56 protein-coding genes, 1 tRNA gene and 1 pseudogene (1 of these 58 running past the window's edge) are annotated in these 54063 nt (G+C 71.5%); 27 read left to right on the top strand and 31 right to left on the bottom strand.

Annotated features, from left to right (window positions below; all coding sequences use genetic code 11):
• The first annotated feature begins 13 nt into the window (after window positions 1-13).
• On the top strand, window positions 14-1540 hold the full coding sequence (locus tag ACZ56V_RS13445; RefSeq protein ID WP_398911678.1) for an SPFH domain-containing protein: 1527 nt from the start codon (window positions 14-16) through the stop codon (window positions 1538-1540).
• A gap of 30 nt (window positions 1541-1570) precedes the next feature.
• On the opposite strand, the gene ACZ56V_RS13440 is transcribed toward ACZ56V_RS13445, so the two are convergent.
• The gene (locus tag ACZ56V_RS13440; protein ID WP_467378987.1) at window positions 1571-2653 is read right to left on the bottom strand and encodes a PucR family transcriptional regulator; all 1083 of its coding nucleotides are present in this window, start codon (window positions 2651-2653) and stop codon (window positions 1571-1573) included.
• Between the two features lie 108 nt (window positions 2654-2761).
• Entirely contained in the window at window positions 2762-3046 is a 285-nt protein-coding gene (locus ACZ56V_RS13435) for a zinc-ribbon domain-containing protein (RefSeq protein WP_398911680.1), read from the bottom strand.
• Between the two features lie 298 nt (window positions 3047-3344).
• Between ACZ56V_RS13435 and ACZ56V_RS13430 the strand changes: the two genes are divergently transcribed.
• Together ACZ56V_RS13430 and ACZ56V_RS13425 are read left to right on the top strand one after the other, a co-directional pair.
• The gene (locus tag ACZ56V_RS13430) at window positions 3345-3635 is read left to right on the top strand and encodes a DUF3040 domain-containing protein (RefSeq protein ID WP_467378988.1); all 291 of its coding nucleotides are present in this window, start codon (window positions 3345-3347) and stop codon (window positions 3633-3635) included.
• 66 nt (window positions 3636-3701) lie between these two features.
• Complete coding sequence (locus ACZ56V_RS13425) at window positions 3702-5216, top strand: potassium/proton antiporter (RefSeq protein WP_398911682.1); 1515 nt, start codon at window positions 3702-3704, stop codon at window positions 5214-5216.
• Between the two features lie 76 nt (window positions 5217-5292).
• On the opposite strand, the gene ACZ56V_RS13420 is transcribed toward ACZ56V_RS13425, so the two are convergent.
• Entirely contained in the window at window positions 5293-5835 is a 543-nt protein-coding gene (locus ACZ56V_RS13420; protein WP_468942037.1) for a helix-turn-helix domain-containing protein, read from the bottom strand.
• Window positions 5836-5899: 64 nt separating this feature from the next.
• On the opposite strand from ACZ56V_RS13420, the gene ACZ56V_RS13415 reads away from it, so the two are divergent.
• The 3 genes from ACZ56V_RS13415 to ACZ56V_RS13405 all read left to right on the top strand — a co-directional run bounded on the left by ACZ56V_RS13415 (window position 5900) and on the right by ACZ56V_RS13405 (window position 8578).
• A complete protein-coding gene (locus ACZ56V_RS13415) occupies window positions 5900-6859 on the top strand; it encodes an alpha/beta hydrolase family protein (protein ID WP_468942034.1) in 960 nt (319 codons plus the stop codon).
• Window positions 6860-6926: 67 nt separating this feature from the next.
• Window positions 6927-7793 (top strand): lysostaphin resistance A-like protein, encoded by an 867-nt coding sequence (locus ACZ56V_RS13410; RefSeq protein WP_468942031.1) that lies wholly within the window; start codon window positions 6927-6929, stop codon window positions 7791-7793.
• An 11-nt stretch (window positions 7794-7804) separates the two neighbouring features.
• Window positions 7805-8578: an MBL fold metallo-hydrolase gene (locus ACZ56V_RS13405; RefSeq protein ID WP_468942028.1), complete on the top strand. Its 774-nt coding sequence runs from the start codon at window positions 7805-7807 to the stop codon at window positions 8576-8578.
• A 54-nt stretch (window positions 8579-8632) separates the two neighbouring features.
• On the opposite strand, the gene vanX is transcribed toward ACZ56V_RS13405, so the two are convergent.
• From vanX to ACZ56V_RS13380, 5 genes are all read right to left on the bottom strand, one after another.
• Window positions 8633-9241, bottom strand: a complete 609-nt coding sequence (vanX, locus tag ACZ56V_RS13400) for a D-Ala-D-Ala dipeptidase VanX (protein ID WP_398911687.1) — start codon at window positions 9239-9241, stop codon at window positions 8633-8635.
• Window positions 9238-10296 (bottom strand): D-alanine--(R)-lactate ligase VanA-Sc, encoded by a 1059-nt coding sequence (gene vanA-Sc, locus ACZ56V_RS13395; protein ID WP_468942025.1) that lies wholly within the window; start codon window positions 10294-10296, stop codon window positions 9238-9240. The genes vanX and vanA-Sc overlap by 4 nt, the downstream gene beginning before the upstream one ends.
• Window positions 10289-11329, bottom strand: a complete 1041-nt coding sequence (vanH, locus tag ACZ56V_RS13390; RefSeq protein WP_467378995.1) for a D-lactate dehydrogenase VanH — start codon at window positions 11327-11329, stop codon at window positions 10289-10291. The genes vanA-Sc and vanH overlap by 8 nt, the downstream gene beginning before the upstream one ends.
• Window positions 11330-11441: 112 nt before the next feature.
• Entirely contained in the window at window positions 11442-12677 is a 1236-nt protein-coding gene (locus tag ACZ56V_RS13385; protein WP_468942022.1) for a lipid II:glycine glycyltransferase FemX, read from the bottom strand.
• 110 nt (window positions 12678-12787) lie between these two features.
• On the bottom strand, window positions 12788-13696 hold the full coding sequence (locus ACZ56V_RS13380) for an endonuclease/exonuclease/phosphatase family protein (RefSeq protein WP_468942019.1): 909 nt from the start codon (window positions 13694-13696) through the stop codon (window positions 12788-12790).
• 282 nt (window positions 13697-13978) lie between these two features.
• On the opposite strand from ACZ56V_RS13380, the gene ACZ56V_RS13375 reads away from it, so the two are divergent.
• The 3 genes from ACZ56V_RS13375 to ACZ56V_RS13365 all read left to right on the top strand — a co-directional run bounded on the left by ACZ56V_RS13375 (window position 13979) and on the right by ACZ56V_RS13365 (window position 16732).
• Complete coding sequence (locus ACZ56V_RS13375; RefSeq protein WP_467378998.1) at window positions 13979-14674, top strand: response regulator transcription factor; 696 nt, start codon at window positions 13979-13981, stop codon at window positions 14672-14674.
• Window positions 14667-15761, top strand: coding sequence for a sensor histidine kinase (locus ACZ56V_RS13370; protein ID WP_467378999.1), 1095 nt, complete (start codon window positions 14667-14669; stop codon window positions 15759-15761). Before ACZ56V_RS13375 ends, ACZ56V_RS13370 begins: the two co-directional genes overlap by 8 nt.
• Window positions 15762-15997: 236 nt before the next feature.
• The gene (locus ACZ56V_RS13365) at window positions 15998-16732 is read left to right on the top strand and encodes a dienelactone hydrolase family protein (RefSeq protein WP_468942015.1); all 735 of its coding nucleotides are present in this window, start codon (window positions 15998-16000) and stop codon (window positions 16730-16732) included.
• A gap of 175 nt (window positions 16733-16907) precedes the next feature.
• On the opposite strand, the gene ACZ56V_RS13360 is transcribed toward ACZ56V_RS13365, so the two are convergent.
• The 3 genes from ACZ56V_RS13360 to ACZ56V_RS13350 form a co-directional block, all read right to left on the bottom strand.
• Window positions 16908-16981, bottom strand: a tRNA-Pro gene (locus ACZ56V_RS13360).
• Window positions 16982-17048: 67 nt separating this feature from the next.
• Window positions 17049-17795 (bottom strand): Pr6Pr family membrane protein, encoded by a 747-nt coding sequence (locus ACZ56V_RS13355; RefSeq protein ID WP_468942012.1) that lies wholly within the window; start codon window positions 17793-17795, stop codon window positions 17049-17051.
• 119 nt (window positions 17796-17914) lie between these two features.
• A complete protein-coding gene (locus tag ACZ56V_RS13350; protein WP_398911696.1) occupies window positions 17915-18844 on the bottom strand; it encodes a metallophosphoesterase in 930 nt (309 codons plus the stop codon).
• Window positions 18845-18962: 118 nt separating this feature from the next.
• Between ACZ56V_RS13350 and ACZ56V_RS13345 the strand changes: the two genes are divergently transcribed.
• On the top strand, window positions 18963-19427 hold the full coding sequence (locus ACZ56V_RS13345) for a GatB/YqeY domain-containing protein (RefSeq protein ID WP_052836419.1): 465 nt from the start codon (window positions 18963-18965) through the stop codon (window positions 19425-19427).
• A 114-nt stretch (window positions 19428-19541) separates the two neighbouring features.
• Here ACZ56V_RS13345 and ACZ56V_RS13340 read toward each other — a convergent pair whose 3' ends face one another.
• Window positions 19542-21809, bottom strand: coding sequence for a transglycosylase domain-containing protein (locus tag ACZ56V_RS13340; RefSeq protein WP_468942008.1), 2268 nt, complete (start codon window positions 21807-21809; stop codon window positions 19542-19544).
• 460 nt (window positions 21810-22269) lie between these two features.
• Between ACZ56V_RS13340 and wblA the strand changes: the two genes are divergently transcribed.
• A complete protein-coding gene (wblA, locus tag ACZ56V_RS13335) occupies window positions 22270-22608 on the top strand; it encodes a transcriptional regulator WblA (protein WP_011029097.1) in 339 nt (112 codons plus the stop codon).
• A gap of 33 nt (window positions 22609-22641) precedes the next feature.
• On the opposite strand, the gene bagB is transcribed toward wblA, so the two are convergent.
• Complete coding sequence (bagB, locus tag ACZ56V_RS13330; RefSeq protein WP_468942004.1) at window positions 22642-24039, bottom strand: ATPase BagB; 1398 nt, start codon at window positions 24037-24039, stop codon at window positions 22642-22644.
• On the bottom strand, window positions 24036-25013 hold the full coding sequence (bagA, locus tag ACZ56V_RS13325; RefSeq protein ID WP_356363438.1) for an ATPase BagA: 978 nt from the start codon (window positions 25011-25013) through the stop codon (window positions 24036-24038). The genes bagB and bagA overlap by 4 nt, the downstream gene beginning before the upstream one ends.
• Before the next feature lie 129 nt (window positions 25014-25142).
• Here bagA and ACZ56V_RS13320 point away from each other — a divergent pair, with 129 nt between their 5' ends.
• From ACZ56V_RS13320 to ACZ56V_RS13300, 5 genes are all read left to right on the top strand, one after another.
• Entirely contained in the window at window positions 25143-25304 is a 162-nt protein-coding gene (locus tag ACZ56V_RS13320) for a DUF4177 domain-containing protein (RefSeq protein ID WP_003975360.1), read from the top strand.
• Complete coding sequence (locus ACZ56V_RS13315) at window positions 25301-25768, top strand: RidA family protein (RefSeq protein ID WP_104634494.1); 468 nt, start codon at window positions 25301-25303, stop codon at window positions 25766-25768. The genes ACZ56V_RS13320 and ACZ56V_RS13315 overlap by 4 nt, the downstream gene beginning before the upstream one ends.
• A 165-nt stretch (window positions 25769-25933) precedes the next feature.
• The gene (locus ACZ56V_RS13310; protein WP_468942000.1) at window positions 25934-26950 is read left to right on the top strand and encodes an alpha/beta fold hydrolase; all 1017 of its coding nucleotides are present in this window, start codon (window positions 25934-25936) and stop codon (window positions 26948-26950) included.
• Between the two features lie 59 nt (window positions 26951-27009).
• Complete coding sequence (locus ACZ56V_RS13305) at window positions 27010-27921, top strand: NUDIX hydrolase (protein WP_467379003.1); 912 nt, start codon at window positions 27010-27012, stop codon at window positions 27919-27921.
• On the top strand, window positions 27918-28760 hold the full coding sequence (locus ACZ56V_RS13300; RefSeq protein WP_468941996.1) for an MBL fold metallo-hydrolase: 843 nt from the start codon (window positions 27918-27920) through the stop codon (window positions 28758-28760). Before ACZ56V_RS13305 ends, ACZ56V_RS13300 begins: the two co-directional genes overlap by 4 nt.
• A gap of 6 nt (window positions 28761-28766) precedes the next feature.
• Here the strand turns inward: ACZ56V_RS13300 and ACZ56V_RS13295 are convergent, their stop codons facing one another.
• Window positions 28767-29441: a Crp/Fnr family transcriptional regulator gene (locus ACZ56V_RS13295; protein ID WP_003975365.1), complete on the bottom strand. Its 675-nt coding sequence runs from the start codon at window positions 29439-29441 to the stop codon at window positions 28767-28769.
• A gap of 369 nt (window positions 29442-29810) precedes the next feature.
• Here ACZ56V_RS13295 and nth point away from each other — a divergent pair, with 369 nt between their 5' ends.
• From nth to ACZ56V_RS13280, 3 genes are read left to right on the top strand one after another with little or no spacing between them, the layout of a single operon-like run.
• Window positions 29811-30848: an endonuclease III gene (gene nth / locus ACZ56V_RS13290; protein ID WP_468941993.1), complete on the top strand. Its 1038-nt coding sequence runs from the start codon at window positions 29811-29813 to the stop codon at window positions 30846-30848.
• A 52-nt stretch (window positions 30849-30900) separates the two neighbouring features.
• Entirely contained in the window at window positions 30901-31632 is a 732-nt protein-coding gene (locus ACZ56V_RS13285) for an NUDIX hydrolase (protein WP_398911705.1), read from the top strand.
• Between the two features lie 45 nt (window positions 31633-31677).
• Window positions 31678-32877, top strand: coding sequence for a MarP family serine protease (locus tag ACZ56V_RS13280; protein WP_104634499.1), 1200 nt, complete (start codon window positions 31678-31680; stop codon window positions 32875-32877).
• A 39-nt stretch (window positions 32878-32916) separates the two neighbouring features.
• Here the strand turns inward: ACZ56V_RS13280 and ACZ56V_RS13275 are convergent, their stop codons facing one another.
• The 6 genes from ACZ56V_RS13275 to ACZ56V_RS13250 all read right to left on the bottom strand — a co-directional run bounded on the left by ACZ56V_RS13275 (window position 32917) and on the right by ACZ56V_RS13250 (window position 41044).
• The gene (locus ACZ56V_RS13275) at window positions 32917-33102 is read right to left on the bottom strand and encodes a hypothetical protein (protein WP_104634500.1); all 186 of its coding nucleotides are present in this window, start codon (window positions 33100-33102) and stop codon (window positions 32917-32919) included.
• 138 nt (window positions 33103-33240) lie between these two features.
• The gene (locus ACZ56V_RS13270; RefSeq protein WP_398911706.1) at window positions 33241-34215 is read right to left on the bottom strand and encodes an alpha/beta fold hydrolase; all 975 of its coding nucleotides are present in this window, start codon (window positions 34213-34215) and stop codon (window positions 33241-33243) included.
• On the bottom strand, window positions 34212-34700 hold the full coding sequence (locus ACZ56V_RS13265) for a phage holin family protein (RefSeq protein WP_104634514.1): 489 nt from the start codon (window positions 34698-34700) through the stop codon (window positions 34212-34214). The genes ACZ56V_RS13270 and ACZ56V_RS13265 overlap by 4 nt, the downstream gene beginning before the upstream one ends.
• A gap of 64 nt (window positions 34701-34764) precedes the next feature.
• Window positions 34765-36189 carry a Na+/H+ antiporter NhaA gene (nhaA, locus tag ACZ56V_RS13260; RefSeq protein WP_468941988.1) on the bottom strand — a complete coding sequence of 475 codons (1425 nt, stop codon included), beginning with the start codon at window positions 36187-36189 and terminating at the stop codon, window positions 34765-34767.
• A 176-nt stretch (window positions 36190-36365) separates the two neighbouring features.
• Window positions 36366-38321: an acetate--CoA ligase gene (acs, locus tag ACZ56V_RS13255; RefSeq protein WP_398911708.1), complete on the bottom strand. Its 1956-nt coding sequence runs from the start codon at window positions 38319-38321 to the stop codon at window positions 36366-36368.
• Window positions 38322-38593: 272 nt separating this feature from the next.
• Complete coding sequence (locus ACZ56V_RS13250) at window positions 38594-41044, bottom strand: SulP family inorganic anion transporter (RefSeq protein ID WP_468941985.1); 2451 nt, start codon at window positions 41042-41044, stop codon at window positions 38594-38596.
• A 255-nt stretch (window positions 41045-41299) separates the two neighbouring features.
• On the opposite strand from ACZ56V_RS13250, the gene ACZ56V_RS13245 reads away from it, so the two are divergent.
• Complete coding sequence (locus ACZ56V_RS13245; protein WP_468941983.1) at window positions 41300-42595, top strand: polysaccharide deacetylase family protein; 1296 nt, start codon at window positions 41300-41302, stop codon at window positions 42593-42595.
• Between the two features lie 51 nt (window positions 42596-42646).
• Here ACZ56V_RS13245 and ACZ56V_RS13240 read toward each other — a convergent pair whose 3' ends face one another.
• A complete protein-coding gene (locus ACZ56V_RS13240) occupies window positions 42647-43627 on the bottom strand; it encodes an ATP-binding protein (RefSeq protein WP_468941981.1) in 981 nt (326 codons plus the stop codon).
• Between the two features lie 111 nt (window positions 43628-43738).
• Between ACZ56V_RS13240 and ACZ56V_RS13235 the strand changes: the two genes are divergently transcribed.
• Window positions 43739-44563, top strand: a complete 825-nt coding sequence (locus tag ACZ56V_RS13235; protein ID WP_468941978.1) for a Fic family protein — start codon at window positions 43739-43741, stop codon at window positions 44561-44563.
• A 355-nt stretch (window positions 44564-44918) separates the two neighbouring features.
• Here ACZ56V_RS13235 and ACZ56V_RS13230 read toward each other — a convergent pair whose 3' ends face one another.
• The gene (locus ACZ56V_RS13230; protein WP_467379010.1) at window positions 44919-45776 is read right to left on the bottom strand and encodes an HAD family hydrolase; all 858 of its coding nucleotides are present in this window, start codon (window positions 45774-45776) and stop codon (window positions 44919-44921) included.
• A 611-nt stretch (window positions 45777-46387) separates the two neighbouring features.
• Between ACZ56V_RS13230 and ssd the strand changes: the two genes are divergently transcribed.
• The 4 genes and pseudogenes from ssd to ACZ56V_RS13210 all read left to right on the top strand — a co-directional run bounded on the left by ssd (window position 46388) and on the right by ACZ56V_RS13210 (window position 49558).
• Window positions 46388-47572: a septum site-determining protein Ssd gene (ssd, locus tag ACZ56V_RS13225; protein ID WP_468941973.1), complete on the top strand. Its 1185-nt coding sequence runs from the start codon at window positions 46388-46390 to the stop codon at window positions 47570-47572.
• A 224-nt stretch (window positions 47573-47796) separates the two neighbouring features.
• A pseudogene (locus ACZ56V_RS13220) lies at window positions 47797-48551 on the top strand (ATPase, T2SS/T4P/T4SS family); the annotation flags it as partial.
• 208 nt (window positions 48552-48759) lie between these two features.
• Window positions 48760-48990, top strand: a complete 231-nt coding sequence (locus ACZ56V_RS13215; protein WP_468941970.1) for a hypothetical protein — start codon at window positions 48760-48762, stop codon at window positions 48988-48990.
• Window positions 48991-49354: 364 nt separating this feature from the next.
• Window positions 49355-49558 carry a hypothetical protein gene (locus tag ACZ56V_RS13210; RefSeq protein WP_468941967.1) on the top strand — a complete coding sequence of 68 codons (204 nt, stop codon included), beginning with the start codon at window positions 49355-49357 and terminating at the stop codon, window positions 49556-49558.
• Window positions 49559-49631: 73 nt separating this feature from the next.
• Here ACZ56V_RS13210 and ACZ56V_RS13205 read toward each other — a convergent pair whose 3' ends face one another.
• The 4 genes from ACZ56V_RS13205 to ACZ56V_RS13190 form a co-directional block, all read right to left on the bottom strand.
• Entirely contained in the window at window positions 49632-50300 is a 669-nt protein-coding gene (locus ACZ56V_RS13205; RefSeq protein WP_468941965.1) for a class I SAM-dependent methyltransferase, read from the bottom strand.
• An 82-nt stretch (window positions 50301-50382) separates the two neighbouring features.
• Window positions 50383-50856: a glycine-rich domain-containing protein gene (locus tag ACZ56V_RS13200; protein WP_468941963.1), complete on the bottom strand. Its 474-nt coding sequence runs from the start codon at window positions 50854-50856 to the stop codon at window positions 50383-50385.
• Window positions 50853-51128, bottom strand: coding sequence for a hypothetical protein (locus ACZ56V_RS13195; protein WP_468941960.1), 276 nt, complete (start codon window positions 51126-51128; stop codon window positions 50853-50855). The genes ACZ56V_RS13200 and ACZ56V_RS13195 overlap by 4 nt, the downstream gene beginning before the upstream one ends.
• On the bottom strand, window positions 51125-51466 hold the full coding sequence (locus tag ACZ56V_RS13190; RefSeq protein ID WP_468941957.1) for a hypothetical protein: 342 nt from the start codon (window positions 51464-51466) through the stop codon (window positions 51125-51127). Before ACZ56V_RS13190 ends, ACZ56V_RS13195 begins: the two co-directional genes overlap by 4 nt.
• Window positions 51467-51610: 144 nt before the next feature.
• Here ACZ56V_RS13190 and ACZ56V_RS13185 point away from each other — a divergent pair, with 144 nt between their 5' ends.
• Both ACZ56V_RS13185 and ACZ56V_RS13180 read left to right on the top strand, forming a co-directional pair.
• Window positions 51611-52366, top strand: coding sequence for a GntR family transcriptional regulator (locus ACZ56V_RS13185; protein WP_468941954.1), 756 nt, complete (start codon window positions 51611-51613; stop codon window positions 52364-52366).
• 67 nt (window positions 52367-52433) lie between these two features.
• Window positions 52434-52583 (top strand): hypothetical protein, encoded by a 150-nt coding sequence (locus tag ACZ56V_RS13180; RefSeq protein ID WP_468941951.1) that lies wholly within the window; start codon window positions 52434-52436, stop codon window positions 52581-52583.
• A gap of 47 nt (window positions 52584-52630) precedes the next feature.
• Here the strand turns inward: ACZ56V_RS13180 and ACZ56V_RS13175 are convergent, their stop codons facing one another.
• The 4 genes in view from ACZ56V_RS13175 to ACZ56V_RS13160 are tightly spaced (at most 3 nt apart) and all read right to left on the bottom strand, a layout consistent with a single transcriptional unit that may run on beyond the window.
• On the bottom strand, window positions 52631-52903 hold the full coding sequence (locus ACZ56V_RS13175) for a phage holin family protein (RefSeq protein ID WP_393638035.1): 273 nt from the start codon (window positions 52901-52903) through the stop codon (window positions 52631-52633).
• Window positions 52903-53331, bottom strand: coding sequence for a hypothetical protein (locus ACZ56V_RS13170; protein ID WP_468941949.1), 429 nt, complete (start codon window positions 53329-53331; stop codon window positions 52903-52905). Before ACZ56V_RS13170 ends, ACZ56V_RS13175 begins: the two co-directional genes overlap by 1 nt.
• A complete protein-coding gene (locus tag ACZ56V_RS13165) occupies window positions 53331-53597 on the bottom strand; it encodes a hypothetical protein (RefSeq protein WP_468941947.1) in 267 nt (88 codons plus the stop codon). Before ACZ56V_RS13165 ends, ACZ56V_RS13170 begins: the two co-directional genes overlap by 1 nt.
• Window positions 53598-53600: 3 nt before the next feature.
• Window positions 53601-54063: the 3' portion of an N-acetylmuramoyl-L-alanine amidase gene (locus tag ACZ56V_RS13160; RefSeq protein ID WP_468941944.1), read on the bottom strand. 422 nt of this gene lie beyond the right edge of the window; only the last 463 of its 885 coding nucleotides appear in the window; the start codon falls outside the window, past its right edge; it ends in the stop codon at window positions 53601-53603.

The following is a 54063-nucleotide window of genomic DNA, read 5'->3' as shown; positions in this document are numbered from 1 at the left end:
CGGGGGCGTTGTCATGAGTCCTGTCGTCATCGCGGTGCTGGGGGTCGTCGTACTCCTGGTGCTGCTCGCGCTGGTGGTGGTCAGCCGGTACAAGGTGGCCGGCCCGAGCGAGGCGTTCATCGTCACGGGGCGGCGTGGCAAGAAGTCCACCGATCCTGAGACGGGCCGCGTCTTCACCGACAACAGCGGCCAGAAGGTCGTGGTCGGCGGCGGCGTGTTCGTCGTGCCGTTCGTGCAGCAGCGGTTCACCCTCGACCTCTCCTCGCGGCACATCCCGGTCGCCGTGCGCGGCGCGGTGACGCTGCGCGGGGTGAAGGCCCACCTGGAGGGTGTCGCGATCGTCAAGGTCGGGGGCACGGAGGACGCGATACGCGCCGCCGCCCAGCGGTTCCTGATGCAGCAGGACGGCATCGTCGGCTTCACGCAGGAGGTGCTGTCCGGCGCGCTGCGCGCGATCGTCGGCCGGATGTCCGTGGAGGACGTCATCCGGGACCGGGCCGCGTTCGCTGGTCAGGTGGCCGAGGAGGCGGAGGCGAGCCTGTCCGGGCAGGGCCTGGTGCTCGACGCCTTCCAGATCCAGGACATCACCACGGAGGGTTCCTACCTGGAGGATCTCGGCCGTCCCGAGGCGGCCCGCGCGAAGCAGGAGGCCGACATCGCGGAGGCGGTGGCCCGGCGGGCGGCCGAGCAGGCGCGGCTGAAGGCGGAGGAGGAGATCGCGGTCGCGCAGCGGACCCTCTACCTGAAGCAGGCCGAGATCAAGGCCGAGACCGACCAGGCCGCGGCCCGCGCCAACGCCTCGGGCCCCCTCGCGGAGGCGGCCCGGCAGCAGGACATCCTCGCCGAGCAGGAGAAGGTCGCCGAGCGGCAGGCCGCGCTGAAGGACCGCCAGCTGGACACCGAGGTCCGCAAGCCCGCCGACGCCAAGCGGTACGAGGCCGAGCAGGAGGCCGAGGCCCGCCGGGTGGCCCGGGTGAAGCAGGCCGAGGCCGAGCGCGCCGCCGGTATCGCCGCGGCCCAGGCCGAGGCCGAGCGGGCCCGGCTCACCGGTGAGGGCGAGAAGCAGCGGCGCAGCGCGCTGGCCGAGGCGGAGGCCATCGAGGGCCTCAGGCAGGGTGAGGCCGAGCGGGCCCGGCGTGCGGCGATCGCCGAGGCCGTACGGCTCGAGGGCGACGCGGAGGCCGCCGCGATCGGTGCCAAGGGCGCGGCCGAGGCCGAGGCGATGGAGAAGAAGGCCGACGCCTTCGACCGGTACGGCGACGCCGCCGTGCTGCAGATGCTGGTCGAGGTGCTGCCGCAGGTGGTGGCGAAGGCGTCCGAGCCGCTCGCGGCCGTGGACAAGATGACGGTCATCTCGACGGACGGCGCGAGCCGGCTGTCCCGTACGGTCGCCGACAACGTGGCGCAGGGCATGGAACTGCTCGGCTCCACCACGGGCGTCGACCTGGCGGCCCTGCTGAAGAACATCACGGCGAAGGGCGCTGCGGAGCCGGACAGCGGCCCCGACCAGCGCAACGGCAAGGTCGAGATCACCGGCTGACCCGGAGCGCGGGCGGCCCCGGTGGCCCGGTCAGATCTCCTGGTCGGGCCACCCCAGCAGCCGGGCTCCGATGACCGCGGTCTGCAGGGTGTAGCGGTGCACCGGGTCGGAGGCGTTCGCCCCGGTCAGCTGGTGGATGCGGTCCAGCCGGTAGGTGAGCGCCCGCACGCTGAGCGTGAGCCGCCGGGCGGCCTCGGCCGCGGTGCAGCCCGCGTCGAAGTACACCTCCAGGGTCCGCAGCAGCGGCCCGGCACCACCGCGGGCCTCGCGCAGCGGACCCAGCACACTCAGCACCAGGTCGGCCATCGCCTGCCGGTCACGGGCGAGGACCGGGTAGACCAGCATGTCGGCGGCGCGCACCACGGGCTCCTCCAGCCCCAGCCGGTCGGCGAGTTCGAGGGTGCTGAGCGCCTCCTCGTAGCTGTGCACCACGCCGCCCGCGCCGCTCTGCGGGCGCCCGATGGCGACCCTGCTGCCGTCCGTGGCGGCGTAGGCCTGCTTGGCGAAGAAGGACAGGACGTCGTCCTGGTCGCCGGGCGCGATGCAGATCAGCTGCCCGTTCTTTGTGGTGATCAGGATGCGCCGGTCGCCGAAGCGGGAGATGAGCGCGCTCTCCACGATCCGGGTGACCGGGGCGGTGTCGTCGTACGCCTCGGGCCCCTCGGCCACCGCGACGGCGTGGGCGCGGGAGAGGACGAGGCCGAAGCGCTCGGCCCGTTCGGCGAGACGGCCGAGATCGCTGCGCCCGTAGAGCAGGTCGTCGATGAACTCCCGCCGCGCGGCCTCCTCCTGGCGTACGGCGAGCCGCTGCGCGCGTTCGTAGCCCTCCGCGAAGGCGTCCACGGCCTGGGCGACGGCGGCGAGCACGGTACCGGTGACGTCCGGACCGGAGACCGCCGAACCGCCGCCGGGCCAGGACGCGCGCGTGGCGTCCAGGTGCAGCCGGACCAGACTGCGCAGACTGTGTCCCGCCTCCGCGGCCTGCTCGCCGAAGAGCCGCCGCTCCTCCAGCTCGTCGCGGGTCAGCCGGCGCCCCGTGCCGGCGACCTTCGCCAGGATCTCGGCGTACCCGGTCAGGTACGTCTCCCGCTGGTCCGTCTGCAGGTCCGTCACCCCGCGCCTCCCCTGCCGTTCACGCCCGGTGCGCGGAGTCCGGCAACGTGAGGGTAGTCAACACTGCCGGAACCCGGCAATGCGCGAGGGAGAGCGCGGCAGGTGTCCCTATGGCCGCTGGTACGGCTGCTGCCCCGACGGCCCGTACGCCTGACCGCCCATCTCCTGCGCCTGGAGCTGCTCCGCCTGCTCCTTGGTCACCTGCTGCTCGGCGCCGCAGAACGTGCACTGGGTCGCGTACTTCGTGGAGAAGGGGAACAGCGGCACGAAGAACAGCGTGAACTTCGTGACGCGCTTCCTGAGCGTGTGCGCGGCGGGGTTGCCGCACCGGCCGCACACCAGCGTCAGTATCGCGAGCTGGTAGAGGTATCCCTTGGTGCCGAAGATGATCACGAGCTGGGTCCTTCCCGGTCGGCCCCTGCGAGTGCGCAGGACACCCAGATCTTCCCCCGGACGGAACACGTCTCCCTACACGTCTCCCCACCCGTCCCCCTACAGGTCACGCGCCGCCGGATGTGGGTGCCGTCCCGGATGGCCCGGACCCGCCCGCGCGGGCGACTCTGGAGCCCACTCCCCTTACCCGGCCGCTCGGTCCCGGTGCGATCGGGATGTCCCACCCGCAAGGAGAGCACATGGCCCGCCCCGCTGACCGCGTCGCCCGCCCGGGGCCCCGCGTCGGGAGGAGGACCCCATGCCCGTACCCGAAGACCGCAGGCTCACCGAGATCGAGAACCGGTTGCACCGCGAGGACCCCGAGTTCGCCAGGGCCTTCGCCGACGGCCGCCCCCGCCGCCCGCGCGAGTACCGCTACCACCGGGCCTGGACGCTGCTCGCCGTCGCCCTGGGCGCGCTGGTCACCGGCATGTTCCTGGCCCACGGGCTGCTCATCGCCGCCGGGCTGGTCTTCGCCGGTGTCGCCGGTGAACTCTTCGACCCGCACCGCCGCGAGCGCGGCACCCGGTGCCCGCCGTCCGGGACCTGACCCGACCGTGGACATGGCCGTGGCCGTGGCCGTGGCCGGGGCCGCGCACGGCCCGGAGCCCGCTCGATGACCCTCTCCGAGCTGTACGTGATGCTGCTGATCGGCGGCACCGTGCTGCTCGCCAGCATCGCCGCCGCCCGCGCCGCCCACCGCATCGGGCTGCCCAGCCTGCTGCTGTTCCTGTGCGTCGGCCTCGTCGCCGGGGAGGACGGTCTCGGCCTGCGGTTCGACGACGCCCAGCTGGCGCAGGCCCTGGGCGCCGCCGCCCTCGCGCTCATCCTGGTCGAGGGCGGGCTGACCACCCGGTGGAGCGACGTGCGGCGCCTGCTCGCCCCCGCGGGTGTGCTCGCCACGGTGGGCGTGGCGATCTCCGTCGTGGTGACCGCGGCGGGCGCGCACTGGCTGCTGGGGATCGACTGGCGGCTGGCCCTGCTGATCGGCGCGATCGTCTCCTCCACCGACGCCGCCGCCGTCTTCGCCGTACTGCGCGCCCTGCCGCTGCCGCGCAAGGTGAGCGTGCTGGTGGAGGCCGAGTCCGGCTTCAACGACGCGCCCACCATCATCCTGGTGCTGCTCTTCTCCACCACCGCCGGCCTGCCGGGACCGCTCCCCGTCGTGGGCAACCTCCTCTTCCAGCTCGTGGTGGGCGGCGTCCTGGGCGTGGCGATCGGATGGCTGGGCGTCGCGGCGCTGCGGCACATCGCCCTGCCCGCGACCGGCCTGTACCCGCTGGCCACGGTCGGCTTCGGCGTCATCGCCTTCGCCGCCGCCGGAGCGCTGGGCGCCAGCGGCATCATCGCCGCCTACCTCTCCGGGCTCGTCCTGGGCAACGCCAAACTGCCCCACCGCGCGGCCACCCGCTCCTTCTCCGAGGGCGTCGGCTGGCTGGCCCAGATCGGCCTGTTCGTCATGCTAGGGCTGCTCGTCGACCCGACCGAACTGCCCTCCGCGATCGTCCCCGCACTGGTCGTGGGCCTGGTGCTGCTGCTGGTCGCCCGTCCCGTCTCGGTCCTGCTGTGCCTGCTGCCGTTCCGGGTGCCCTGGCGCGAGCAGGTCTTCATCTCCTGGGCGGGTCTGCGGGGCGCGGTGCCCATCGTGCTCACGACCTTCCCGGTCGTGGCCGGGGTCGCCGGTGCGCGCGACGCCCTGAACATCGTGTTCGTCCTCGTCGTCCTGTTCACCCTGCTCCAGGGGCCCACGCTGCCCGCGGTCGCCCGGTGGACGGGGGTGACCCGTCCGGACGCGCTGCGCGAGATCCAGGTCGAGACCGCGCCGCTCGACCTGCTGGACGCCGACCTGCTCACCGTGTCCGTCCCGCCGGGCTCGCGCCTGCACGGCGTCACCGTCCTCGAACTGCGGCTGCCGCACCCGACGGTCGTCACCCTGGTCATCCGTGACGGCACCAGCCTCGTACCCGACCGCGACACCGTGCTGCGGGCCGGTGACGAGCTGCTGCTCATCACCACACCCCGGGTCCGGGAGGCGGCGGAACGCCGGCTGCGCGCCGTCGGCCGCCGCGGCCGACTGGCCCGCTGGCTGGGCGAGCAGGGTGTTCCGGAGTCGGAGCACGCCGGGGCGTGAGCGCGTGAGCGTGTGAGGGCGGGCGGTGTCTGGGGGCGGGCGGTGCATGAGGGGGGTGGCGCCCCTCAGGTCCCGGTCACTCCGTTCCGCCGCCGTCCTTGTCCGGCATCACGACGAGACTGATGAGGTGGCGGACGCGGCCGTCGTCCGGTCTGCGCTCGGTGCGCCGGGCGACCACGGCCTCCAGTTCCTCGACGAGTTCGGTGAACTCCTCGTCGGTCAGCCAGACCGCGCCCTGCCGGTAGAGGACGCCTTCGCGGACGGGCTCGGTGTCGTCGCGGGAGAGGTAGCGGTCGAAGTCGGCCATGAGGGCGCCGGTGAAGACGGTGAAGGCCTGCCGGTGGTCGTCCTTGGTCATGGACGCCCGGGCGTCCTCGTCGACGAGGGCCTCGTCCTGGCGCACCCGGTAGCTGCGCTCGACGGTGCCGCGGACGCGTTTCTCGTGGCTGACCTCCAGGACACCGGCCTCGGTGAGCGTGGCCATGTGCCGGTACATGGAGGCGGGTGAGACGTCGGGGAGTCGTTCGCGCAGCTGCGCGGTGGTCAGTTCACCGGCGCCGACCAGGGTCTGCAGGATGCGCATGCGGACGGGGTGGAGGAGGAGGTTCGAGGTAGCCATGAGACTCATGTTCTCACATCTGATAACGTTCTCGTAGTTGAGAGCGATCGAGAGAGGCGGAGCCTTGCCCGAAACCGACCTGACGGTCACCGCGGACGACGGAACCCTGCTGGCCGGCACCCTGAGCCTGCCCGCCGGCCCCGGACCGCACCCCGCCGTCCTCCTGCTGCACGGTTCGGGCCCGCTGGACCGCGAGGGCAACACGCGCAAACTGCCGCTGAACCTCGGGCGCCCGCTGGCCGACGCCCTGGCCGACGCGGGCATTGCCACGCTGCGCTACGACCGGCGCGGCGCGGGAGCCACGCCCGGCGTCTGGGAGGAGACCGGCTTCACCGACAACCGCCGCGACGCGAGCGCGGCCCTGCGGACCCTCGCCGCCCACCCGGACATACACCCCGACGCCGTCGGCGTCGTCGGCCACAGCGAAGGCGCCCTGCACGCGATGACCCTCGCCGCCCGGCACGAGGTGGCGGCGGCGGTGCTGCTGGCCGGGTTCGCCCGCGAGGGTGAGTCGGCCTTCCGCTGGCAGGCGGCGTCGGTCTTCGGCGGTCTGCCCGGCCCGGTCCGCCTGCTGCGCCGCCCGCTGGGTGCCCTGGCCGAGCGCGTCCTGGCCCGCGTCAAGCGCACCCGCACCGACGTGGCGCGCATCGCCGGTCTCCTCCCGGTCAACGCGCGCTGGATGCGCGAGATGCTCGTTCACGACTCCCGCGACGACCTGGCCGCCGTTCCGGCCGTGGTCCCCGTCCTGGCCGTCACCGGCGACAAGGACATCCAGGTCCCGCCCGCCGACCTCGACGAGATCCGACGCCTGGTGCCGGGCGGCGACACCGAGATCCACCGCGTCCCCGACCTGACCCACCTGCTGCGCCGCGACACCGGCCGGCCGACGGTCCGCACCTACCGGCGCCTCCTGCGCGAGCCGGTCGATCCCGCACTGCTCACCCTCGTCGCCGACTGGCTCGAGTCCCGCCTGCGGGAGCCCTCGCGCACGCCCTCGGACGAACGGCGAGCCACCCGCCCCTGACCGGCCACTTACGCACTGACGCTCTGACGCACGACACCACCCGACCACGGACAACCGAAGGTTTGGCATGCCCACTTCACAGACCGCGTCGCACGGCCCTTCACTCACCTCACTCGACGCCTCCGTCCCCACCCCCGGTCGCTCCTACCGCGCCGACCTGTCCCTCTTCATGGTCATCGCCTTCGCCGTGAGCTGGCTCTCCTGGGGTGTGGCGATCGCGCTGGGCGGCACGGAGGCGAACGCGGCCGCCAACGCCCCGTACATGCTCGGCGCCTTCGGCCCCCTGGTTGGCGCCCTCGTGCTCCGCGTCCGCCGCCGCCGACGCGGCGAACCGGTCCCCGGGCACGTGGTCCCCTTCCGGCCGGCGCTGCTGCCCAAGGCCCTGCTCCTGCTGGTGCTGGGCTCCGCGACCGTCCTGGCCGCCGCCCTGCTGGCGAGCCGGGCGGGCGGCCCCGAGCTGAGCCTGGACGTGGCGAAGGACGCCGTCGGGGGCTTCGGCGGACCCGCGGCGTTCCTCGTCTCCATGCTGGTCAGTGGCCCGCTGTCCGAGGAGCCGGGCTGGCGGGGCACCGCCTACCCGAGGCTGCGCGAGAAGCTGGGCACCTTCCGGGTCTGCCTGGTCCTGGGCGTCACCTGGGCCGTGTGGCACCTCCCGCTGTTCTTCATCGACGGCACCGTCCAGCACGACCTGGGCCTCGCCACCCCGAGCGGCGTCCTGTTCGTCGCCAGCAACATCCCGATGGCCATGCTGGTCACCGCCGCCTACGAGCGCGCCGGCATCGTCGCCTCGATCGCGGTGCACTTCGCGGTCAACACGACGATGATCCTGCTCGCCGTGGAGGAGCCCAAGGTCCAGGCCATGATCATCGGCATTCAGACCCTCACCGTGACGGTCCTCCTCCTCACCCGCCGCACGGGACGACGCCACCCGTAAACTCCGCGACCATGGCGGACGATCTCCGGTTGACGGTCCTCGGCAGCGCGAGCCCCTACCCCCGGGCAGGGAACCCCTGCTCGGGGTACCTCGTCGAGGGCGGCGGCGCCCGGCTGTGGATGGACGCCGGAAGCGGCACGCTCGGCGCGCTGCGCGGGCACGTACGGCTGGACCAGCTCGACGGCATCTGGATCTCCCACCTGCACGCGGACCACTGCGCCGACCTGCTGACCGCGTACTACGGCCTGCTCTACGCGGATGTCGAACCCGCCGCCCCCGTCCCCCTGCTGGCGCCGCCGGGCACCGCGGACCGGCTCGCCGGCTTCCTCACCAACGGCCCGCGGCGGAGCCCGGTCGAGGACGCCTTCCGAGTCGTCGAACTCCACGACCACCACCGCGCCCGGATCGGCGGCCTCACCCTCACCAGCCGCGCCGTGTCGCACGGGATGCCCGCCTTCGGGGTTCGCGTCGAGACCGAGGACGGCGCCTGCCTCGCCTACTCCGGGGACAGCGCCCCCTGCGAGGCCCTCACCGCGCTCGCCGACGACTGCGCCGTGCTGCTGTGCGAGGCCGACTCCGCGCAGGCGCCGCCGGCCGGCACCGTGCCGGTGCATCACACCCCGGAGGACGCGGGGACCACCGCCGCCACCGCCGGCGCGCACCGCCTGGTCGTCACCCACCTCGGCCCGTTCCTGGAACCGTCCGCCGCCCTCGACCGCGCGGCGACGCGCTACGAGGGCCCGGTGGAGTACGCGGCGCCCGGCAGGACCATCGCGGTGAGGTGAGCGATCCCGGTCCCTGGCCGCATCGGCTTCGCGCGGCCCGGTCCGCCCACCGGGCTACGCGACGGGGAAGTCGAAGTAGGTGTCCGGGTGCGGTTCGTCCTTCAACGTGTAATGCCACCATTCGCAGTCGTAGGAGTCGAAACCGCAGTCCCCCATGATCGAGCGCAGCCGCCGACGGTTCGCCGCCTCGGCCCGCGTGATTCCCGGTGCGCCATGATGCGATATCGCGTCCATGAGGTCGTGGTCACCGCCCATCGGGGCGAGTTCACCGGTCGTCAGGTGATACAGCGTCAGATCCACGGTGCCGCCCCGGCTGTGGCCCGACCTGGCTGCCACGTACCCCCGGTCGAACATCTCGGCCCGGCCGATGTTCGGATAGTGCCGCGCCTTCGTCCGGCCGTCCTCCGGCTGTTGGGACCAGCGGAGGAAGCAGTCCACGGCCCGCTGCGGGCGGTAGCCGTCCCAGAGGAGCAGCCCGAAACCGAGGGACTCGGCCCGCTCCTCCGCCCTGCCCAGCGCCGCGCACAGGGCCTTCGTGCCGACGATCCGGTTCGCCAGGTACCCGTCCACCGGTTTGCCGGTGAAGTTGTCCCAGGTGGCGTACTTGGCGTCCCACCGTATTCCCGGCACCAGCTCATCCACGAAGGCGAAGTCCCCGGTCATCGGAGCTTCCCCGTCAACGCCAGCGACACCGTCCGGTCGATCACTTCGGAGAGCGGCAGCCCGGCGGCCGCCATCATCCGCGGATAGCGGCTGTACGAGGTCAGACCGGGCAGGGTGTTGACCTCGTTGAGGACGACTTCACCGTCGTCCTTGAGGAACATGTCCACCCGCGACAGCCCCCTGCATCCCAGGGCGCGGTACACGGCCTTCGCGGTCTCCCGGACGAGCGACCGCGCCTCGGCCGGGATGTCGGCGGGAACGACCGCCGTCGAGTTCTCCGAACCTCTTTCCGGCTCCTCCTCCTGGTGGATCCGGAAGAACCCGTGGGAGAGGGCGATGCGATCCACTTCACCCGTGACCAGTTCCAGGTCGTTCCCCAGGACGGCGCAGCCGATCTCGCTGCCGACGACGGCCTCTTCGATCAGCACCTTCGCGTCGTACCGCCGGGCGGTCTCCACCGCCGCCGGCAGGTCCTCGGGCCGGGACACCTTGCTGACGCCGAAGGACGACCCCGAACGGGCCGGCTTCACGAAGACGGGATACGTGAGCCCGTCGGGATCGACGCGCTCGTCCCCCGTCACGGTCCGGAAGTCCGGCGTGGCGATCCCCGCGCTCCGGGCGACGACGTACGCCAGGGACTTGTCCATGCAGACGGCGGAACTCTGGACGTCGCAGCCCACGTACGGAATGCCGGAGAGCTCCAGCAGTCCCTGTGCCGCACCGTCCTCGCCGAGGGTGCCGTGCAGGACGGGCAGGACGACGTCCAGGCGGATCGTCGCGTACCGCCCCTGCTCCAGGACGAGCAGTCCGTGGACGCCTCGGTCCGGCGACAGCACGGCCGGTCGGCAGTTGCCGTCCTCCCAGTCCGGACCGGGACCGTCGCAGAGTTTCCAGGCGCCGTCCCGCGTGATGCCCACGAAGAAGGGCTGGTACTTCTCGGTGTCGAGGTGGCGTGCGACCTCCTGGGCCGACTTGACGGAGACGGCGTGTTCTTCGGAAGAACCTCCGAACACGATGCCGATCTTCACTTTGGCCGACTCGTCCGACTTAGGCATGCTGTTCCCTGCTTCCGAAATTCAGGCAGTTGATGAGGGAGTTCTCGACCGTGTCCCGCAGGGCGTGGTCGGTGTAATAGGCGGTGTGCGGGCTGATGAGCACGTTCGGCATCTTCTGCAGGCGTGGCAGCAGGGTGCTTTCGATGGGCCTGTTCCTGCAGTCGGCGTAGAAGATCCCCTCCTCGCCTTCCAGGACATCCAGCGCCGCACCGCTCAACCTGCCGCTTTCCAGCGCCGCGACCAGGGCCCCGGTGTCGACGAGCGGGCCGCGTCCGGTGTTGATGACGAACGCGCCCTTTTTCATCCGCCGAATACGTCGCTCGTCGAGGAGGTGATGCGTATCCGCGCTCAGGGGAACGTGCAGCGTCACGATGTCGCTCGACCGCAGCAATTCGTCCAGGGGGACGTAATCGGCCGCGGTCCTCGGCCGGCTTCCATGAGCCAGGACACGGGGGCCAAAACCCCGCAGCCTGTCCACGACCGCCGCGCCGATCCGCCCCGTCCCGATCACCCCGACGGTCAGGTCGCGCAGCTCCCGGCCCCGCACCTCGTGCAACCGGTAGTCGTGCAGGTCCGTGCGGCGGACGGTGGCTTTCGCGTTGCGCACCGCCATCAGCATGAGCATCAGGGTGTAGTCAGCCACGCTGTCGGGGGAGTAGACGACGTTCTCGACGGATATGCCGATACGCGCCGCGTATTCCACGTCGATGTGATTGCAGCCGATGCTCCGGGTGGACATGTACGTCACACCGGCCTGACGGAGCGCGAGAAGGGCGGCCGGCGTGACCGGCGTCTTGTGCCCCACGCTGACGCACCGGTTTCCGGAGGCCAACTCGGCATTGCCTTCGGACACCGCGGCTTCCGTAAGCGTCGCCCTGATGCCGAAGCGGGGTGCCAACTGCCGGAACAGGACGGCCTCGTCCTGCCCGCAGCCGTACACCGTGATTCCCGTCGTCGGGACGACCGAGGAGATCGACGGGGCCGACGGGGCCGAGGAGGCCGGGGATGACGGGGAGGACGGGGAAAAGGTCATGCCCCCAGTCAAGGTGACCGGGTGTTGCCGTCGCGTATGCGCTTTTCGATATCCTGGCAATACATTACCGGCCGGTAAGGCGCGGGTGAGCCCTACGAGTTCGCGTAGACCCTCACCGCCCGCGCCGTCTCATGTAGAGGTCGAAGGTCCGGTAGACCAGCGGCCGCAGCGGCAGGTCCCACTCGCCCACGTACCGCACCGCCTGACCGCCGGTGCCGACCTTGAACTGGACCAGCCCGACGTGCGGGTCGTCGGTGTCGAGGGTCGGGGTGATGCCGCGCAGGTCGTAGACGTCGCAGCCGGCGGCCAGCGCGTCGCGGATCATCGCCCACTGGCAGGCGTTGGAGCCCCGCACCTCGCGCTTCGCGGTGGACGAGGCGCCGTAGGCGTACACCGCGTGGGTGCCGACGCGGATCATGACGGTGGCGGCGACCAGGTCGCCCCGGTGACGGGCCAGGTAGAGCCTGATCCGGTCGGGATCCTCGGCGCCGAGCACCGCGAACATGGTCTCGAAATAGCGCAGCGGCCGGGGCGTGAAGCGGTCGCGCTCGGCGGTGTGGACGTAGAGGTCGTGAAACGCCTTCACATCCTCCCGGCCCACGACCTGCCCGCCCGTGGCCTGACCCGCGACCCGGCCACCCCCGACCTGCCCGCCCGTGACCTCGACGCCCTCCTTGGCCGCCTTCTTGATGTTGCGCCGCCAGAGCTGGTTCATGCACCTGAGCAGGTCGTCCTCGGTCCGGCCGGCCAGCGGGACCTCGTACTTGAACTGCGGATGCCCGACCCCGAAGCCGTCCTCCGGGCTCTGCGGCAGCCAGCCCGCGTCCCTGAGCCGACCGGTCACCCGGGCGCCGACCGGGTCGGTCCGGTGGGCGGGCACATCGGTGAGCCGCCGCGTGCCCGGATCGGTGATGCCGTTCTTGATCGCGTCGGCGCTCCAGACGTCCGTGCGCACCGGCGGACCGAGCCGGATCGCGAACGCGCCGCCTGCCTTGAGGTGGGCGGCCAGCGGATCGAGCCACGCGTCGATGTCGCCCGTCCAGTCGATGACCGGGCCCTCGGGCAGATAGGCCAGGGTGAAGCGTTCGAGCCGCGGCACCGGCCGGTGCAGGACGAGCCCGGCGCCGACCAGATGGGGGCCGTCGTACCAACCGAGGGACTCGCTGCGCCACTCGGTCTTGACGCGCCCCCAGGCCGGGGTCTGCAGGAAGCTGACCGAGCGCTGTGCCCGCACGAACGCCAGGTGCTCGGCCGCGCTGATCGGCCGGACGGTCAGGTTCACGCCCGCCGCCCCGGACGGGTACCGCGAGGTCTGGGCCGCTGGTCGTGCTGGTTCGCTGTAGGACATGCCGCCAGTCAAGGCGGCGCGGTGTTGCCGACACGTATGCGGTTTTCGATACACCGGCGATATGTCCCGGCGAGGTCGGGCCAGGCTGCCCCGGTCCCGTCAGGCGACGTTCACCAGCTGACTCCGGCCGCCACCGGCAGATGGTCGCTGCCGGTGGCGGGCAGCACCCACGAACCTGTCGGCTGCACGCCGCGCACCAGGATCTGGTCGATCCGCGCCACCGGGAACTTCGCCGGCCAGCTGAAGCCGAAGCCGTCTCCGGCCGCGTCCTGGGCCGAGTGCAGCCGCGCGGTGATGCTCGCCAACGCGCGGTCGTCCAGGGTGCCGTTCAGGTCGCCGAGCAGCATCACCCGCTCACTCCGGTCGGCGGCGAGGACCTTGCCAAGCGCCTGCGCGTTCCGGTCGCGGGAGTCCGTCCAGAAGCCATCCCGGGGAGTGAGCCGTACGGAGCCGAGATGGGCCACGTACACCACCAGCGGACCCCGGTCCGTGGCCACCGTGGTGCGCAGCGCCCGGTTGCCGGCCAGCTGGACGTCGGCCGGTTTGGTGTCCGCGAGCGGCCCGTAGTCCGTCGCGATGTCGACCGGCCGCGTGTCCGACAGCGGCAGCCTGCTCCACAGCCCGACCGTGCCCTGCACCGTGTGATACGGATACGCCCCCGCCAGCTCCTTCTCGTACACCCCCCGGTCCTCCTCGGTGATCTCCTCCAGGGCCAGCACGTCCACTCCGGAGGCGACCAGGTCGCGGGCGGTGCCGACCGGGTCCGGATTCTCGGCGCCGACGTTGTGGGTGGCCACGGTGAGGTCGCCGCCCGGTTCGGACTTGTCGCCGAGGAGCCCGCCGAAGAGGCTCAGCCACACCGTGACCGGCAGCACCAGCGCGATCACCGCGGAAGGGGACCGGCGCCACAGCGCCCCGGCCGCGAGCAGAGGGACGAAGAGCCCGAACCACGGCAGGAAGGTCTCCACCAGACTGCCGAGGGACCCGATCCGGTTCGGGATCTGGCCGTGCAGCAGCATGACCAGACCCAGCAGCAGCGCGGCTGCCGTGAGTACAGGCCCCCGCTTCCACGCCCCCGACCCGACAGCACGACGGAACGCGGCACGAGGCAGCCGACTCGGTGCGGTCGCCGTTACTCTCGCTGCTTCTGTCTGTGCCGCTGCTTCTGGCGCTGATTCGGTTACCGAGGGCGCTGGCGGTGAGGTCTGACGCATGCTGTCAGTGAACGCGGCGCGGTGTTGCCGGCACGTATGCGGTTTTCGATATGCCGACGATATGCGCCCACTCGTAACCTCGACGGCATGCGTGTGCTGATTGTCGAGGACGAACCCTACCTGGCGGAGGCGATCCGCGACGGCCTGCGCCTGGAGGCGATCGCGGCCGACATCGCCGGGGACGGTGACACCGCGCTGGCGATGCTGAGCATCAACGCCTACGACATCGCCGTCCTCGACCGGGACATCCCCGGCCCGTCCGGCGACGAGATCGCCGCGCGCATCGTCGCCTCCGGCAGCGGCATGCCGATCCTCATGCTCACCGCGGCCGACCGCCTCGACGACAAGGCTTCCGGCTTCGGACTCGGCGCCGACGACTACCTCACCAAGCCGTTCGAACTGCAGGAGCTCGCGCTCAGGCTCCGGGCACTCGACCGCAGGCGCGCCCACAGCAGGCCGCCCGTGCGGGAGATCGCGGGTCTGCGCGTCGACCCGTTCCGCAGGGAGGTCTACCGGGACGGCCGCTATGTCGCGCTGACCAGGAAGCAGTTCGCAGTGCTCGAAGTGCTGGTCGCCGCGGAGGGCGGTGTCGTCAGCGCCGAGGAACTCCTGGAACGGGCGTGGGACGAGAACGCCGACCCCTTCACCAACGCCGTCCGCATCACCGTCTCGGCCCTGCGCAAGCGCCTCGGCGAACCGTGGACCATCGCCACCGTGCCGGGCGTCGGCTATCGCATCGACACGGGGGCCGCCCCCGGCCATGACGGTGGTGACCGTGGCTAGACGGCCCGGCTTGAGCGTCCGCCTCAAACTCACCCTCAGCTACGCCGGCTTCCTCATGCTCGCGGGGGCCCTGCTGCTCGTAGCCGTGGGAGTGTTCCTCGTGCGGCAGGGGTGGTTGATCACCAATGAGTGGGGGTCGGTGAAAGCGACTCCGGGCACGATCTTCCTCCGCAGTTTCGCCCCGACGGCAGCCGCGCTCATGGTGTTCCTCCTGGTGTTCGGCCTCCTGGGCGGATGGTTCCTCGCCGGACGGATGCTCGCCCCCCTGGACCGCATCACCCACGCCACCCGCACGGCCGAGGCCGGATCGCTGTCCCACCGGATCCGGCTGCCGGGCCGCAAGGACGAGTTCCGCGAACTCGCCGACGCCTTCGACACGATGCTCGCCCGCCTCGAAGCCCATGTGGCCGAGCAGCAGCGCTTCGCGGCCAACGCCTCGCACGAGCTGCGCACCCCGCTGGCCGTCTCGAAGGCCCTCCTGGACGTGGCCCGCACCGACCCGGACCAGGACACCGACGAGATCATGGACCGCCTCCACTCCGTGAACACCCGGGCGATCGACCTCACCGAGGCCCTGCTCCTGCTCAGCCGTGCCGGCCAGCGCTCCTTCACGCGGGAGCACGTCGACCTGTCCCTCCTCGCGGAAGAGGCCACCGAAACCCTGCTCCCCCTCGCGGAGAGACACGGCATCACCCTCGAAACCGGCGGCGAGGTGACCCCCGCCCTCGGATCGCCGACCCTCCTCCTGCAACTGACGACGAACCTCGTCCACAACGCGATCGTCCACAACCTCCCCCAGGGGGGCAGAGTCCGGGTCCACACCACCCCCGGCCCCCGCACCTCGCTGCTCACCGTCGAGAACACCGGCGAACGGATCAGCCCCGACCAGGCCTCGACCCTCACGGAACCATTCCAACGCGGCACGGAACGCGTACACACCGACCACCCGGGCGTCGGCCTCGGCCTGGCCATCGTCAACACCATCACCCAGGCCCACGACGGCACCCTCACCCTCACCCCCCGCCCCTCCGGCGGCCTCCGTATCACCGTGGAACTCCCGAGGAGCCACCCGCACACCGGAAGGTGAGCGACGGCACTGTCACTGGGGGGTGGTCGCACGGGATTCCTTGGGTGGACTACGGTGCCGACATGACTACCGGGACGGCATCGCGCCACACACGGACGGGTGACCCGGTGCCCTTCTGAGCGTCGTACGGGCGGGCGCGCGCCCGCTGTCGGATCGAGGGCCCTGCGCCGCAGCGCGGGCTCCACCTCCGTCGTGTTGATCACAGCCTTGGCACATCAACCACGACAGGAGAACCCATGCCCACCAAAACGCTGCGGATCCCCACCACGGACGGCCGGGCCGACGCCTTCGCCGCCTTCCCCGACGACGGCGAGCGGCACCCGGGGGTGCTGATGTACGCGGACGCCTTCGGCATCCGGCCCGCGCTGCGGGAGATGGCCCGCGAACTGGCCGGTCACGGGTACTACGTACTCGTCCCCAACTTCTTCTACCGGCACGGCCCGGCACCGGTGGTCGAACTTCCCGAGCACATAGGAGAAGAGGGCCGGCCCGCGCTCGTCGCCCAACTGATGCCCCTGATCGAGACGCTCACCGCCGAACGCGCGGTGAGCGACGCCGACGCCTACCTCAGGTTCCTCACCGCCCAGCCCGAGGTCGGCTCCGGACCGGTCGCGGTGACCGGCTACTGCATCGGCGGCCTCCTGGCGGTGCGTACCGCCGTGGCCCACCCGCGCCAGGTGGCCGCTCTCGCCGTGTTCCACGGCCCCGTGGGGGCGGACGGACCCGACGCCCTCGCGAGGATCACCGCCCAGGTCCACTTCGCCCATGCCGAAACCGACCTGTCGTCCGAGGCTCTCGGTGAGCTCAACGCGGCCCTGGACGCCGCGGGTGTCGACTACACCTCGGAGATCTACCCCGGCACCGTCCACGGCTTCACCATGCCCGACACCGACACCTACAACGCGGCCGCACTGCGACGTCACTGGGACCACCTGATCCCCCTGCTCGACCGCACCCTGGTCAACGACTGAGTCGTCGGTGAGCAGACCGGCCCCCTTCACCCGACGAGTCTCCGCGCGCCGCGGTGTCGAACCGGGAGAGGGGGGACGGTCTCGTCCTTCTCAGAGGCGGTCGCCCCGACCCCAGAAACGCCGTCAGGGACCCGATCCGCACTGCGGATCAGGCCCCTGACCTGGAACTTCACTGTCGGGGTGGCGGGATTTGAACCCACGACCTCTTCGTCCCGAACGAAGCGCGCTACCAAGCTGCGCCACACCCCGATCGTCGCTGCTCGTCGCGGCGACGTCGTTTACTTTAGCCCACCGGTGGCCGGAGACGAAATCCGGTTTATCGGGGGCGGCGGAGCGGGTCCGGGCGCATGTGGTCCAGGGCGACGAGGAGTACGGCCAGGGCGTAGAGGGCGAGGCCGATGAGGAGGGCGTTGCCCAGGACGATCTTGTAGCCGTGCTGGTCGACGTCGAGGAAGGGGTAGAGGTAGCGGTCCTGGGAGCCGGGGCCGAGCAGCGCGCCGCGGGTCAGGGAGAAGGCCAGGTAGGCCAGGGGGTAAAGGAGCCAGACGGGGGCCTGGCGCAGGTGCAGGCGGCCGGCGGGGGTGAGGAGGAGCCAGTCCAGGATCGCGGCCATCGGTACCGCCGTGTGGAGGATGTGGGTCGCGGCGGTCTGCCAGGCCGTGCCGGTGCCGTCCGCCGCCGCGAAGGGGCTCGACGCGTGGGCCAGGAGCACGTGGTGGACCAGGGCCGCGGCGAGGACGTAGAACAGGGCCGCGCCCGTGAGGGCGCCCGGCAGTGGGTGGTGGGCGGACCAGGCGCACCGAGCGGAGACGAGCATGACCAGCGCCAGCAGGATGCCGCTCTGGATCGTGAAGTGGCTCAGGGCCGTCGCGGGCGCACCGCCGGTGAGTTCCATCCCTACGCCGGTGAGGGCCAGCAGGGCGATCAGGCCGCGGAAGACGGCGACCGTGCGACGGCGGGCCGGGATCAGTACGGCGCGGGCCGGTACGACGGTGGGCGGCAGGACGACGTGGCCCGGGATCGGGGGGAGGTCCGGGATGTCCCTGGGTATCGGGGCTGTCATGGCCTCAAGGTAGACAGACCGGACATCGCGGGCTATGCGGGTGGGCCGTGTGGGTTACCCCCGGCCCCGGCGCCCTGGACCCTCTCCCCCCGGGACCCTCTCCCCCCTCCCCGGAACTCTCAGCTCTCCCGGCCCACCAGCGTCAGCAGCGTCGCCTCCGGAGGACAGGCGAAGCGGAACGGGGTGTAGCGGTTCGCGCCGCAGCCGGCCGAGACGTGGAGGTAGGACGTGTGACCCCCGGACGTGTGCGTGGACAGGCCCTTCACGCGGTCGGTGTCCAGGTCGCAGTTGGTGACCAGGGCGCCGTAGAAGGGGATGCACAGCTGGCCGCCGTGGGTGTGGCCGGCCAGGATCAGGGGGTAGTCGTCCGCCGTGTAGGCGTCCAGGACACGCAGGTACGGGGCGTGCACCACGCCCATCGAGAAGTCGGCCGCGCCGGACGGGCCGCCGGCCACCTCCGCGTACCGGTCCCGCTTGATGTGCGGGTCGTCCAGTCCCGTCAGCTCGACCGACACGCCCTCGATCTTCAACGAGCCGCGGGTGTTCGTGAGGTTCTGCCAGCCCGCGGCGTCGAACCCGTCGCGCAGGTCCTCCCACGGGTTGTGGACGGCTCCCACGACCGGCGGGTTGCCGTTGAGGCCGTGGCGGCCCTGGACCTTCTCGAGCAGGTACCGGGCGGGGTTGCGGGGCCTGGGCCCGTAGTAGTCGTTGGAGCCGAAGACGTAGGCGCCCGGGAACTCCATCAGGGGGCCCAGGGCGTCCAGGACCTCGGGGACGCCCTCCGGGTCGGACAGGTTGTCGCCGGTGTTGATCACGAAGTCGGGGCGCAGCCCGGCCAGCGAGCGCAGCCAGCGCTGCTTCTTGCGCTGACCGCCGACCATGTGGATGTCGGAGACCTGGAGCACCCGCAGGGGACGCATCCCGGACGGGAGGACGGGGACCGTCACCCGCCGGAGGCGGAAGGAGCGGGGCTCGATCCCGGCCGCGTAGATCAGACCGGCGGTGCCAACCGCCGTGATTCCCAGGGGTACTCCGTATCGCGCGCGCATACGTCCATCGTGTCAGAAGCGGTGGGGAAGCGGCGGTGGAGGCCGTCCGTGGCCGCCTTCGCCGGGGGCGCGGAAATCAGCGGGCGCCTTTCCTCCCGCACCTGCGACAATCAGGTCCATGACCACGCTCAAGTCGAAGCTGCACGACGACCTCAACTCCGCGATCAAGGAGCGCGACGAGCTCCGCTCCTCGACGCTCCGGCTGACGCTGGCCGCGATCACCAAGGAGGAGGTCGCGGGGAAGGAGAAGCGGGAGCTCTCCGACGACGAGGTGCAGAAGGTGATCACCCGCGAGGCGAAGAAGCGTCGTGAGGCCGCCGAGGCCTTCGCCCAGGGTGGCCGCGCCGAGCAGGCCGAGCGGGAGAAGGCGGAGGGCGAGGTGCTCGCCGCCTACCTGCCGAAGCAGCTCTCCGACGACGAGCTGAACGCGATCGTCGCGCAGGCCGTCGAGGAGGCGAAGGCGGCCGGTGCCGAGGGCCCGCGCGCCATGGGTGCCGTGATGAAGATCGTGAACCCGAAGGTGGCCGGGCAGGCCGAGGGCGGCCGGGTCGCCGCCGCGGTCAAGAAGCTCCTGGCCGGCTGAGCCAAGCCAAGTTCCTGGCCGGCTGACCGCCGAGGCCGTCCTTGTGACGCCGTAACGCGGGTGAGGGCCCCTCCGCGAACAGCGGAGGGGCCCTCACCCGGTGAAGGGGACGTCTCAGCGTCGCCCGCCGGGCCCGTTGCCCGGGCCCTGGATCAGGTTGCCCGGGAAGCCGCCGTCCCCGCCGCCGTTGCCGGTGCCGCCGTCGGTCAGGCCGGCGATGAAGCCTTCGTCGTCGCCGTTGTTCCCGTCGCCGTTGTTCCCGTCGTCGGGCTTGTCCTCGTCGCGGCCCTTGTCCTTGTCCTTGTTCTTGTCGCCGTCCGGGATGTCGACGAGGTTGAACGAGGGGGAGTCCTTGCCCTCCAGGGCGCCGGTCATGGCGTCCTTCCAGATCGGGCCGGGGACCGCGCCACCGAAGACGAGGGGGTGGTAGACGCCGCCGATCGTGATGTTCTTCATCTCGACCTTCTGGCTGGCGCTGCCCACCCAGACGGCGCCCGACATGTTCGGCGTGTAGCCGACGAACCAGGCGTTCTTGCGCTCGTCGGTCGTACCCGTCTTGCCGGCGTTGTCGCGGTCGCTCAGACCGGCCGCCTTACCGGTACCGGAGTCGACCACACCCTGCAGCAGGGTGTTCACGCTGTCCGCGGTCTTCTCCGTCATCGCACGCGAGCACGTCGACTTCGGGACCTCCAGCGACTTCTGCTTGTTGCCGACCTTCTGGGTGATCGACTCGATCGCGACCGGCGTGCAGTACATGCCGCGCGAGGCGAAGGTGGCGTAGGCGCTCGCCATCGTCAGCGGGGACATACCGACCGAGCCGAGGGCGAGGGCGGAGGGGTTCTGCGGCAGCTTGTCGCCGTTGCCCTGGTGGACGTGGAGCTTGTCCGCCATGGAGGAGACCGGGCACAGCCCGATGTCGGCGAGCATCTGGACGAAGTAGGTGTTGACCGACTTGGCCATCGCCTCCTTCAGCCGGTACGGGCCGACCTCCGACTCGTTCTCGTTCTCGACGCGGTAGCCCGAGTCGTTGATCCAGGGCTTGTCGCAGGTCTGGATGGGGCTCGGGTAGTCCATGTCGTACGGCGACGCGTACTCCTTCGTCGCCGGTACGTTCTCCTCCAGGGCCGCGGCCGCCAGGAAGGGCTTGAACGTCGAACCCGTCGGGAAGCCGAAGTTCGAGCCGCCCGCGGCGTGGTCGACCGAGTAGTTGATCTCGGTCTCGTTCTTGCCGTAGCCGTACGGCTTCGACTGGCCCATCGCGACGATCCGGCCGGTGCCCGGTTCGACGAGCGTGCTCGCCGCGGCGACCGAGTCCGACTTGTCGACGTGGTCCCTGAGCGACTGGTGCACCGACTCCTGGGCCTGCGGGTCGAGCGTCGTGCGGATGGTCAGGCCGCCCTGGTTCCAGACCTTGGCCCGCTCCTTGCGGGTCTTGCCGAAGACCGGTTCGCTCAGGAAGACCTCGCGCACGTAGTCGCAGAAGAAGCTCGCGTCGTTCACGGCCGTGATGCAGCCGTTCTTCGGCTTGCTGACCTTCAGCCCGAGCGGTGCCTTCTTCGCCTTCTCGGCCTGGGCCGGCGAGATGTCGCCGACCTGGGCCATGCGCGTCAGGACGACGTTGCGCCGCTTGGTGGCCTCCGCCTCGTCGTTGACCGGGTCGTACCGGCTGGGCGACTGGACGATGCCGGCCAGGAGGGCGGCCTCCTGGACGTTGAGGTCCTTGGCGTGCTTGGAGAAGTAGCGCTGGGAGGCCGCCTCGACCCCGTAGGCCTGCTGGCCGAAGAACGTGATGTTCAGGTAGTTCTCGAGGATCTTCTTCTTGCCCAGCTCCTCCTCGACCTGGATCGCGAGCTTCAGCTCCTGGATCTTGCGGCCGATGGTCTGCTGGGTGGCCTGGGCGACCTTCGTCGGGTCGTCGCCCGCCTCCTCCACGAAGACGTTCTTGACGTACTGCTGGGTGAGCGTGGACGCACCCTCGGAGACCCCGCCGCTGCGGGCGTTCTTGTTGAGGGCGCGCAGCACACCCTTCAGGTCGACCGCGCCGTGCTCGTAGAAGCGCGAGTCCTCGATCGCGACGATCGCCTTCTGCATGTACGGCGAGATGTCCTTGAGGTCGACCACCGTGCGGTCGCGCGAGTAGACCGTGGCGATGGTGCCGCCCTCGGCGTCGAGGATGGCGGTGCGCTGGCTCAGCGGGGGAGTCTTCAGGTTGGCCGGGAGGGCGTCGAAGCTCTCCACCGACCCCTTGGCCGCCAGCCCCAGCGCACCCACCGCGGGCAACGCGATGCCGGCCAGCACTGCTCCCGCGAGGACACTGACACCGAGGAACTTGGCGGCCTGCTGCGTTGGCGACAGACCACCGCCCGAGCGCTTCTTTGGCATGGAGGCAGCCTACGTTCTCATTCGCCGGACACGCGTATATGCCTTGGCCTAAGCTGCACTCAACTGTCACAGCAGTGAGGCCACGTATCAATACGTCCGGCGACCCCGAATCGTTCCGGATCCGCTCGAATTTTTTCCGAGGGGGGCCCGCTGGGGGCGCGTTGGTGTGTACCGGCGCGTGCCACGGCGTGGGGAGTGCGTGTCCGAATCCGCCTTGTGTGTCAATCGGTGTCCGTTGTGGCGCAACAGAGATGACCCGTATGTCGGGATCGTCGTGCATGTCGCCAGCTCACTCCCCCGGGTGATCTGCCGCTTACCCATAGTCCGTTCGGGCCATTCAAGATTGGGCCCGAAGGGGGTGTTGCGCTGTGCCCACCTTCCGTAACGTCCTCAACTGGCGGCGGTGAATATGCCGCTGCCGCCGTGGGGGAGCCTCGATTCGGGAGAGGACGGCGCCGGTATGGGCTGGGTAACCGACTGGAGTGCGCAGGCCGCCTGCCGCACTACCGATCCGGACGAACTGTTCGTTCAGGGAGCAGCGCAGAACAGGGCCAAGGCGGTGTGCACCGGATGTCCGGTGCGGACCGAGTGCCTGGCCGACGCGCTCGACAACCGCGTCGAGTTCGGCGTGTGGGGAGGCATGACGGAGCGGGAGCGCCGCGCACTGCTGCGCAGGCGGCCCACCGTGACGTCCTGGCGCCGGCTCCTGGAGACGGCGCGGACGGAGTACGAACGAGGGGTCGGCATCGTGCCCCTCGACGACGACGAGGTGTACGAGAACTACGCGGCCGTGGGCTGACCCCCACCAGGGCCCATGGGCCCGAGGGCTGGATCAGGCGCCCGGCTCGGGCAGCTCGGGCCGGCCGGCAGCCAGGCGTGCCCCGATGTCCCGCAGCCCTGCCAGGTCGTGCACGTCGCCGGGCAGCGCGGCCACCTCGGTGACCGCCACCTCGGGATGACGCGCGGTGAAGCGGTCACGTGTGCGCTGCTCGCGGGCGAGCAGGTGCATGCGCTCGGCGTGCAGTCGCAGCAGACCGGCGGCGAGGGTGTCGACGGACCGCTCCGGCGCGTCGGGAGCCTCGGAGGCGGTGTCGGTGACCTCCGAAGAGGTGTCGGGGGTCTCGGGAGAGGCGTCGGAGGCCGAGTCGTCGGGGACGGAGTCGGCCGGTCCTGAACTGCCGTGCGGATCGGGAGAGTTGCCGGGAGAGGTACGAAGTCCAGCTTTCCCGCCGTCCTGATCCACAATGCGGGGATCCTCAAGATTTTCCGCGGCGGCGAGTGCCCGCTCGGCCGACAGCCGTTCGGCACCGCTGCCGTGGACCCGGTTGAGCACCAGACCGGCCAGCGGCATGTCCTCGGCGGCCAGCCGCTCCACGAAGTACGCGGCCTCGCGCAGTGCGTCCCGCTCCGGGGCCGCGACCACCAGGAACGCCGTCCCGGACGCCTGGAGCAGCTTGTACGTCGCGTCCGCGCGGGTACGGAACCCGCCGAACATCGAGTCCATCGCGGCCACGAAGGTCTGCACGTCCTTCAGGAACGACCCGCCCAGCACCTTCCCCAGGACGCCCGTCATCATCGACATGCCGACGTTCAGGAACTTCATGCCCGCCCGGCCGCCGACCTTTGCCGGGGCCAGCAGGACGCGGATCAGCTTGCCGTCCAGGAAGGAACCGAGGCGCTTCGGGGCGTCCAGGAAGTCCAGCGCCGAGCGGGACGGCGGCGTGTCGACGACGATGAGGTCCCACTCGTCCTTCGCCCGCAGCTGCCCCAGCTTCTCCATCGCCATGTACTCCTGCGTGCCCGCGAAGCCGGCCGACAGCGACTGGTAGAAGGGGTTGCCCAGGATCGCCGCCGCCCGTTCGGGGTCCGCGTGGGACTCGACGATCTCGTCGAAGGTCCGCTTCATGTCGAGCATCATGGCGTGCAGCTCACCGCCCGCCGAGTCGTCGACGCCCTTCACCCGGCGCGGGGTGTTGTCGAGGGAGTCGATGCCCATGGACTGCGCGAGCCGCCGGGCCGGGTCGATGGTGAGGACGACCACCTTGCGGCCGCGCTCGGCCGCGCGCAGGCCCAGTGCCGCCGCCGTGGTCGTCTTGCCGACCCCGCCCGAACCGCAGCACACCACGATGCGGCTCCGCGGGTCCTCCAGCAGACGGTCGACGTCGAGCACGCGCGCGGGGGCCAGGCGGCGCGCGCCCTCCTGGTGGCGGGCCGGGTCGTCCGGACTCATGCGATCCCCTGCTTCCGCAGCTCGGTGGCCAGTTCGTACAGGCCCGCCAGGTCCATGCCCTCCGCGAGCAGCGGCAGTTCGTGCGTCGGCAGGCCCAGCTCGGCGAGGACCGCCCGCTGCTCCTGCTCCAGCGCGTACCGCTCGGCGTACTCCCCGGCCTGGGCCAGGAGCGGGTCCACCAGCCGCTCGGCGTGCCCGCCCCGCCGCGCCCCGCCGAGCCCCGCCCCGGCCAGCGACCGGGCCAGCGCCGTACGCGGTGTCTCCCGTACGAGCTCCAGGTCGGTGGCGTCCAGGGTCTGGGGCCGGACCATGTTGACGACGACCCGGCCCACCGGGAGCCGCGCCGTCCGCAGCTCGGCGATGCCGTCCACGGTCTCCTGGACCGGCATCTCCTCCAGCAGCGTCACCAGGTGCACGGCGGTCTCCCGCGACTTCAGCACCCGCATCACGGCCTGTGCCTGATTGTGTATGGGGCCGACCTTCGCGAGCCCGGCCACCTCGTCGTTGACGTTGAGGAAGCGCGTGATGCGGCCGGTCGGCGGGGCGTCCATGACGACGTAGTCGTACACGAACCGTCCCTTTTTGTCCTTGCGCCGGACCGCCTCGCACGCCTTGCCGGTCAGCAGGACGTCCCTGACCCCCGGCGCGATGGTCGTCGCGAAGTCGATCGCGCCGAGCTTCTTCAGGGCCCGTCCGGCGCTGCCCAGCTTGTAGAACATCTGGAGGTAGTCCAGCAGGGCCAGTTCGGCGTCGATGGCGAGGGCGTACACCTCCCCGCCCCCGGGAGCGACGGCGATCTTCCGCTCCTCATAAGGCAGCGCCTCCGTTTCGAAGAGCTGCGCGATGCCCTGGCGGCCCTCGACCTCGACGAGAAGCGCGCGCTTCCCCTCGGTGGCCAGGGCCAACGCGAGGGCCGCGGCCACCGTCGTCTTACCGGTACCGCCCTTGCCGCTGACGACCTGGAGCCTGCTCACGTATTCGAGCGTAACCAGTCCGCGCGCCGAGTACGCCGGAGGCTGTGGACAACGTCGCCGCGGCCGCCGCGCCGAGGGGCCCGGACAGCGGCTGCGGAGGTGCCCCGGCCAACGGCTAGAGTCGGCCGCATGACCAAGTGGGAATACGCAACCGTGCCGCTGCTCGTCCATGCCACGAAGCAGATTCTGGACACCTGGGGCGAGGACGGCTGGGAGCTCGTCCAGGTCGTTCCCGGGCCGAACAACCCCGAGCAGCTCGTCGCCTACCTCAAGCGGGAGAAGCAGGCATGAGCGCCGTCGAGGCGAAGCTCGCCGAGCTGGGTCTGACGCTGCCCGAGGTCGTCCCGCCGCTGGCCGCCTACCAGCCGGCCGTGCAGTCCGGCCCGTACGTCTACACCTCCGGCCAGCTGCCGATGCTGGGCGGCAAGCTTCCGGTCACCGGCAAGGTCGGCGCCGAGGTCACCCCGGACGAGGCCAAGGAACTGGCCCGCACCTGCGCGCTGAACGCCCTGGCCGCCGTGAAGTCCGTCGCCGGTGACCTCGACCGCGTCGCGCGCGTCGTCAAGGTCGTCGGCTTCGTCGCCTCCGCGACCGACTTCACCGGGCAGCCCGGCGTGATCAACGGCGCCAGCGAACTCCTCGGCGAGGTCCTGGGCGACAAGGGCGTGCACGCCCGCAGCGCGGTCGGCGTGGCGGTCCTCCCGCTGGACGCACCGGTGGAGGTCGAGATCCAGGTGGAGCTCGTCCAGCCGTAGCGGACGCCGGGTGCGGTGCGCGTTGCCAGGCCGGCAACAAAGCTCGCACCCGCCGCTCCGACCTCGCAGGATCGGTTCCATGCCCCGCACGGGGCGGGAGCCGGCCCCGGTCGGTGGTCCCGGCCCGTACCGGGGCCGTAACGACCGTATGCGCCAGGAGGAACCATGCCGCAGCCGCCCGTGACCGACCAGCAGGCCGACCAGCCCGTCCACCGCATGGTGCCCTCACCCGCCGGCCGGATCCATCTGGTGGAGCAGGGCAGCGGGCCGCTGGTCCTGCTCGTGCACGGTTTCCCGGAGTCCTGGTACTCCTGGCGCCACCAGCTGTCCGCGCTGGCCGCCGCCGGGTTCCGCGCCGTCGCCCTCGACGTGCGCGGTTACGGGCGCTCCTCGCGGCCGGACGCCGTCGAGGCGTACCGGATGCTCGACCTGGTCGCGGACAACGTCGCCGTGGTGGAGGCCCTGGGTGAACGTTCCGCCGTGGTCGTCGGCCACGACTGGGGCGCGAACATCGCCGCCCACTCCGCGCTGCTGCGGCCGGACGTCTTCCGCGCGGTGGGCCTGCTGAGCGTGCCGTACACCCCGCCCGGCGGCCCGAAACCCAGCGAGGTCTTCGCCGGCATGAGCGACCCGGCCGGGCCCTTCGGCGGGCAGGAGTTCTACGTCTCCTACTTCCAGGAGCCCGGCCGTGCCGAGGCCGAGATCGAGCCGGACGTACGCGGCTGGCTCGCCGGCCTCTACGCCGCGCTGTCCGCCGACACCATGCCCGGTCCGGAGGAGCCCGACCCGCACTTCGTCGCCTCCGGCGGCAGGATGCGCGACCGGTTCCCGGCCGGGCGGCTGCCCTCCTGGCTGACCGAGGAGGAGCTGGACGTCTACGCCGGGGAGTTCGAGCGGACCGGCCTGACCGGCGCTCTCAACCGCTACCGCAACATGGACCGCGACTGGGCCGACCTGGCCGCCCACGAGGGCGTCCCGATCACCCAGCCGTCGCTGTTCCTCGGCGGCGGCCTGGACGCCTCGACCACCTGGCTGTCCGACGCGATCGAGGCGTATCCGGTCACCCTGCCCGGCCTGCGCGCCTCGCACGTCCTCGACGGCTGCGGCCACTGGCTCCAGCAGGAGCGCCCCGAGGAGACGAACCGGCTGCTCACCGAGTGGCTGACCGGCCTGCCCTCCTGACGCCCACCCGGCCCCGGGGGCCACTCGAACATCCGCCCGTCACCGGATAGCCTCCGGCCATGGCGAATGGTCAGTGGTACCCACCGGAGTGGCCGGACCGCATCCGCGCGCTGGCGGCCGGCACCCTCACCCCGGTCACCCCGAGGCGCGCGGCCACCGTCATGCTCCTCAAGGACACCGGCACCGGGTCGGGACCCGTCGTCCACATGCTGCGCCGCCGCACCTCCATGGCGTTCGCCGGGGGCGCGTACGCCTATCCGGGCGGCGGGGTCGACCCGCGTGACGACGACCGCGCCATCGGCTGGGCGGGCCCCACGCGCGCGTGGTGGGCGGACCGGCTCGGCGTCGACGAGGCGGGCGCCCAGGCGATCGTCTGCGCGGCCGTACGGGAGACGTACGAGGAGGCCGGCGTCCTGCTCGCCGGTCCGACCGGCGACTCGGTGGTCGGCGACACGACGGGCGGGGACTGGGAGGCCGACCGGGCCGCCCTGGTCGACCGTGAGCTGTCCTTCGCGGAGTTCCTGGACCGCAGGGGCCTCGTTCTGCGCTCCGACCTGCTGGGCGCCTGGGCGCGCTGGATCACCCCGGAGTTCGAGTCCCGGCGCTACGACACGTGGTTCTTCGTGGCCGCGCTCCCCCGGGGGCAGCGCACGCGCAACGCGTCCACGGAGGCCGACCGCACCGTGTGGATCTCCCCGGCGGACGCGGCGGCCGGGTACGACAAGGGCGAGCTGCTGATGATGCCGCCCACCGTCGCGACCCTGCGCGGTCTTGCGGAGTGCGGCACGGCGGCCGAGGCGCTGGCGGCGGCTCCCGGCCGCGACATGACACCGGTACTGGCTCGCGCGCGGCTGTCCGGCGACGAGGTCGTCCTCTCGTGGCCGGGACACGACGAGTTCACCAAGCACGTCCCGAGTACGGCGGCGGCACCGGCGACACCTTCCGACCCGACCGGGGGAGCTCCCGCATGACGGACGCAGCAGCACTGCCCGGACAGCCGCGGGGCGGTGTCCTGTCGGGACCGGCCACCGCGCGCGCGGTGAACGTTTTGGCGCCCAACGCCTCGGCGATGACCCTGGACGGAACGAACACCTGGGTCCTCGCCGAACCCGACTCCGACCTGGCCGTCGTCGTCGACCCGGGCCCCCTGGACGACGCCCACCTGCACAACGTCGTCGACACGGCCGAGCGGGCCGGCAAGCGGGTCGCGCTGACGCTGCTGACGCACGGTCACCCGGACCACGCGGAGGGCGCGGCGCGCTTCGCCGAGCTGACCCGCACGAAGGTACGGGCACTGGACCCGGCGCTGCGGCTGGGCGGCGAGGGGCTGGCGGCCGGTGAGGTGATCGGGGTCGGAGGCCTGGAGCTGAGGGTCGTACCGACCCCGGGGCACACGGCGGACTCCCTGTGCTTCCATCTCCCGGCCGACCGGGCGGTCCTGACGGGTGACACCGTCCTGGGGCGCGGCACGACGGTGGTGGCCCACCCCGACGGCCGTCTCGGCGACTACCTGGACTCGCTGCGCAGGCTCAGGTCGCTCACGGCCGACGACGGGGTGCACACGGTGCTCCCGGGGCACGGGCCCGTCCTGGAGGACGCCCAGGGCGTCGTGGAGTACTACCTCGCCCATCGCGCCCACCGCCTCGCCCAGGTCGAGACGGCGGTGGAGGACGGCCACCGCACGCCGGGCGAGGTCGTCGCCCACGTGTACGCGGACGTCGACCGCTCCCTGTGGCCGGCGGCGGAGCTGTCGGTGCGGGCGCAGCTGGAGTACCTGGGCGAGCACGGGCTCATCCAGCTGCCCGACTGAGGCCGGTCAGCGGGAGCGCTTGGCCAGCCGCTCCACGTCCAGCAGGATCACCGCGCGGGCCTCCAGGCGGAGCCAGCCGCGCTGGGCGAAGTCGGCGAGGGCCTTGTTGACCGTCTCGCGGGACGCGCCGACCAGCTGGGCCAGCTCCTCCTGCGTCAGGTCGTGCACCACGTGGATGCCCTCTTCGGACTGCACGCCGAAGCGGCGGGACAGGTCCAGCAGGGCGCGGGCGACGCGGCCGGGGACGTCCGAGAAGACCAGGTCGGACATGGCGTCGTTGGTCTTGCGCAGACGGCGCGCGACGGCGCGCAGCAGCGCGGTGGCCACCTCGGGCCGTACGTTCAGCCAGGGCTGGAGGTCGCCGTGGCCGAGGGCGAGCAGCTTGACCTCGGTCAGCGCGGTGCCGGTCGCCGTGCGCGGGCCCGGGTCGAAGAGCGACAGCTCGCCGATCAGCTCGCTGGGGCCGACGACGGCCAGCATGTTCTCGCGCCCGTCGGGGGACGTGCGGTGGAGCTTGACCTTGCCTTCCGTGACCACGTAGAGGCGGTCTCCGGGGTCCCCCTCGTGGAACAGGGTGTCGCCGCGGGCGAGGGTCACCTCACTCATGGAGGCGCGGAGCTCCGCGGATTGCTCGTCGTCGAGCGCCGCGAAGAGCGGGTTGCGCCGCAGAACGTCGTCCACGAGTTCTCTCCTTGTCGACCGGCTCAGAGGATCTTGTTCCCCCGGTGTACCAGGGGTCCGTGGTGCCCATTTTGCCGGACAGTCCAAACAGTGTGATCTGTCACAAGGATGCCGCACTGATGTCCTGGGGTACGCGGCAGGGGTCCAATTGGACGCCGATCTTCGAGGTCCGGGGCGGATGTCGGTGCCGGGTCGTAGGCTGGCCGGGTGTCCAAATCGCCGGTGAGAGCACAGGCCTAGGGGGCTGCGCGGGTGAGTGCAGGTCGCGATTCCGCTGTGGGCGAACAGGGTCCCGATGGCGGTAGGAAAACGGCGAAAGCGACAAGGAAGGCAGCGCCTGCCAAGAGGGTGACTGCGGAGAAGGGTGCCGTGAAGAAGAGCGCCGCGAGCGAGGAGTCCGCCGCGACCGAGAAGAGCGCCGGGAGCGAGAAGACCCCCGCGAAGAAGATCCCCGCGAAGAAGGCCACTGCGGCCAAGAAGACCTCCGCGGGCAAGAAGGCGAGCCCCACGAAGAAGGCCGCGCCCCTCAAGAGGCAGGCGCCCGCCAAGAAGCCCGTCGTCGTCCCGAAGAAGGCCACCGCCGCCGTCAAGGGCGTCGCCCCGGCGAAGACCGTCGCGCCGAAACCGCCGCGCGGCGAGTCGCGCACCGCGCTGGTCCGCCGCGCCCGCCGTATCGACCGCGAGCTCGCCGAGGTCTACCCGTACGCCCACCCGGAGCTGGACTTCGAGAACCCGTTCCAGCTGGTCGTGGCCACGGTGCTGTCCGCCCAGACCACCGACCTCAGGGTCAACCAGACGACGCCCGCCCTGTTCGCCAAGTACCCCACCCCCGAGGACCTGGCCGCCGCCGTCCCCGAGGAGGTCGAGGAGATCCTGCGCCCGACCGGCTTCTTCCGGGCCAAGACCAAGTCGGTCATAGGGCTGTCCAAGGCCCTGACGGAGGACTTCGGGGGCGAGGTCCCCGGCCGCCTCGAAGACCTCGTCAAGCTGCCCGGCGTCGGCCGCAAGACCGCCTTCGTCGTGCTCGGCAACGCCTTCGGCCGCCCCGGCATCACCGTGGACACGCATTTCCAGCGCCTGGTGCGCCGCTGGCGGTGGACCGAGGAGACCGACCCGGACAAGATCGAGGCCGCCGTCGGCGCGCTCTTCCCGAAGAGCGACTGGACCGACCTCTCCCACCACGTGATCTGGCACGGCCGCCGCATCTGCCACGCCCGCAAGCCCGCCTGCGGCGCCTGCCCGATCGCCCCGCTGTGCCCGGCGTACGGCGAGGGCGAGACGGACCCGGAGAAGGCGAAGAAGCTGCTGAAGTACGAGAAGGGCGGCTTCCCGGGGCAGCGGCTGAAGCCCCCGCAGGCCTACCTGGACGCGGGCGGGAAGCCGGCACCGCCGCTGGGGGCCGGGTGACGGAACGATCTCGGGGGCTTCGGGCGTTGGAGTCGGCAGGACGGGGGTGGAGATGACACGGGCGAGCGACACGCAGGGCGCCGCGAGGGGTCACGCCGGGAGCGTGATGCTCAGCAAGGAGGGGCTGCCCGGCTGGCTGGACCCGGTGGTGCGGGCCGTCGAGACGGTCCGGCCCACCCAGCTGAGCCGGTTCCTGCCGCCGGCGGACGGCGCGGGCCGCCAGTCCGCCGTCCTGATCCTGTTCGGCGACGGCACCCGCGAGGGCGAGGGCGGCCGCGGCCCGGAGCTGCTGCTCATGGAGCGGGCCGGCTCCCTGCGCTCCCACCCCGGCCAGCCCGCCTTCCCGGGCGGTGCCCTCGACCCCGAGGACGGCGATCCGCGCGGTGACGGCCCGCTGCGGGCCGCCCTGCGCGAGGCCGAGGAGGAGACCGGGCTCGACCCGGCCGGCGTCCAGCTCTTCGGGGCCCTGCCCAAGCTCTACATCCCGGTCAGCGGCTTCGTCGTCACCCCGGTGCTGGCCTGGTGGCGCGAGCCCACCCCGGTCGGCGTCGTCGACCCTGCCGAGACCGCGCGCGTCTTCACGGTCCCCGTGGCGGATCTCACGGACCCCGCCAACCGGGTGACGACCATCCACCCCAGCGGTCACCGAGGCCCGGCATTCCTGGTCGAATCGGCGCTCGTGTGGGGCTTCACCGCCGGCATCATCGACCGGTTGCTGCACTTCGCGGGCTGGGAGCGGCCGTGGGACCGGGAGAAGCAGGTCCCGCTGGACTGGCGCGCATGACAGGGTGGCCTGCGTACCGCAGACGACAAGACGAGGCCTGAATCGGTGAACGTGCTGGACATCCTGTTGCTGCTGGCCGCCGTCTGGTTCGCGATCGTCGGCTTCCGCCAGGGCTTCGTCGTCGGCATCCTGTCGGTGATCGGCTTCCTCGGTGGCGGTCTCGTCGCCGTCTACCTGCTCCCGGTGATCTGGGACGCGCTGACGGACAACGCGGAGGTGAGCACCACCGCCGCCGTCGTCGCGGTCGTGGTCGTCATCGTGTGCGCCTCCGTCGGGCAGGCCCTGACGACCCATCTGGGCAACAAGCTGCGCCGCTACATCACCTGGTCCCCGGCCCGCGCCCTGGACGCCACCGGCGGCGCCCTGGTCAACGTCGTCGCCATGCTCCTGGTCGCCTGGCTGCTCGGCTCCGCCCTGGCGCGGACCACGATGCCGACGGTCGGCAAGGAGGTGCGGCAGTCCACGGTGCTGGCGGGGGTGCAGCAGGTGCTGCCCGCCGGTGCCGACAACTGGTTCGACAGCTTCACCTCGGTCCTCGACAAGAACGGCTTCCCGCAGGTCTTCAGCCCGTTCTCCAACGAGTCGATCCCCGACACGCTGCCGCCGGACCCGACCCTGGCGAACAGCCCGGTCGCCGCAGGCGCCAAGCGCTCCATCGTCAAGGTCATGGGCACCGCCCCCGACTGCGGCAAGGTCCTGGAGGGCACCGGCTTCGTCTTCGCCGACCGCCGCGTCATGACCAACGCCCACGTCGTGGGCGGCGTCGACGAACCCACCGTGCAGATAGGCGGCGAGGGCCGGAAGTACGACGCGACGGTCGTCCTCTACGACTGGGAGCGCGACATCGCCGTCCTGGACGTGCCGGAACTGGACGCGCCCGCCCTCCGGTTCGCCGACGAGGACGCGGAGGGCGACGACGGCGCCATCGTCGCGGGCTTCCCGGAGAACGGGGCGTACGACGTCCGTGCCGCGCGGGTGCGCGGGCGCATCACGGCCAACGGACCGGACATCTACCACCGCGACACCGTCCGCCGGGACGTCTACTCGCTGTACGCGACCGTCCGTCAGGGCAACTCGGGCGGCCCGCTGCTGACGCCCGAGGGCGAGGTGTACGGCGTGGTCTTCGCCAAGTCCCTGGACGACCCCGACACCGGGTACGCGCTCACCGCGGACGAGATCCGCGAGGACATCAGCAAGGGCCGCACCGCAAGTCAGCAGGTGGACAGCGACAGCTGCGCGCTCTAGGCCCGCGCCCCCCATGTCGGGGGGCGTCGGGGCGGTGTCTCAGGTCCGCGGATGGCGCAGGCGTACGGAGACCCAGCGGGCTCGGCGGCGCAGGATGCGCGGAATGCCCACGCGAAGGTCCGCACCCGCGAGTTGCGGGGTGCCGCCAGGTCGGTGGGTACTGCTCACGCCGCTCGTGGAGCGGCCGTCGCGTGCTACGTCACTGTAGTCGTGCGTCCAGCCCATACCGGGACGTGTGCCCCCGCCCCAAGGTCGATAACCGCTTCTGGTGCGCCCAATTGGCCTATGCGTCGGGCAAGTGGCCGTTCGTAGGACAGGCGTTCCGGTTCGGATACCGGGTGCGTCCGTTCGGTGACCGATCGCTCACCGATCCGGCTCGGGATCCTTCAGCCAGTTGATCAGTTCGGTGGAGAAAGCGACTGGATCCTCTTCGTGCGGGAAGTGCCCGAGCCCGTCGAACAGCCGCCAGCGGTACGGCGCTTCGACGTACTGCCCGGACCCGGCGGCGCTCCGCGTCCGCATCACGGGGTCCAGGGAGCCGTGCAGGTGCAGGGTCGGCACGCGCACCGGCCGCTTCATCCGGCGGTAGAACTGGATGCCGTCCGGCCGGGCCAGGGAGCGCACCAGCCAGCGGTACGGCTCGACCGAGCAGTGCGCCGTGGAGGGGATGCACATGGCGCGCCGGTACGCCGTCACCGCCTCGTCGTCGAGGAGCCGCGGCCCGGACCAGTCGTGGAGCAGTCGGCCGACCAGCGCGCCGTCGTCCGCGGTCAGTTGACGCTCCGGCACCCAGGGGCGCTGGAAGCCCCAGATGTAGGAGCCCGCCCGGCTCTGGCGGACGTCCCCGAGCATGGCCGAGCGCCAGCGCCGGGGGTGCGGCATCGAGGACACCGCGAGCCGACGCACGAGCTTGGGCCGCATCGCTGCGGCCGTCCAGGCCAGGTAGCCGCCGAGGTCGTGACCGACCAGCGCGGCGTCCGGCTCGCCGAGGGAGCGGACCACTCCGGTGATGTCGAGGGCGAGGCCCGCGGGGTCGTAGCCGCGCGGGGTGCGGTCGCTGCCGCCGACGCCGCGCAGGTCCATGGCGACCGCGCGGAAACCGGCGTCGGCGAGCGCCACCAGCTGGTGCCGCCAGGTCCACCAGAACTGCGGGAAACCGTGCAGCAGCAGCACCAGCGGTCCGTCGCCCAGCTCGGCGATGTGGAAGCGGGCGCCGTTGGCCGCGACGTCCCGGTGGGTCACCTCGGGCCCGTCCGGGATGCCGAGGCGCACGACCGAGGTGGGGTTGGGGTGCTGCGGCGAGGGGGATTGCCCCGAAGGGGTGCTGGAGCCCGTCATGAGGTCGAGCGTGCCACAGCCTCGATCGCTTCGGGGGACCGGTCCGCGGGCAGTTCCGGGCGCGGGTGCGGCTTGGCGTTCTGGAGCACGCCCGCCGACTGCTTCACGGAGGCGGCGACCTTCTGCGGGCCGCGGCCCTTCTTGGCCTTCTTCGCGAAGACGATGCCGATCAGCGCGAGGAGGCCCGCGATCAGGACGTTGGCCGCGAAGGAGAGCAGGAAGCAGACCGCGAGGTTCCAGTGGCTCCAGGTCCTGATGCCGTAGGCCAGCGCGAAGCTCAGCATCGGCAGCGAGAACACCAGGAGCAGGCCCGCGGCGGAGAACGCGCCTCCGCTCGTCGCTCCGCGCTTGACGTCCTGCTTCAGCTGCGCCTTCGCCAGCGCGATCTCGTCGTGCACGAGCGCCGACATTTCGGTGGTCGCCGAGGCGAACAGCTGGCCGATGCTGCGTTCGGTGCCGACCGGGCTGCCGTCGGGTGCGCTCATCGCGGTCTCCCTCTTCTGCTGGCTCGTCTGAGTACGGTTCCGTCTTTTGTACCGTCTCGTCAGATCATGCCGGACGGTCGTCCTCATCGCCTGCCCCGCCCGCCACTTCGGCAAGCCGCGCCGACTCCATCTCCTCGGCGATCCGGCGGTGCTCGGCGGCCTTCCTCTCGTACACGGCGGCCACCCGCAGGTGGTACGCGGGGTCGTCCTCCTCGTAGATGTCCGGTACGCCGCTGAGGTCGTCGTCGCGCTCCTCCTCCGCGACCATCCCCCGGTATTTCGCGTTCCGTATCTTCAGCAGCACCGTCGCCAGGGCCGCCGCGATGAGTGAGCCGGTCAGGACGGCGGCCTTGACCTGGTCGGTCATCGCCGCGTCGCCCTCGAAGGCCAGCTCGCCGATGAGCAGCGAGACGGTGAACCCGATGCCGGCCAGGGTCGCCACCGCGAACACGTCCGCCCACTGGAGGTCGTCGCTGAGCGAGGCCCGGGTGAAGCGGGAGGTCAGCCAGGTGCCGAAGAAGATGCCCAGCGTCTTGCCGACGACCAGCCCGAGCACGACACCGAGGGTCTCCGGCTTGGTGAACACGTCCGCCAGCGCCCCGCCGGAGATGGCCACCCCCGCGCTGAACAACGCGAACAGCGGAACCGCCAGGCCCGCCGACAGCGGGCGCACCAGGTGCTCGATGCGCTCGCCCGGGGAGTGGTCCTCGCCGTCGCGCCGGTGGCAGCGCAGCATCAGGCCCATCGCGACGCCGGCGATGGTGGCGTGGACGCCGCTGTTGTACATCAGGGCCCAGATCACCAGGCCGAGCGGGACGTACACGTACCAGCCGCGCACCCCCTTGCGCAGCAGCAGCCAGAAGACGACGAGGCCGACGAGCGCGCCGCCCAGCGCGGCGAAGTTCAGGGTGTCGGTGAAGAAGACCGCGATGATCAGGATGGCGAACAGGTCGTCGACGACGGCGAGCGTCAGCAGGAAGGCGCGCAGGGCGCTCGGCAGCGAGGTGCCGATGACGGCGAGCACGGCGAGCGCGAAGGCGATGTCGGTGGCGGTCGGCACGGCCCAGCCGGACAGGGAGCCGCCGCCCGCGGTGTTGGTGACGGTGTAGACGAGCGCCGGTACGACCATGCCGCACAGCGCCGCCACCACCGGGAGCGCGGCGGCCTTGGGGTCCTTCAGGTCACCGGCGACGAGTTCGCGTTTGAGTTCGATGCCGGCGACGAAGAAGAAGATCGCCAGGAGGCCGTCGGCGGCCCAGTGCGCGACTGACAGGTCGAGGCCGAGCGCCGCGGGGCCGAAGTGGAAGTGGCTGACGCTCTCGTAGCTGTCGTGCAGCGCCGGTATGTTCGCCCACACCAGGGCGGCGATCGCGGCGACGAGCAGCAGGACGCCGCCGACGGTCTCGGTGCGCAGCGCGTCCGCGAGGTAGGTGCGCTCCGGCAGGGACAGCCGTCCGAAGGCATTGCGGGGGGTGCGGGGCGCGGTCACGAGGAGAACCTCCGGTGGGTGGGCAGCACGGAACACATGCCGACCAGACTTCCCGGCGCACCATGAGGATCTTGATTATTCTCTTACGTCCGTCCAGCTTACCCGTGCCCCGGGTGCCGCACAGGGCGAGGGCACCCGGCGCGCGTCCGGCGCCGGGTGCCCTCGGGGTGCGTGGCTCAGTCCTCGCTGGGCGCCGCCGGGAGCTTCGACTGGATGAGGTCCATGACCGTCGAGTCCGTCAGGGTCGTGACGTCCCCGAGCTGCCGGTTCTCCGCGACGTCGCGCAGCAGGCGTCGCATGATCTTGCCGGAGCGGGTCTTGGGCAGCTCCGCCACCGGCAGGATCCGCTTGGGCTTGGCGATCGGGCCGAGCGTGGCACCGACGTGGTTGCGCAGCTCGGTGACCAGGTCCTCGCTCTCCGCGGCCGTGCCGCGCAGGATGACGAAGGCGACGATGGCCTGGCCGGTGGTCTCGTCCGCCGCGCCGACCACGGCCGCCTCGGCGACCGACGGGTGGGAGACGAGGGCCGACTCGACCTCGGTGGTGGAGATGTTGTGGCCGGAGACGAGCATCACGTCGTCGACGCGGCCCAGCAGCCAGATGTCGCCGTCGTCGTCCTTCTTGGCGCCGTCGCCCGCGAAGTACTTGCCCTCGAAACGCGACCAGTACGTGTCGATGAACCGCTGGTCGTCGCCCCAGATGGTGCGCAGCATCGACGGCCACGGCTCGGTCAGGACCAGGTAGCCGCCGCCCCCGTTCGGCACCTCGTTGGCCTCGTCGTCGACGACGGTCGCGGAGATGCCGGGCAGCGCGCGCTGGGCGGAGCCCGGCTTGGCCTCCGTGACGCCCGGCAGCGGTGTGATCATCATCGAGCCGGTCTCGGTCTGCCACCAGGTGTCGACGACCGGGGTCGCGTCCGCGCCGATGTTCTTGCGGTACCAGATCCATGCCTCGGGGTTGATCGGCTCGCCGACCGAGCCGAGGACGCGCAGGGAGGACAGGTCGAACTTCGCGGGGATGTCGTCGCCCCACTTCATGAACGTCCGGATCGCCGTCGGCGCCGTGTACAGGATCGTCACGCCGTACTTCTGCACGATCTCCCAGAACCGGCCCTGGTGCGGGGTGTCCGGGGTGCCCTCGTACATGACCTGCGTCGCGCCGTTGGCGAGCGGGCCGTAGACGATGTAGGAGTGCCCGGTGACCCAGCCGACGTCGGCGGTGCACCAGAACACGTCGGTCTCCGGCTTGAGGTCGAAGACCGCCCAGTGCGTGTACGCCGTCTGCGTGAGGTAGCCGCCGGAGGTGTGCAGGATGCCCTTGGGCTTACCGGTCGTGCCGGACGTGTACAGGATGAACAGCGGGTGCTCGGCGTCGAACGCCTCGGGCGTGTGCTCGGCGGACTGCCGGTCGACGGTCTCGTGCCACCACTTGTCCCGGGAGCCGTCCCAGGCGACGTCCTGGCCGGTGCGGCGGACGACGAGCACGTGCTCGACGATCCCGGCGCGCTCGACGGCCTCGTCGACGGCCGGCTTGAGCGCGGACGGCTTGCCGCGCCGGTAGCCGCCGTCGGCGGTGATGACGACGCGGGCGTCGGCGTCCTGGATGCGGGTGGCCAGCGCGTCCGAGGAGAAGCCGCCGAAGACGACCGAGTGCGCGGCGCCGATGCGGGCGCAGGCCAGCATCGCGATCGCCGTCTCGGGGATCATCGGCATGTAGATCGCGACGCGGTCGCCCTTCTGCACACCCAGCTCCAGCAGGGCGTTGGCGGCCCTGGAGACCTCGTCCTTGAGCTGGGCGTAGGTGAGGGCGCGGCTGTCGCCGGGCTCGCCCTCGAAGTGGATGGCGACGCGGTCGCCGTTGCCGGCCTCCACGTGCCGGTCGACGCAGTTGTAGGCGACGTTCAGCGTGCCGTCCTTGAACCACTTGGCGAACGGCGGGTTCGACCAGTCGAGCGTCTCGGTCGGCTCCTTCGCCCAGGTCAGTCGGCGGGCCTGCTCGGCCCAGAAGCCGAGCCTGTCAGCCTTGGCCTGTTCGTACGCCTCCGCCGTGACGTTGGCGTTCGCGGCCAGGTCGGCGGGGGGTGCGAACCTGCGTTCTTCCTTGAGCAGGTTGGCCAAGGATTCGTTGCTCACGACATCTCCCTTTCTCAGGGTTGTCCGTTGTGTCCCAGGCCACAGCTCATCAGACCCGGGGGGCCGATGACAAGGGTCGACGGGCAAATGGTTTAGACCTGTTCCAGGTCGCCGCCTGCCGCCGCGCCGCCTTCGTGGTCCGTGGTCACCCCTACCCACGGCAGCCGACGACGCGGGGTTCAGTGTGTGTAACGCCTCTCACACCGGTCCGCGCCGCGGCTCGCCGGGACCGCACCCGGCCGGAGGGGTCGGAAGGTCGGACGGTCTGGAGGTCAGCCGGTCGGGTTCGGCTCCCGCACGAGCTCGAAGACGTCGCCGTCCGCGTCCTCGGACAGCAGGTACGACTGCGCCTCGCCGACGTGGAAGTACATGCCGTGCAGCTCCAGGTCTCCGGCGTCCAGTGCCCGGGCCACCGACTCGTGGGCGCGCAGGTGCTCCAGCTGCTGGACCACGTTGGCCAGGCACAGCCGCTCGGCGGCGTCGGCGGGCGCGCGTCCGGCCAGCCGGGGCCGGGCGCGGTCGTCCCCGCCTGTGTCGGCGGGCGCACGTTCCAGGCTCGGCACTCCGTGCCGCAGCCATCGCTGGAGGGGGGTGCGCGCGCCCCCGGGGGCGGCGCCGAGCAGCGCCTGCATCGCCCCGCACCCGGAGTGTCCGCACACCGTGATGGACCGCACCTTCAGCACGTCCACCGCGTACTCGATCGCGGCGGCCACCGAGTCGTCGCCGCTCTCCTCGCCGGGCAGCGGTACGAAGTTGCCGACGTTGCGCACCACGAAGAGGTCGCCGGGGCCGCTGGAGGTGATCATCGATGTGACCACCCGCGAGTCGGCGCAGGTCAGGAACAGCTGGGAGGGCTGCTGTCCTTCCCGGGCCAGCCGGGCCAGCTCGCGGCGCATCGGCGGGGCAACGTTGCGGTGGAACGCGCTGATGCCACGGGCGAGTTCGTGTCCGGGGGGTCCGTCGGGTGCGCCGGGTGCACGGGATGCGCCGGTGGCACCGCGGGCGTCCGGGCCGGTCGTGGTGCCGGAGGACCCGTCGGGGGCCCTGCCGGTGGATCTGCCCGTGGTGGCCTGCCGGTCCGCGCCGGACGCCGGTGCCGTCGGTGGGTGTTCGCACTGGTGGTTGCGCCAGGGTGTCCAGGGGCGGCAGCGGCAGCCGTCCACCTCGGCCGGTTCGGAGATGCGGGTGCCAGGCCGGCGGCCGGTGATGTCCACGGAGCCGCCGTGCGCGGTGTGCGTCTTCTGCCAGTCCTGGAGCGTCTCGTACGCCGCGTGGTCCATGAAGGACCCGTCCAGCTCGACGACCGCGTCCGCCCCGTGGGGCACTTGGTGCAGGATCCGGCTGAGCCGAGGCACGGCGAGGAAGGTCAACTGCCCCCGTACGTGTACGTGGTGGACTCCCTCCATGTCGTCGTGGGTGATCCGGGTGCGGGTGAGGCGGTGCAGGGCGACGCCCACGGCGACGGCGATGCCGAGCGCGACGCCCTCCAGGACGCCGAGGAACACCACGCCGCAGGTGGTGACCGCGTAGACCAGCACCTCGCGGTGGCGGGTCACCGTACGAATGTGGTTCAGCGACACCATCTTGAGGCCGACGGCCATGACCAGGGCGGCGAGCGAGGCGAGCGGGATGAGCTCCAGGGCCGGGACCATCAGCAGCGCGGCGATCACTACGAGAACGCCGTGCAGCATCGTGGAGTTCCGGCTGACGGCACCCGCCGCGACGTTCGCGGAACTGCGCACGGCCACACCGGCGATGGGCAGCCCCCCGAGCGATCCGGAGACGATGTTGGCGGCGCCCTGGCCTAGCAGTTCGCGGTCGAGGTCGGAACGCTTGACGCGGCCGGTGAGCGAGGGCCGGGCGGCGACCAGCTTGTCCACGGCGACCGCGCCGAGCAGGGACTGCACACTGCACACCAGCGTGGTGGTGAGGACGGCGGCGACGAGACCGAGCACCGGTCCTTCGGGCAGCGAGGCCAGGGCGTGGCTGCTCCAGGACGGCAGGTCGACCTTGGGCAGGCGGAGTCCGGTGAGGGCGGCGACCGCGGTGGCACCGGCGACGGCGATCAGGGCGGCGGGCAGCTTGCCCAGGATCTCACCGGCCCGGCCGGGGACGCGGGGCCAGAGCAGCAGGAGGGTCAGGGTCAGCACGCTCACGGCCAGGTCGGCGGGGTGGAGGCCGGCCAACTGTGCCGGCAGTGCGACCAGGTTGTCCGGTACGGAGCTCTGCGGGGTACCGCCGAGGACGATGTGCAGCTGTGCGACGGCGATGGTGACGCCGATGCCGGCGAGCATGCCGTGCACGATGGCGGGGCTCACGGCGAGCGCCGAACGCGCCACGCGCAGGCAGCCGAGCCCCAGTTGGGCGACCCCGGCGAGGACGGTGATGGCACAGGTCGTACGCCAGCCGTAGCGCTGGATGAGGTCGGCGGTGACGACGGTGAGTCCGGCGGCGGGGCCGCTGACCTGGAGCGGGCAGCCACCGATGCGTCCGGCGACGATTCCGCCCACCGCGGCGGCGACGAGGCCGGCCTGGAGGGGGGCGCCGGTGGCGAGGGCGATGCCCAGGGAGAGGGGCAGGGCGATCAGGAACACCGCGATGGCGGCCGAGACGTCGGCGCCCGCGACGCGGAAGCGCCGGGGGCCGCCGGGCGGCGGGCTGTGGGGCGGGTGGACGTGCTTGGTCCGGGCCGAATCGGCGCGGGCGGGGACGCAGGCTGACATTTTCCCGTCTCCTGAGGGTCCGTTCGATTACAGCGAGTAAATGAAGAGTAATTCAGAGTAAAGAAGAGGCATAGGTTTTTAGCGCGAATGGAGTAACGCCCCGCGCATTCGAGTGGATCGGTTATTTCATCGGCTTGTCGTACTAATTCCTTCTCATTTCCGTGTCACCTTGACGGCGCTGACGGCACGGCCCGGCTCAGCACCCGACATCGCCTAGTCGGCGTTGGCCCGAGAGAAGGAAGAAGGTGGGCGGACATGGCCGCCACCCGCAGGATGGCCTCCCACAGGATGGCCGCGCGCGCCGTGGTCGCCGCGATCTGCGCCGCGTCGCTCGCCGGTTGCGCGATCGACAACGGCACCGGTTCCGGCGAGGGGACTCAAGGTCCGGAGAAGGAGAAGGGGAAAGCGGCACCGGCGCCCAAGAACGCGGTCCGGCTGATCGGTGACGGTTCCACCGCGTACACCGGGGCCCAGCCGCACCTGCCCCGGCCCGAACGCCTCAAGCCGGGCCAGAAGCCCCCGCAGTTCGTGGTGTTCTCGTGGGACGGCGCGGGTGAGGACAGCCAGAAACTGTTCTCCCACTTCCGCGAAGTGGCCAAGGAGAACAACGCCACGATGACGTACTTCCTGAGCGGCGTGTACATGCTGCCGACCGAGAAGCGGGACCTGTACAGCCCTCCCCAGCACTCCCCGGGCCGCTCCGACATCGGCTTCAACGACGAGCAGGGCATCGCCGACACCGTGAAGCAGCTGCGACTGGCGTGGCAGGAGGGCAACGAGATCGGCACCCACTTCAACGGGCACTTCTGCGGCGCCGGCGGCGGCGTCGGGGAATGGTCCGTCGAGGAGTGGAAGGAGGAGATCAGCCAGGCCAAGCAGTTCGTGAAGACCTGGAAGACCAACACCGGGATGAAGAACGCGGCGCCCCTGCCCTTCGACTACGACAAGGAGCTGATCGGTGCCCGCACCCCGTGCCTGGAGGGCCAGAAGAACTTCATGAAGGCCGCGAGCCAGATGGGCTTCCGCTACGACAGCAGCGGGGTGAACAACCAGGTCTGGCCGTCGAAGAAGGAGGGTCTGTGGGACCTGTCGATGCAGCTCGTGCCGTTCCCCGGCCACTCGTACGAGCAGCTCACCATGGACTACAACTACATGGTCAACCAGTCGGGCACCGCCACCCAGGGCGACCCCGCCAAGCGCGAGTTCTGGGGCGACCAGATGCGTGACAGCCTGCTCAAGGGCTTCGAACGGGCCTACGACGGGAACCGCGCGCCCCTGATCATCGGCAACCACTTCGAGTCCTGGAACGGCGGCACCTACATGCGCGCCGTGGAGGAGGTCGTCGAGACGGTGTGCACCAAGGAGGAGGTGCGCTGCGTCTCCTTCCGGCAACTCGCGGACTGGCTGGACGCCCAGGACCCGAAGGTGCTGAAGAAGCTGCGCACCCTCGGTGTGGGTGAGGCTCCCGAAAAGGGCTGGGCGTCCCTCCTTTCGGCCGCGCCCGCACCGGCGCCGAAGGGCGTGCCCGGGGCGCCGGCCGCCAAGCAGTAGCGCCGGGCCGCCGGGCGCCCCGGAGGGTAGGAGGGCGCGGTGACCCACGGGTCACGCGGGGGCGGCGATCTCCTCGCCGAGGACGAAACCGGGGTCGACCTGCGCGGCCAGGTCGTCCCCGGTGCGCTCGTTGCCCCAACTGGCGGCGTTCTTCAGGTGGAAGTGGACCATCTGCCGGGTGTAGCGCTCCCAGTCCCGCAGCTCGTACGTCGCGTCGACGGCCGTGTGCAGCGCGCGCAGCGCCCGGCCGTTGGCCTCCTCCAGGCGCTCGAACCGGGGCGGGCGGCCCTTCTCCATGGCGCGCACCCAGTCCGAGTGCCCGACGGTGACCAGCAGGTCGTCCCCGACCTGGTCGCGCAGGAAGTCGAGGTCGTCCTGGCCCTGCACCTTGTTGCCGACGACCTTCAGGGTGACGCCGAAGTCGCGGGCGTACTCCTTGTACTGGCGGTAGACGGAGACCCCCTTACGGGTCGGCTCGGCGACGAGGAACGTGATGTCGAAGCGGGTGAACATGCCGGAGGCGAACGAGTCCGAGCCGGCGGTCATGTCCACCACGACGTACTCGTCCCGGCCGTCGACCAGGTGGTTGAGGCACAGCTCCACCGCTCCGGTCTTGGAGTGGTAGCAGGCGACTCCCAGGTCGGCGTCCGTGAAGGGCCCGGTGACCATCAAACGGACGGCCCCGCCGTCGAGTTCCACCGGCCGGGCGCAGGCGTCGTAAACCGGGTTGTCCTCGCGCACCCGCAGCAGACGCGAGCCCTCGCCGGGCGGGGTCGTCTTGATCATCTTCTCGGCGGAGGCGATCCGCGGATTGCTGCCGCGCAGATGGTCCTTGATCAGCGGGAGGTGCTCGCCCATCGCGGGCAGCCCGGCCGCCTCCGCGTCGTCGAGGCCCAGCGCGGCCCCCAGGTGCTGGTTGATGTCGGCGTCGATCGCGACGACGGGTGCGCCGGTGGCGGCGAGATGGCGGACGAACAGGGAGGACAGGGTGGTCTTGCCGCTGCCGCCCTTCCCGACGAAAGCAATTTTCATGTTCACCAAGGGTAGTGGCTCGATAGCTGTAGGTGGCATGCGAGGCGGGTGAGGGGTGAAGAAGACCACTCGTTCGTGGGGTGCGGCGCCGGGTTGCGTAGGGTCTTACTCATGAGTACGACAGGCGCGAACGCCGATCCGCTCGCGGCCCTGGGCGCCCTGCCCGGCGTGGCCGAATCCGTGGAATCCGTACGCAAGGCCGTGGACCGCGTCTACGGCCACCGGGTCATGCGGCGCCGCAGCAACGAGATCACCTCCGAGGCGGCACTGCGCGGCGCCCGGGGCTCGGCGGCGCTGTCCGGGGCGGACTGGGCCCTGGAGGAGGTGCGCCGACGCAGCGACTTCAGCGGCGACGACGACGCGCGCGCGGTGGGCGCCGCGCTGCGACTGACCGCCGAGGCGGGGCAGCTGCTGTCCATCTGGCGCCAGTCGCCGCTGCGGGTGCTGGCCCGGCTGCATCTGGTGGCGGCCGCGGACAAGGCCGACGAGGTGGGGCGCCCCCGCCGGCCGGGCGAGCCGGTGGACGAACCGCTCGTCGAGCTGCCGCTGCCCGACGCCGAGGAGGCGCACGGCCGCCTGGACGGCCTGGCCGCGCTGGTCACGGCCGGCGGTTCGGCACCGGCGCTGGTGACGGCCGCCGTGGTGCACGGGGAACTCCTGGCGCTGCGCCCCTTCGCCTCGCACAACGGACTGGTCGCGCGCGCCGCGGAGCGCATCGTCCTGGTCGGCAGCGGACTGGACCCCAAGTCGGTGTGCCCGGCCGAGGTCGGCCACGCCGAGCTGGGGCGCGCGGCCTACCTCACGGCGCTCGACGGCTACGTCTCCGGAACGCCGGAGGGCATGGCCGCCTGGATCGCGCACTGCGGCCGGGCCGTCGCGCTGGGCGCACGCGAGTCGACGGCGGTCTGCGAGGCTCTCCAGCGCGGGGCGGCATAGGGCGGACGGCGCGCTGTCCGGCGGACGGGACAGACGGGACAGAAATGCGGCGGTACGAGTGCTCGTACCGCCGCTGGCACGACCACCGGGGTACCAAGCGTCCTCGAAATGTGCCCATCAGGTCGGGAACTTCGCCCGTCACCTGGTGCGGCTGGCCCGTAATCGACGGGTCGACGTCGCGTGGGTGCCCGGTGTCCGTGCTCGGTCCGTGGGGCCAAATGCGTGTTGAAGGCGATCCTTTCGGATGTCCTTGGTCTCGCGGGCCGTTGACTCCTTTGTACTACCGGGCCCCAGTAAGCGGAAGTCCTCGCCGCACTTCTTTACTTTTACGCTCATACGCGTGTGAAAGGGGCGGTCAGGCGGCCGTGGACCGCCGGCGGCTCGCGTACCAGACGAGGCCCGCGGTGGCCGCCGCGGCGCCTATCGCGGCGGCGGCGACGAGCGCGGGCCGCGGCGGCACGGAGAACCCCCCGATCCGCTGTTTGAGCCGCACCGGGCGGTGGAAATCGAGAACCGGCCACTCGCGCGCGAGGGCCTCCCGGCGCAGCGCCCGGTCCGGATTGACCGCGTGGGGGTGGCCGACGGCCTCCAGCATCGGCAGGTCGGTCGCCGAGTCGCTGTAGGCGTAGCAGCGGGACAGGTCGTACCCCTCGGAGGCGGCCAGCTCCCGGATCGCCTCCGCCTTGGTCGGGCCGTACGCGTAGTACTCCACCTCTCCGGTGAAGCAGCCGTCGTCACCCACGATCATGCGGGTCGCCACCACCCGGTCCGCGCCGAGCAGCTCGCCGATCGGCTCGACGACCTCGGCGCCCGACGTGGAGACGATCACCACGTCGCGGCCCGCGGTGTGGTGCTCCTCGATCAGGGAGGCCGCCTCGTCGTAGATGATCGGGTCGATCAGGTCGTGCAGGGTCTCGGCGACCAGCTCCTTGACCAACTGGACGTTCCACCCGCGGCACAGCGCGGAGAGGTACTCGCGCATCCGCTCCATCTGGTCGTGGTCGGCACCGCCGGCGAGGAAGACGAACTGGGCATATGCGGTACGCAACACAGCCCTGCGGTTGATCAGCCCGCCTTGGTAGAACGACTTGCTGAACGTGAGCGTGCTCGACTTCGCAATGACCGTCTTGTCCAGGTCAAAGAAGGCCGCCGTGCGGGGCGTGGAGTGAGGCGCGGAGTGGGGCAAGGAGTGGTTTTCCACAACCCTGAGCATAGGCGCAGCCCATTCGGCGTAAGCTGGGGCGCGTGGGTTTGCCTGAGAAGGCTCTCGGGTACACCATGGAAGTCACGGATCGTTCGCGACCGTGCTAACCCGGTCCGACTCCTCCCCCCCCGAGTCGGCCGTGGAGACGACCCCCGCTCTCCCCCCCGGCGGGGGTCGTCGCATGTCCGGGTGGGTTTTCTCGCTCTTTCCATGATCTGGGCCCCGCGCCGTGCCGGCGCGGGGCCCAGGTTCTGTCGCGGCCTCATTCGACTACAGAGTGTAGTTGTCGGACTGCCCTGCGGAAGTCGCACGCGGGGTGGAACGGGGTCGGGGGAGGCTCACCGGTTCGAGTGAGTCGATATTCACAATCGTCGAGTTGTCCACAGTTTTTGACCAAGATCCACACGATTTCCCGGATCGCTGCACCGTGATTCCCACGCGTCCGGGCCGCGCCGAGTTCCACGGCCGGATCTGTTTGCCGGCCGCGTGATGCGAGCCGCTCGTGCGGAGACCGGTTTCCGGTTCTTCGGCGGCCGCGAATCGCGGGGCCGCGGCGGCTGCGCGAGAGACCACGAGACACCGGGCGCGACCGCGGGAGCCGCGCCGAAGGGGGAAAGGCCATGACCGGAACCATCACGCACGACCCGCCGCCCACCGCCGGAGGACGGCAGGGCGCACCCCTCATCGTCACCGAGGACACGGAGCTCCTGGACGACCTGCTGCGCCTGTGCGCGGCCGCGGGCGCCACACCGGAGGTGCACCACTCGGTGCCCGTGACGCCTCGTGCGACGCCTTCGGCACTGACCGGGACGGCGACGTCCTCGGCATCCCCGGCGTCCGGGCGGCGGACGGGATGGGAGACCGCGCCACTGGTCCTCGTCGGGGACGACGTGGCCCGGCGCGTGCGCGGAGCGGTGCGGCGGAGGGGAGTGGTCCTCGTGGGCCGCGATCAGGACGACTCGGGAATCTGGCAGCGGGCCGTCGAGATCGGCGCCGATCACGTCCTGATGCTGCCCGACGGTGAGCAGTGGCTGGTCGACCGCATCGCCGACGTCGCCGAGGGCGTCGGCCGCCCGGCCCTGACCGTCGGCGTCATCGGCGGCCGGGGCGGTGCCGGAGCGTCCACGCTGGCCTGCGCGCTCGCCGTCACCTCGGCGCGGGAGGGACTGCGCAGTCTGCTGGTGGACGCCGATCCGATGGGCGGTGGCCTCGACGTCCTCCTCGGCGGCGAGACCGCCGACGGGCTGAGGTGGCCGGCGTTCGCGGCCTCGCGCGGGCGGGTCGGCGGCGGCGCCCTGGAGGAGTCGCTGCCCGAGCTGCATTCACTGCGGGTGCTCAGCTGGGACCGGGGCGACTGTGTCGCGGTACCGGCTCAGGCCGTGCGCGCGGTGCTCGCGGCGGCCCGGCGGAGGGGCGGCACGGTCGTCGTGGACCTGCCGCGCCGCATCGACGACGGCGTCGCCGAGGTCCTCGCGCAGCTCGACATCGGGATCGTCGTGGTCCCCGCCGAGCTGCGGGCCGTCGCGGCGGCGGGCCGGGTGGCGGCCGCGGTCGGCATGGTCCTGCGCGACCTCCGGGTCGCGGTGCGCGGACCCTACGCCTCCGGTCTCGACGACCGTGAGGTGGCCCGGTTGCTCGGCCTGCCGTTGGTCGGTGAGGTGCCGGTCGAGTCCGGGCTCCTGCGTGCCACGGAGAGCAGGCGCCCCCCGGGCACACCTTCCCGAGGCCCCCTGGCGCGCTTCTGCCGGGACTTCTGGGAACGGGCGCTGGCGGAGACGGACGGACGGGGCGGGGGCGGCTCATGAGGTGCGTGACGGGATCGGTCGTGAGCGGTGGAAGGCGGGGCGGGATGGACGCGGTGGTCGTGGGGGAGCGGGGCGGGGCGTCGGGGGCGCCCACCGGGCCGGCTACGGGGAGGGGGGCGGGGTGGCCGACCCCAGGGGCGTCCGACGGGCCGACCGCGCGGGCGGTTCCGGGCTGGGCGGTCCGACAGTCCGCCGGATCGCCTGGGGACTCGACTGCCGGAGGGATGCCGGGCCGGACCTCCGGGGCATCGCTGGGACCGGCTCCCGGCGGATCGTCGGGCTCGGCCCCACAGGATCGCCCGGCTCGGCCTCCGGACGGACTCGGACGAGGGCAGCGCGGGACTCCGTGCGGTCTCCGGCGGCGGTCGCGCAGAGGGGCCCGGGAGCCGCGCCCGGGATGCTCGACGGCGTGCGGCGGTGGCTCGCCGAGAGCGGGGCGGAGCCGACGCCCGCGCGGGTGGCGCAGGCACTGCGGGAGCAGGGCCGGGTGCTGGGGGACGCCGAGGTGCTCGGTGCCGCCGAGCAGCTCAGGTCGGAGCTGGTCGGCAGCGGGCCGCTCGAGCCGCTGCTCGCCGACCCCTCGGTGACCGACGTACTGGTGTCCGCCCCGGACCGGGTCTGGGTGGACCGGGGCGGCGGCCTGGAATTGACGCCGGTCTCCTTCTCCGACGCGGGGGCGGTGCGGCGGCTCGCGCAGCGCCTCGCCACCGTCGCCGGGCGCAGGCTCGACGACGCCAGGCCCTGGGTGGACGCCAGGCTGCCGGACGGCACCCGGCTGCACGCGGTGCTGCCACCGGTCGCCGTCGACTGCACCTGCCTGTCGCTGCGGGTGGTACGGCCGCGCGCCTTCACCCTCGACGAGTTGACGGCGGCGGGCACCGTGCCGCCCGGCGGAGACCGCGTGCTGCGCGCTCTTCTGCGGGCCCGGCTGTCCTTCCTCGTCAGCGGCGGTACCGGCAGCGGCAACCCCAATATGCTGCTATGACGCCTCTAGCGAGTGATCACTCTATGGGCGCACGTAAAGCGATCCATTGGGGCCGTGACCTGCGGTTTTGTAGACCGAATCGGCGCCTCATGTGATCACCTTCGAATCCAAGGTGAAGTGTCTGAGCGCCCCGTTCCGGGCCCTCGTGAATCCAGATCGGCGTTTCCTGGACCTGCCTGATCGGCAGCCGGATACTCGGCGCATGACCACACTGAAGATCGCCAAGGAGACGAGTGACCACCACGGCCGCCCCCGCAGCGACGACCCCCACACCCTCGTCCACGCCTACGACGAGGAGCGCGGCGCCTTCCCGTTCCACGACCACGGCACGATCGGCAATGAGACCAAGTACGACGTGCTGCCCGACGTCGACTGGAAGGACCCCGTGCCCGGGCCGCGGTGCGCGACCTGCCTGGAGGGCTCCGGCGCCTGAACGTGAAGCGGCCCCGGCTGACGACTGTCCGCGACCCTCGCATCCGGGCGTGCGCCTCCTCTCCGTCCCGGTGCCGACCGACGCCGCTCGGCATCCTGGAGGCGGCATTGCACTCGTGACCTGCGGCGACGAGCAACTGGCGCACGCCTGACGTCACACGTGCGGCACGCCTCACGCTCACGGGTGGCACGCCTGACGCTCACGGGTGGCACCCGCGCCGAATCCGTGACACAGCGAGGCGTCTTTCAGGTGCGATCCTCATGCACCCCAGAATTTGGGGTTAGCGTGCGGGTGGCCGCCGCGGGGCTTCTCAGGGCATCCCGCGACGGCCCTCTTTCACCAGCACCCATCGACTGGAGAACCGATGACACTCCACGATCCCACGCCCACCCCGGCAGACGGCAACAACGGCCTGCTACCGGCGCTGCGCAGGCTCACCCCGCACCACGCCATCGCCGCGTCCGCCCTCACCGCGATCGGTACCGGCAGCGTGCCGGACACCGCCAGCGTCTGGGCGCTTACGGCGATCGCGGTCACCGCGCTGGTGAGCGACCGGCGCGAGCAGTGAACCGGTAGAGAGCAACAAGCGGCCCCGGAGGGCGACGGGGTACGCCATCCGGGGCCGCGGTCTGGAGTTCGTCTCAGGCGCGTGCCCGGACGATGAGGGTGCCGATCTTCCGGGTGCCGGGGGGCGCGGCGAGCACGTCGGCGGTCACGTCGGTGAAGCCGTGCTCCTTCAGCATGCGCTCCCAGCCGTCCGGCTCGTAGTCCCAGCGCTTCACGACGAGCGGGTCCTCGTCGGCGCCGCGCGGAATGTACGAGGCCTGGCAGCCGTAGCAGCCTTCCACCGGCGGGCGCTGCGAGAACACCAGCCGGCCGCCCGGGTGCAGACGCTTCCGGATCGCGGGCAGCAGCCGCGCCGGGTCGGTGAACCAGACGGCGCCGTACACCGAGTACACGGCGTCGAACCCCTCCCGGTCCTCGCGCAGGAAGTCGACGGCGTCCGCCTGGTGCAGCTCCAGCCTGGCCGTCTGCCCCCAGCGTTCGCGGGCCGCCGCCAGCTGCTTCGGGGAGACGTCGACGCCGACCGCGCGGTGGCCGAGCGCCGCCAGGTGCGCGGCGTTGCCGCCCTTCCCGCAGCCGAGGTCCAGGACCCGGGCGCCGGCCGGGACCTCGAGGAGTTCCGCGCCTGGTCCGTGGTCGGGGTACTGGGTCCAGTTGCACCAGGTCGTCTCGCCGCGGGCGTTCGTCGGCCGGCGCTCGGGGCGCTGCCGCGAGTAGGTGTCCCAGGCGATCGCCGTGTCTGTCACGTGGTGCTCCGCTCATAGGGCCAGCCGCCCGGCTGTGCCGCCGGACGGCTGGAGTCTTGCACGGTGGGCGTGGTGCGGTGTGCTACTTCCCCTTGCCGCTGTTGGGGCTGTCGGTGCACCCGGCGTGGCATTGGGTGCAGTCGGCCATGTCCGGCCACAGCTCCGGGTCGACCGCGTATCCGGCGGCCGTGATGGCGGCGAGGGTCCGCTCGCGGGTGGCCTGCGCCCCGCCCGGCATCTCGTCGCCCTCGTCCGTAGGGACGTGGTGGACGAAGCCACCGGCGACGCGCTCGCAGAACTCGGCGTAGTCGACGGTGTGCAGGATGAACGCGTGCCAGCCGTAGTCGACCAGCTCGCTGGGCGCGAGGGACTGGCCGGGCAGTCGGCCGGAGGCGGCGATGAACGCGGCGGCCTGGCCGACGATGCGCCGCGCGGTCGGCTCGCTGATCTCCGGGTGGTCGGTGGTGATCCGGCGGGCGAGCCGCTCGGTCACCTCAGGGCCGACGAGGGCGGCCGGGTCGGTGGTGCCCACGGGGTGCTCTAACGCGATGGTCACGTCTTCCTCCTGTTGTGGACGTCGCCTCCGGTCGGAGGCGTCTGGCCCGCCCGCTGGTAGAGGGCGGGAGTCTGGGTGAGGCGCGAGGGCCCGCAGCCCGACAGGGGCGGGCAGGCGAACACCTCGGCGCTGAGGTCGTGGACGCCGGAGCGGCCCTCGGCGCGGCCGACGGACACCCCGCCCGTCGTGGCGAGGGAGGCGCCACACAGGACGCAGGCCCAACCGGCGTACTGCGCCCACGACAAGGCGGTGGCGGCGGGCAGGCTGGTCATCTCGACTGGCCTTCCAGGAGCCCCCACAGACCGCGCTCGTCGGTGGTGAGTCCGGCCCTGCCGCACAGGCCGGTCAGGATCGACCAGCCGGGCCCGTGGCTGTTGACGAGGGGCAGCGGGTCGGGCCCTTCCGCGGTGATGCGGATGCGGGCGCCCGCGGTGGAGAGCGTCATCTCGACGACGGGGGCGCCGGAGCCGAGGACGGCGACGAACAGTTCGTCGGCGATGAGCGGGGCGTCGGGGTGCTCGACGCGGCCACGGGTCCAGAGGCGGACGTGAGGCGCCTCGATCGGCTCCCCTTTGAATGCCTTCTGCCACGTGTGACCCGATTCGGGCATGGCTGTACCCCGCAGACGGTGGCTATCTGTGTACGGATAGTGGTTATCTGTACTCAGATTGTCGCCGGAGTTGGCGCTGGTCAAGAGGGAGGGGAGAGTATGTGTACTCAGATTGACGCGATCACTTGGAACGGTGGTACGGCAGTGGCACAGCCCGAGTACCTGCGCATCGCCGCTGAGCTGCGGCAGCGCATCGCCTCCGGCCAGCTCGCACCCGGCGACCAGCTGCCGACCCTGCCTGCCCTCTGTGCGTCATATGGCGTATCCGAGACCACCATCCGCAACGCGCTCCGGCTCCTCGCCACCGAGGGTCTGATCGAGACCCGGGCCCGCGCTGGCACCCGTGTCCGGCCGCGGCCGCCGATTCACCGCATGGCTGCCGACCGCTACCGGTCCACGCCCGGCGCGAAGTCGACGCCGTACACCCGCGATCAGGGCATCGGCTGGTCCGAGTACCGGCTCGACAAGCGGTTCGAGCGGGTGAAGGCGGACGCCGAACTGGCGGGCCTGTTCGAGTGCGAGGTGGGCGAGCGGCTCCTCGCCCGGCACTTCGTCTTCCACGACAACGACCAGGCCACCCAGATGAGTACCTCCTACGTGCGATGGTCCGACGTCGCGGGCACCCCGGTCGCCGACCCGATCAACGAACCGTGGCCGGGCGGCACTCGCGCGCAGCTGGGAAGTCTCGGTATCCGGGTCACGGCGATCACGGAGTCGTTCACGGTGGGCATGCCGACTGAGCTGGAGGCGGCGACGCTCCGGATCGGAGGCGGCGTTCCCGTGCTGCGGTACACGCGGCGGCACATCTCCGACACCGGACGGATCGTCGAGGTAGCCCACCCGATCGTGCGCCGCGGCGACACCACCATCGTCGACTTCCGCATCGAGCTGGACGACTGACCCGTACAACCCTTGTCCGTTCTTGCGGGTCTCCTCTTACTCAGTTGCGAAGGAGGCGCCCGTGGACATGGAAGAGACGACGCGGTTGCAGAAGGCGTGGGAAGCGAAGGGGTCGCCGCCGTGCGACCACCCGCAGAAGGTGAAGGAGCACGTCAAAGGGATGAAGACCGGGGACGTGGTTTGCACCACCTGCGGTGAGGAGTTCCGGCGCTCCTAGGAACGACGAAAGCGGCCCCGCCCTCCCGAAGGAGAGCGGGGCCGCAGTCAGTGGCGCCAGGGTGTGAGGTCGAGTTCCTGAGGGGGCTCCGGTGCGGGCCCGGCCGGCGTGTCCGGGCCGACGCGCTTCGCCCAGCGCCACAGGTCGACGACGTAGGAGGTGAGCAGCTTCCGCTGCGCGCGCTCCGCGTCGAGATCCTGCCTTAGCTGGTCGGTGATCTCCTTGAAGTCCGAGCGCCGGTTCGTCGCCCGGCTCTGGGTCCACGACAGCAGCCCCACGACCAGGGCGACGGCGCCGCCGACCAGTGCCCCCACGTCCATCAGCGAACCTTCTTTCTCAGGTGCGGCGGGGGCGGGTCGTCCATGCCGGACACCAGCACCACACCGATCGTGAATGCCCCCCATCCGCACGCCGAGCCGATCGCCTCGCTGTACGGTCCGGCCGCCGCCGCCGAGAACGCCCCCGCCCACAGGCCCGCGGGCGCGGCGAGCGCCACGTACCCGAGGGCCTGGACGCGCGGGCAGTTGACGACGAGACCGGCGAGCGCGGCGATGGCCCCGCAGGTCACCCACATCCAGCCGAGGGCGTCCATGGGGATGTAGCGGGTGACGTCGGCCAGGCCGCGACTGGTGCCGTAGCGGGGCCGGTTGATGATGCCCAGCCCGCCGTACAGGGCCCAGCCCGCGCCGACGGTGACGAGGAAGGCGCGACGGCGGGAGAACGCCGTCTGCGCCGCCGCGCCCCGCATCAGACGCCCTTGGCGAGGCTCGCCGAGTTCTTGGTGCCGAACGCTCTGGCCAGCATGCCCTTCAGCAGGGACCCGGCCGCCGCGATCCCCGCGGCCGCCATGGTCTGCCAGAACGTCGCGTGAAACATGTCGGCCGGGCCCGCGGCGACGGCGACGCCGCCGGCCGCGACGACTGCGGTGGACAGGGTTCGCTCGGCGAGGTCGCGGCCGTAGGAGGTGGCGGTCTTCACGACGGTCTCGGCGTCGGGCAGGTTGATCTCAGCCATGGGTCAGGACTCCTTCTTGAGGGCGGCGACGTCGGCGCGGAGTGCGTCGACGCTCTTCTTGAGGGCGGCGACGGCGCCGGGCAGACCGACCACCGCGTTGTAGATCGACTGGACGTAGCTGGACAGCGTCCACTTCTTGTTCTTCGCCTTGTCAGGCGCGCTCTTGGGCGCCGGGATGTTGTCCCGGTGGATCACCGCATCACCGATCTGCGCCTCGCTGTAGCCCGCCATGAGGTCCTCCTTGGGGGTGCTCGGGTTGCTGGGTTTCCAGTCGTCGCTGGGGGTGCCGTCGAGGCGATCGGCCACCCGGGCGCGCATCGACGCCATCGTGAAGCCGCGCGGGTCGACCTTTCCGGGCTGCCACTCCAGGTGGCCGATGACGGACCGCTCGTTCCAGCGGTGGTGGCGGCACACGGCCGCGGCCGCGCGCTCGATCGCGTCCAGCTGGACGGCGGGCCAGGGGTCC

It is taken from the genome of Streptomyces sp. NPDC034099, assembly GCF_055575415.1.
Note: the sequence above shows the minus strand (reverse complement) of the source record. Positions and strands in the feature narration are given on the sequence as shown.

Excerpts from the sequence above, each read along its gene's own strand:
- ACZ56V_RS13445 (WP_398911678.1), top strand. The coding sequence starts at position 14 with ATGAGTCCTGTCGTCATCGCGGTGCTGGGGGTCGTCGTACTCCTGGTG.
- ACZ56V_RS13430 (WP_467378988.1), top strand. The coding sequence starts at position 3,345 with ATGCCCGTACCCGAAGACCGCAGGCTCACCGAGATCGAGAACCGGTTG.
- ACZ56V_RS13425 (WP_398911682.1), top strand. The coding sequence starts at position 3,702 with ATGACCCTCTCCGAGCTGTACGTGATGCTGCTGATCGGCGGCACCGTG.
- ACZ56V_RS13420 (WP_468942037.1), bottom strand. The coding sequence starts at position 5,835 with ATGGCTACCTCGAACCTCCTCCTCCACCCCGTCCGCATGCGCATCCTG.
- ACZ56V_RS13410 (WP_468942031.1), top strand. The coding sequence starts at position 6,927 with ATGCCCACTTCACAGACCGCGTCGCACGGCCCTTCACTCACCTCACTC.
- ACZ56V_RS13405 (WP_468942028.1), top strand. The coding sequence starts at position 7,805 with ATGGCGGACGATCTCCGGTTGACGGTCCTCGGCAGCGCGAGCCCCTAC.
- vanX (WP_398911687.1), bottom strand. The coding sequence starts at position 9,241 with ATGACCGGGGACTTCGCCTTCGTGGATGAGCTGGTGCCGGGAATACGG.
- vanA-Sc (WP_468942025.1), bottom strand. The coding sequence starts at position 10,296 with ATGCCTAAGTCGGACGAGTCGGCCAAAGTGAAGATCGGCATCGTGTTC.
- vanH (WP_467378995.1), bottom strand. The coding sequence starts at position 11,329 with ATGACCTTTTCCCCGTCCTCCCCGTCATCCCCGGCCTCCTCGGCCCCG.
- ACZ56V_RS13385 (WP_468942022.1), bottom strand. The coding sequence starts at position 12,677 with ATGTCCTACAGCGAACCAGCACGACCAGCGGCCCAGACCTCGCGGTAC.
- ACZ56V_RS13380 (WP_468942019.1), bottom strand. The coding sequence starts at position 13,696 with ATGCTGCTGCACGGCCAGATCCCGAACCGGATCGGGTCCCTCGGCAGT.
- ACZ56V_RS13375 (WP_467378998.1), top strand. The coding sequence starts at position 13,979 with ATGCGTGTGCTGATTGTCGAGGACGAACCCTACCTGGCGGAGGCGATC.
- ACZ56V_RS13365 (WP_468942015.1), top strand. The coding sequence starts at position 15,998 with ATGCCCACCAAAACGCTGCGGATCCCCACCACGGACGGCCGGGCCGAC.
- ACZ56V_RS13355 (WP_468942012.1), bottom strand. The coding sequence starts at position 17,795 with ATGACAGCCCCGATACCCAGGGACATCCCGGACCTCCCCCCGATCCCG.
- ACZ56V_RS13350 (WP_398911696.1), bottom strand. The coding sequence starts at position 18,844 with ATGCGCGCGCGATACGGAGTACCCCTGGGAATCACGGCGGTTGGCACC.
- ACZ56V_RS13345 (WP_052836419.1), top strand. The coding sequence starts at position 18,963 with ATGACCACGCTCAAGTCGAAGCTGCACGACGACCTCAACTCCGCGATC.
- ACZ56V_RS13340 (WP_468942008.1), bottom strand. The coding sequence starts at position 21,809 with ATGCCAAAGAAGCGCTCGGGCGGTGGTCTGTCGCCAACGCAGCAGGCC.
- wblA (WP_011029097.1), top strand. The coding sequence starts at position 22,270 with ATGGGCTGGGTAACCGACTGGAGTGCGCAGGCCGCCTGCCGCACTACC.
- bagB (WP_468942004.1), bottom strand. The coding sequence starts at position 24,039 with ATGAGTCCGGACGACCCGGCCCGCCACCAGGAGGGCGCGCGCCGCCTG.
- ACZ56V_RS13320 (WP_003975360.1), top strand. The coding sequence starts at position 25,143 with ATGACCAAGTGGGAATACGCAACCGTGCCGCTGCTCGTCCATGCCACG.
- ACZ56V_RS13315 (WP_104634494.1), top strand. The coding sequence starts at position 25,301 with ATGAGCGCCGTCGAGGCGAAGCTCGCCGAGCTGGGTCTGACGCTGCCC.
- ACZ56V_RS13310 (WP_468942000.1), top strand. The coding sequence starts at position 25,934 with ATGCCGCAGCCGCCCGTGACCGACCAGCAGGCCGACCAGCCCGTCCAC.
- ACZ56V_RS13305 (WP_467379003.1), top strand. The coding sequence starts at position 27,010 with ATGGCGAATGGTCAGTGGTACCCACCGGAGTGGCCGGACCGCATCCGC.
- ACZ56V_RS13300 (WP_468941996.1), top strand. The coding sequence starts at position 27,918 with ATGACGGACGCAGCAGCACTGCCCGGACAGCCGCGGGGCGGTGTCCTG.
- ACZ56V_RS13285 (WP_398911705.1), top strand. The coding sequence starts at position 30,901 with ATGACACGGGCGAGCGACACGCAGGGCGCCGCGAGGGGTCACGCCGGG.
- ACZ56V_RS13275 (WP_104634500.1), bottom strand. The coding sequence starts at position 33,102 with ATGGGCTGGACGCACGACTACAGTGACGTAGCACGCGACGGCCGCTCC.
- ACZ56V_RS13270 (WP_398911706.1), bottom strand. The coding sequence starts at position 34,215 with ATGACGGGCTCCAGCACCCCTTCGGGGCAATCCCCCTCGCCGCAGCAC.
- ACZ56V_RS13265 (WP_104634514.1), bottom strand. The coding sequence starts at position 34,700 with ATGAGCGCACCCGACGGCAGCCCGGTCGGCACCGAACGCAGCATCGGC.
- ACZ56V_RS13250 (WP_468941985.1), bottom strand. The coding sequence starts at position 41,044 with ATGTCAGCCTGCGTCCCCGCCCGCGCCGATTCGGCCCGGACCAAGCAC.
- ACZ56V_RS13245 (WP_468941983.1), top strand. The coding sequence starts at position 41,300 with ATGGCCGCCACCCGCAGGATGGCCTCCCACAGGATGGCCGCGCGCGCC.
- ACZ56V_RS13240 (WP_468941981.1), bottom strand. The coding sequence starts at position 43,627 with ATGAAAATTGCTTTCGTCGGGAAGGGCGGCAGCGGCAAGACCACCCTG.
- ACZ56V_RS13235 (WP_468941978.1), top strand. The coding sequence starts at position 43,739 with ATGAGTACGACAGGCGCGAACGCCGATCCGCTCGCGGCCCTGGGCGCC.
- ACZ56V_RS13230 (WP_467379010.1), bottom strand. The coding sequence starts at position 45,776 with ATGCTCAGGGTTGTGGAAAACCACTCCTTGCCCCACTCCGCGCCTCAC.
- ssd (WP_468941973.1), top strand. The coding sequence starts at position 46,388 with ATGACCGGAACCATCACGCACGACCCGCCGCCCACCGCCGGAGGACGG.
- ACZ56V_RS13215 (WP_468941970.1), top strand. The coding sequence starts at position 48,760 with ATGACCACACTGAAGATCGCCAAGGAGACGAGTGACCACCACGGCCGC.
- ACZ56V_RS13210 (WP_468941967.1), top strand. The coding sequence starts at position 49,355 with ATGACACTCCACGATCCCACGCCCACCCCGGCAGACGGCAACAACGGC.
- ACZ56V_RS13195 (WP_468941960.1), bottom strand. The coding sequence starts at position 51,128 with ATGACCAGCCTGCCCGCCGCCACCGCCTTGTCGTGGGCGCAGTACGCC.
- ACZ56V_RS13190 (WP_468941957.1), bottom strand. The coding sequence starts at position 51,466 with ATGCCCGAATCGGGTCACACGTGGCAGAAGGCATTCAAAGGGGAGCCG.
- ACZ56V_RS13180 (WP_468941951.1), top strand. The coding sequence starts at position 52,434 with ATGGAAGAGACGACGCGGTTGCAGAAGGCGTGGGAAGCGAAGGGGTCG.
- ACZ56V_RS13175 (WP_393638035.1), bottom strand. The coding sequence starts at position 52,903 with ATGGACGTGGGGGCACTGGTCGGCGGCGCCGTCGCCCTGGTCGTGGGG.
- ACZ56V_RS13170 (WP_468941949.1), bottom strand. The coding sequence starts at position 53,331 with ATGCGGGGCGCGGCGGCGCAGACGGCGTTCTCCCGCCGTCGCGCCTTC.
- ACZ56V_RS13165 (WP_468941947.1), bottom strand. The coding sequence starts at position 53,597 with ATGGCTGAGATCAACCTGCCCGACGCCGAGACCGTCGTGAAGACCGCC.